Annotated in this window: 54 protein-coding genes and 1 other RNA gene (2 of these 55 cut by a window edge); 4 read left to right on the top strand and 51 right to left on the bottom strand. The window is 50.8% G+C overall.

From position 1 onward, the window contains the following. Positions 1–1,504, bottom strand: partial view of an RNA polymerase recycling motor HelD gene (helD, locus tag PJDR2_RS11485; protein WP_015843855.1) — the 5' portion only. Its footprint begins 815 nt before the window's first position; 1,504 of the gene's 2,319 nt are visible here — the first part of the coding sequence; the start codon lies at positions 1,502–1,504; its stop codon lies beyond the left edge, outside the window. A gap of 260 nt (positions 1,505–1,764) precedes the next feature. Here helD and PJDR2_RS11480 point away from each other — a divergent pair, with 260 nt between their 5' ends. After that, positions 1,765–2,457, top strand: a complete 693-nt coding sequence (locus PJDR2_RS11480; RefSeq protein ID WP_015843854.1) for a queuosine precursor transporter — start codon at positions 1,765–1,767, stop codon at positions 2,455–2,457. 54 nt (positions 2,458–2,511) lie between these two features. On the opposite strand, the gene PJDR2_RS11475 is transcribed toward PJDR2_RS11480, so the two are convergent. From PJDR2_RS11475 to PJDR2_RS11455, 5 genes are all read right to left on the bottom strand, one after another. After that, the gene (locus PJDR2_RS11475; RefSeq protein ID WP_015843853.1) at positions 2,512–4,779 is read right to left on the bottom strand and encodes an alpha/beta hydrolase family protein; all 2,268 of its coding nucleotides are present in this window, start codon (positions 4,777–4,779) and stop codon (positions 2,512–2,514) included. Next, positions 4,764–5,558: an ABC transporter ATP-binding protein gene (locus PJDR2_RS11470; RefSeq protein ID WP_015843852.1), complete on the bottom strand. Its 795-nt coding sequence runs from the start codon at positions 5,556–5,558 to the stop codon at positions 4,764–4,766. Before PJDR2_RS11470 ends, PJDR2_RS11475 begins: the two co-directional genes overlap by 16 nt. A gap of 150 nt (positions 5,559–5,708) precedes the next feature. After that, on the bottom strand, positions 5,709–6,155 hold the full coding sequence (locus PJDR2_RS11465; protein ID WP_015843851.1) for a hypothetical protein: 447 nt from the start codon (positions 6,153–6,155) through the stop codon (positions 5,709–5,711). Between the two features lie 6 nt (positions 6,156–6,161). Beyond that, positions 6,162–6,368 (bottom strand): DUF1540 domain-containing protein, encoded by a 207-nt coding sequence (locus PJDR2_RS11460; protein ID WP_015843850.1) that lies wholly within the window; start codon positions 6,366–6,368, stop codon positions 6,162–6,164. Positions 6,369–6,422: 54 nt separating this feature from the next. After that, positions 6,423–6,923, bottom strand: coding sequence for a YpuI family protein (locus tag PJDR2_RS11455; RefSeq protein ID WP_015843849.1), 501 nt, complete (start codon positions 6,921–6,923; stop codon positions 6,423–6,425). A gap of 185 nt (positions 6,924–7,108) precedes the next feature. Between PJDR2_RS11455 and PJDR2_RS11450 the strand changes: the two genes are divergently transcribed. Next, a complete protein-coding gene (locus PJDR2_RS11450; RefSeq protein WP_015843848.1) occupies positions 7,109–8,974 on the top strand; it encodes a S8 family peptidase in 1,866 nt (621 codons plus the stop codon). Between the two features lie 620 nt (positions 8,975–9,594). Here PJDR2_RS11450 and rnpB read toward each other — a convergent pair. The 30 genes from rnpB to addB all read right to left on the bottom strand — a co-directional run bounded on the left by rnpB (position 9,595) and on the right by addB (position 41,700). Continuing rightward, positions 9,595–9,999: RNase P RNA component class A (rnpB, locus tag PJDR2_RS32270), an RNA gene on the bottom strand. A gap of 64 nt (positions 10,000–10,063) precedes the next feature. Then, positions 10,064–11,185, bottom strand: coding sequence for a Nif3-like dinuclear metal center hexameric protein (locus tag PJDR2_RS11445; RefSeq protein WP_015843847.1), 1,122 nt, complete (start codon positions 11,183–11,185; stop codon positions 10,064–10,066). Then, complete coding sequence (locus PJDR2_RS11440; protein ID WP_015843846.1) at positions 11,152–11,940, bottom strand: tRNA (adenine(22)-N(1))-methyltransferase; 789 nt, start codon at positions 11,938–11,940, stop codon at positions 11,152–11,154. Before PJDR2_RS11440 ends, PJDR2_RS11445 begins: the two co-directional genes overlap by 34 nt. Further along, positions 11,940–12,779 (bottom strand): hypothetical protein, encoded by an 840-nt coding sequence (locus PJDR2_RS11435; RefSeq protein WP_015843845.1) that lies wholly within the window; start codon positions 12,777–12,779, stop codon positions 11,940–11,942. The genes PJDR2_RS11440 and PJDR2_RS11435 overlap by 1 nt, the downstream gene beginning before the upstream one ends. Positions 12,780–12,878: 99 nt before the next feature. Next, positions 12,879–14,009 (bottom strand): RNA polymerase sigma factor RpoD, encoded by a 1,131-nt coding sequence (gene rpoD / locus PJDR2_RS11430; RefSeq protein WP_015843844.1) that lies wholly within the window; start codon positions 14,007–14,009, stop codon positions 12,879–12,881. A gap of 31 nt (positions 14,010–14,040) precedes the next feature. After that, positions 14,041–15,879, bottom strand: coding sequence for a DNA primase (gene dnaG, locus PJDR2_RS11425; RefSeq protein WP_015843843.1), 1,839 nt, complete (start codon positions 15,877–15,879; stop codon positions 14,041–14,043). Between the two features lie 41 nt (positions 15,880–15,920). Continuing rightward, positions 15,921–16,391 (bottom strand): YaiI/YqxD family protein, encoded by a 471-nt coding sequence (locus tag PJDR2_RS11420; protein ID WP_015843842.1) that lies wholly within the window; start codon positions 16,389–16,391, stop codon positions 15,921–15,923. 83 nt (positions 16,392–16,474) lie between these two features. Continuing rightward, positions 16,475–17,287 carry a pyruvate, water dikinase regulatory protein gene (locus PJDR2_RS11415; protein ID WP_015843841.1) on the bottom strand — a complete coding sequence of 271 codons (813 nt, stop codon included), beginning with the start codon at positions 17,285–17,287 and terminating at the stop codon, positions 16,475–16,477. 59 nt (positions 17,288–17,346) lie between these two features. After that, complete coding sequence (gene glyS / locus PJDR2_RS11410; RefSeq protein ID WP_015843840.1) at positions 17,347–19,428, bottom strand: glycine--tRNA ligase subunit beta; 2,082 nt, start codon at positions 19,426–19,428, stop codon at positions 17,347–17,349. Then, positions 19,421–20,308 (bottom strand): glycine--tRNA ligase subunit alpha, encoded by an 888-nt coding sequence (gene glyQ, locus PJDR2_RS11405; protein ID WP_015843839.1) that lies wholly within the window; start codon positions 20,306–20,308, stop codon positions 19,421–19,423. Before glyQ ends, glyS begins: the two co-directional genes overlap by 8 nt. 458 nt (positions 20,309–20,766) lie before the next feature. Beyond that, positions 20,767–21,516: a DNA repair protein RecO gene (recO, locus tag PJDR2_RS11400; RefSeq protein WP_015843838.1), complete on the bottom strand. Its 750-nt coding sequence runs from the start codon at positions 21,514–21,516 to the stop codon at positions 20,767–20,769. Positions 21,517–21,565: 49 nt separating this feature from the next. Then, the gene (locus tag PJDR2_RS32445) at positions 21,566–21,727 is read right to left on the bottom strand and encodes a YqzL family protein (protein ID WP_015843837.1); all 162 of its coding nucleotides are present in this window, start codon (positions 21,725–21,727) and stop codon (positions 21,566–21,568) included. 101 nt (positions 21,728–21,828) lie between these two features. Beyond that, complete coding sequence (gene era / locus PJDR2_RS11395; protein ID WP_015843836.1) at positions 21,829–22,728, bottom strand: GTPase Era; 900 nt, start codon at positions 22,726–22,728, stop codon at positions 21,829–21,831. Positions 22,729–22,736: 8 nt separating this feature from the next. Next, the gene (cdd, locus tag PJDR2_RS11390; RefSeq protein ID WP_015843835.1) at positions 22,737–23,168 is read right to left on the bottom strand and encodes a cytidine deaminase; all 432 of its coding nucleotides are present in this window, start codon (positions 23,166–23,168) and stop codon (positions 22,737–22,739) included. A gap of 24 nt (positions 23,169–23,192) precedes the next feature. Then, positions 23,193–23,555 carry a diacylglycerol kinase family protein gene (locus PJDR2_RS11385; RefSeq protein WP_015843834.1) on the bottom strand — a complete coding sequence of 121 codons (363 nt, stop codon included), beginning with the start codon at positions 23,553–23,555 and terminating at the stop codon, positions 23,193–23,195. Then, a complete protein-coding gene (ybeY, locus tag PJDR2_RS11380; RefSeq protein WP_015843833.1) occupies positions 23,555–24,052 on the bottom strand; it encodes an rRNA maturation RNase YbeY in 498 nt (165 codons plus the stop codon). The genes PJDR2_RS11385 and ybeY overlap by 1 nt, the downstream gene beginning before the upstream one ends. Before the next feature lie 6 nt (positions 24,053–24,058). Next, a complete protein-coding gene (locus PJDR2_RS11375; RefSeq protein ID WP_015843832.1) occupies positions 24,059–26,299 on the bottom strand; it encodes an HD family phosphohydrolase in 2,241 nt (746 codons plus the stop codon). A gap of 17 nt (positions 26,300–26,316) precedes the next feature. After that, the gene (locus PJDR2_RS11370; protein ID WP_041613415.1) at positions 26,317–27,297 is read right to left on the bottom strand and encodes a PhoH family protein; all 981 of its coding nucleotides are present in this window, start codon (positions 27,295–27,297) and stop codon (positions 26,317–26,319) included. Beyond that, positions 27,294–28,487, bottom strand: coding sequence for a sporulation protein YqfD (gene yqfD, locus PJDR2_RS11365; RefSeq protein ID WP_015843830.1), 1,194 nt, complete (start codon positions 28,485–28,487; stop codon positions 27,294–27,296). The genes PJDR2_RS11370 and yqfD overlap by 4 nt, the downstream gene beginning before the upstream one ends. 2 nt (positions 28,488–28,489) lie before the next feature. Next, the gene (gene yqfC / locus PJDR2_RS11360) at positions 28,490–28,777 is read right to left on the bottom strand and encodes a sporulation protein YqfC (protein WP_015843829.1); all 288 of its coding nucleotides are present in this window, start codon (positions 28,775–28,777) and stop codon (positions 28,490–28,492) included. 168 nt (positions 28,778–28,945) lie between these two features. Further along, the gene (locus PJDR2_RS11355; RefSeq protein ID WP_015843828.1) at positions 28,946–29,437 is read right to left on the bottom strand and encodes a hypothetical protein; all 492 of its coding nucleotides are present in this window, start codon (positions 29,435–29,437) and stop codon (positions 28,946–28,948) included. 35 nt (positions 29,438–29,472) lie between these two features. After that, positions 29,473–30,456, bottom strand: a complete 984-nt coding sequence (floA, locus tag PJDR2_RS11350; protein ID WP_015843827.1) for a flotillin-like protein FloA — start codon at positions 30,454–30,456, stop codon at positions 29,473–29,475. Positions 30,457–30,493: 37 nt separating this feature from the next. Next, positions 30,494–31,870, bottom strand: coding sequence for an NfeD family protein (locus PJDR2_RS11345; RefSeq protein ID WP_015843826.1), 1,377 nt, complete (start codon positions 31,868–31,870; stop codon positions 30,494–30,496). A gap of 122 nt (positions 31,871–31,992) precedes the next feature. Then, positions 31,993–32,436, bottom strand: coding sequence for a GatB/YqeY domain-containing protein (locus tag PJDR2_RS11340; protein ID WP_015843825.1), 444 nt, complete (start codon positions 32,434–32,436; stop codon positions 31,993–31,995). 15 nt (positions 32,437–32,451) lie between these two features. Then, positions 32,452–32,625, bottom strand: coding sequence for a 30S ribosomal protein S21 (gene rpsU, locus PJDR2_RS11335; RefSeq protein ID WP_005547957.1), 174 nt, complete (start codon positions 32,623–32,625; stop codon positions 32,452–32,454). Positions 32,626–32,717: 92 nt separating this feature from the next. Continuing rightward, positions 32,718–33,071, bottom strand: coding sequence for a histidine triad nucleotide-binding protein (locus PJDR2_RS11330; RefSeq protein WP_015843824.1), 354 nt, complete (start codon positions 33,069–33,071; stop codon positions 32,718–32,720). A 123-nt stretch (positions 33,072–33,194) separates the two neighbouring features. Continuing rightward, positions 33,195–33,602, bottom strand: a complete 408-nt coding sequence (locus PJDR2_RS11325; protein ID WP_015843823.1) for a hypothetical protein — start codon at positions 33,600–33,602, stop codon at positions 33,195–33,197. Between the two features lie 50 nt (positions 33,603–33,652). Further along, a complete protein-coding gene (locus PJDR2_RS11320) occupies positions 33,653–34,252 on the bottom strand; it encodes a hypothetical protein (protein WP_015843822.1) in 600 nt (199 codons plus the stop codon). A 100-nt stretch (positions 34,253–34,352) separates the two neighbouring features. Next, complete coding sequence (gene addA / locus PJDR2_RS11315) at positions 34,353–38,186, bottom strand: helicase-exonuclease AddAB subunit AddA (protein ID WP_015843821.1); 3,834 nt, start codon at positions 38,184–38,186, stop codon at positions 34,353–34,355. Further along, positions 38,173–41,700 (bottom strand): helicase-exonuclease AddAB subunit AddB, encoded by a 3,528-nt coding sequence (gene addB / locus PJDR2_RS11310; protein ID WP_015843820.1) that lies wholly within the window; start codon positions 41,698–41,700, stop codon positions 38,173–38,175. The genes addA and addB overlap by 14 nt, the downstream gene beginning before the upstream one ends. A 186-nt stretch (positions 41,701–41,886) precedes the next feature. On the opposite strand from addB, the gene PJDR2_RS11305 reads away from it, so the two are divergent. Continuing rightward, positions 41,887–42,207, top strand: coding sequence for a hypothetical protein (locus PJDR2_RS11305; RefSeq protein WP_015843819.1), 321 nt, complete (start codon positions 41,887–41,889; stop codon positions 42,205–42,207). Positions 42,208–42,466: 259 nt separating this feature from the next. Here the strand turns inward: PJDR2_RS11305 and PJDR2_RS11300 are convergent, their stop codons facing one another. After that, positions 42,467–43,834: a class I SAM-dependent rRNA methyltransferase gene (locus PJDR2_RS11300; protein ID WP_015843818.1), complete on the bottom strand. Its 1,368-nt coding sequence runs from the start codon at positions 43,832–43,834 to the stop codon at positions 42,467–42,469. Between the two features lie 96 nt (positions 43,835–43,930). Here PJDR2_RS11300 and PJDR2_RS11295 point away from each other — a divergent pair, with 96 nt between their 5' ends. After that, positions 43,931–44,899 (top strand): Na/Pi cotransporter family protein, encoded by a 969-nt coding sequence (locus PJDR2_RS11295; protein WP_015843817.1) that lies wholly within the window; start codon positions 43,931–43,933, stop codon positions 44,897–44,899. Here the strand turns inward: PJDR2_RS11295 and PJDR2_RS11290 are convergent. The 14 genes from PJDR2_RS11290 to lepA form a co-directional block, all read right to left on the bottom strand. Beyond that, entirely contained in the window at positions 44,896–45,327 is a 432-nt protein-coding gene (locus PJDR2_RS11290) for an NUDIX hydrolase (RefSeq protein WP_015843816.1), read from the bottom strand. The two genes, PJDR2_RS11295 and PJDR2_RS11290, sit on opposite strands and share 4 nt — an antisense overlap. Before the next feature lie 108 nt (positions 45,328–45,435). After that, entirely contained in the window at positions 45,436–46,782 is a 1,347-nt protein-coding gene (gene mtaB, locus PJDR2_RS11285; RefSeq protein WP_015843815.1) for a tRNA (N(6)-L-threonylcarbamoyladenosine(37)-C(2))-methylthiotransferase MtaB, read from the bottom strand. A gap of 7 nt (positions 46,783–46,789) precedes the next feature. Continuing rightward, the gene (locus tag PJDR2_RS11280; RefSeq protein ID WP_015843814.1) at positions 46,790–47,566 is read right to left on the bottom strand and encodes an RsmE family RNA methyltransferase; all 777 of its coding nucleotides are present in this window, start codon (positions 47,564–47,566) and stop codon (positions 46,790–46,792) included. Positions 47,567–47,629: 63 nt separating this feature from the next. Continuing rightward, entirely contained in the window at positions 47,630–48,301 is a 672-nt protein-coding gene (locus tag PJDR2_RS11275) for a site-2 protease family protein (RefSeq protein WP_015843813.1), read from the bottom strand. After that, entirely contained in the window at positions 48,298–49,299 is a 1,002-nt protein-coding gene (gene prmA, locus PJDR2_RS11270) for a 50S ribosomal protein L11 methyltransferase (protein WP_015843812.1), read from the bottom strand. Before prmA ends, PJDR2_RS11275 begins: the two co-directional genes overlap by 4 nt. 99 nt (positions 49,300–49,398) lie before the next feature. After that, positions 49,399–49,611: a hypothetical protein gene (locus PJDR2_RS11265; RefSeq protein WP_015843811.1), complete on the bottom strand. Its 213-nt coding sequence runs from the start codon at positions 49,609–49,611 to the stop codon at positions 49,399–49,401. Beyond that, positions 49,611–49,781 carry a YfhD family protein gene (locus PJDR2_RS32440; RefSeq protein ID WP_015843810.1) on the bottom strand — a complete coding sequence of 57 codons (171 nt, stop codon included), beginning with the start codon at positions 49,779–49,781 and terminating at the stop codon, positions 49,611–49,613. The genes PJDR2_RS11265 and PJDR2_RS32440 overlap by 1 nt, the downstream gene beginning before the upstream one ends. Before the next feature lie 101 nt (positions 49,782–49,882). Then, positions 49,883–51,022, bottom strand: a complete 1,140-nt coding sequence (dnaJ, locus tag PJDR2_RS11260) for a molecular chaperone DnaJ (RefSeq protein ID WP_015843809.1) — start codon at positions 51,020–51,022, stop codon at positions 49,883–49,885. 104 nt (positions 51,023–51,126) lie between these two features. Then, positions 51,127–52,971, bottom strand: coding sequence for a molecular chaperone DnaK (gene dnaK / locus PJDR2_RS11255; RefSeq protein WP_015843808.1), 1,845 nt, complete (start codon positions 52,969–52,971; stop codon positions 51,127–51,129). A gap of 62 nt (positions 52,972–53,033) precedes the next feature. Then, positions 53,034–53,573 (bottom strand): nucleotide exchange factor GrpE, encoded by a 540-nt coding sequence (gene grpE, locus PJDR2_RS11250; protein WP_015843807.1) that lies wholly within the window; start codon positions 53,571–53,573, stop codon positions 53,034–53,036. 342 nt (positions 53,574–53,915) lie between these two features. Then, complete coding sequence (hrcA, locus tag PJDR2_RS11245) at positions 53,916–54,941, bottom strand: heat-inducible transcriptional repressor HrcA (protein ID WP_015843806.1); 1,026 nt, start codon at positions 54,939–54,941, stop codon at positions 53,916–53,918. A 180-nt stretch (positions 54,942–55,121) separates the two neighbouring features. Beyond that, the gene (locus tag PJDR2_RS11240) at positions 55,122–55,601 is read right to left on the bottom strand and encodes an N-acetyltransferase (RefSeq protein WP_015843805.1); all 480 of its coding nucleotides are present in this window, start codon (positions 55,599–55,601) and stop codon (positions 55,122–55,124) included. An 89-nt stretch (positions 55,602–55,690) separates the two neighbouring features. Continuing rightward, complete coding sequence (gene hemW, locus PJDR2_RS11235) at positions 55,691–56,869, bottom strand: radical SAM family heme chaperone HemW (protein ID WP_015843804.1); 1,179 nt, start codon at positions 56,867–56,869, stop codon at positions 55,691–55,693. Between the two features lie 311 nt (positions 56,870–57,180). Further along, positions 57,181–57,671 carry the 3' end of a translation elongation factor 4 gene (lepA, locus tag PJDR2_RS11230; protein WP_015843803.1) on the bottom strand. The gene runs 1,327 nt beyond the window's last position, so 491 of the gene's 1,818 nt are visible here — the last part of the coding sequence; its start codon lies off the right edge, out of view — the gene reads right to left on this strand; its stop codon occupies positions 57,181–57,183.

Here is a 57,671-nt window from a genome sequence, read left to right as displayed (position 1 = left end):
CCTCCCATTCAGGCCGACTTTCTAGCCATGGAGCCTGCCCGCTTTCATATAATCGAAGGTATAAGGTCTGCGTGTCGACAAATCTTAGTTTCTTCACACGGCTCCGCAAACGTTTGAATCTTTCCTGAACGATCATTGTAGCCAGCACGTCTTTTTCGCGGTCAAAATCATCAAAGGAGTCCGAGGTATAGCGTTCTTTGCGGTTTAACTCATTAAACGCGTGGATATAGGCTTCTTTATCCAGCAGTTCCATCTCGTCTTCTACCCATTGTTTCTTCCGTTCTTCCTTGCTTAACCGGGTCAGCTCCTTCAGCAGCCAATCGGCTGTCATCTTGAACCGGTTCGGAATCGTAAAGCTTTTGTCCAAGCTGTAAAAATGCTGTTCAATGGCTTCCGCGGTAATCAACTTACGCCCCCGGAACTTGATTGCTTTAAACAATAAACCCGAATCACCAAGCGTATCTACATAACGCTCAATCACTTTCATGAAGGATGCGCCCGATTTATGTCGAATGGAGGCGATACGCGTCTCATAATCCGGATCATCCATGCTTCCAAGCGTATATTCCATCTGAGCAAACGGGTCCTCCAGCGCAAACGATTGCCCAATGCGATGCTCGAGGTATTGCTGGTAAGTTGTTTGCTGCATATTCTGTTCGCCAAGTTCCGGAAGAACCGTCGCGACATAACTGTTAAACATCGGGTTCGGCGAGAACAAGACGATTTGATCGGCTTGAAGCGATCCCCTGTAACGGTAAAGCAGGTAGGCTACACGCTGCAGCGCCGCTGAGGTTTTACCGCTTCCGGCTGCTCCTTGAACGATCAATAGTCTTGCCCGCTCATTGCGGATGATCTGGTTTTGTTCCCGTTGAATCGTAGCTACAATGCTCTTCATCTGGGCATCCGAATGCTTGCCAAGCACCTCTTGCAGCAGCTCGTCGCCAATAGTGACGCCCGTATCGAACATACCGGCAATTTGACCTCGGCGAATGACATATTGGCGCTTCAGCGTCATCTGGCCTTCTATCGATCCGGTAGGAGTATCATATTGGGCAGTACCCGGCGAATAATCGTAATAGAGACTCGAGACCGGCGCACGCCAGTCGTAAATCAAATAGTCCGACCCGCTCTCATCCAGCATGGAGCCAACTCCAAGATAGATCTTCTCTTCCTCGGAGCTTCCATTTTCTATAAAATCAACACGCCCGAAGTATGGGGTCTGCTCAAGTTTTCGCAGCAGCTTAACTTGCTGCGATGCATGCCTGTGGCTGTGCTCCCGCTCCGCAAGAACCTCAGCCTGCTGCTTCAAGCTTGCAGCGGATTCCGCCGCTTCAGCCGCATCCTCGAAATTCAGCGTAACGTCGTCCCAGAAATTTTTCCGGATATCCACGATATCTTCCCGCATACCGCTCGAGCTTTGCAGCAGCTTGCCTAGCTGCTCGCGAATCAGCCGCATTACGCGGTCTACTCGCTTCTGCTCCTCCATTCGCTGCTCGTCCTGCATGATTAATCCTCTCCTTCAAGCGTATTTACGCGAATAACCATAAAAAGTTCGTTACCATTGTAACAAAATCTGCCTGTCAAGGTGAAACGGCTGCGCCGTCCTTAGGCGGGAGCGCGCGTTTCAATCCGGAGAATTGTATTGATCCCCTGATAACAAGCGATTATAATGTCAAAGGCAGAAAATCTATCATACACCTTGTGATGCCCTGCTGCAAGTTCAATGCATCACATCCTTCATATCGAGACCTACAGGGAGGCAATATGTTTAATTTGTGGTTTGGCGCGCTATTTATGCTCGTCCATTTTGCTTTATTTCTGATCTCTTACCGGTTATTTGGCCGCGTGGGTATTTATGCCTGGATCGGCATGGCAACCGTACTGGCGAATGTACAAGTTGTCAAAACCGTCGAAATGCCCTTTGATATCGTAATTACGCTTGGCAATACGATGTATGGCACCATCTATCTGGCATCCGATCTGCTCAACGAGAAGTATGGGGAGCGCGCGGCCAAAAAAGCGGTATGGTTCGGCTTCTTTACGTTGATTGCCTCAACGATCATTATGCAGATGGCGCTTGTCTTCAATCCGGACAGCTCCGAGCTTGCCCATGACACCAATGATGCCCTGCACATGATATTTGGGCTAATGCCGCAAATCGCGCTCGGAAGCTTATGCGCGTATTTCGTCAGCCAGTTTCTCGACGTGAGGATCTATTCCATTCTTAAGAAGGTGTTTCCTGCCCCGGGACAGCTATGGATCCGTAATAACGGCAGTACGGTTATCAGCCAATTTGTAGATACCCTTATCTTCTGCACCATAGCATTTGCCGGTACACTGGAAGGCAGCGTATGGGTTTCGGTCTTCCTCTCGACCTACGTCATTAAATTTATCGTATCCCTTTTTTCTACTCCGTTCTTGTATGCAGCAAGACGATTTACGTTTAAGGAAGAATAACTTAATTTAATGCGCCAAAAAGAGCTCCTGGTCAAGGAGCTCTTTTTGGTAAACTTAATTGGATAATCCAATATCATCAAGCATGATTTTGCCCGGACCGCCAATAAAGCGGAATGTAATCTCGCTGATGGATAAGTCTTTGTTGTCCACCGCGTCGGCAAAGTCATTGAGCGGTACCCGGAACGTCTGGAATACCGACTCCGTGTCATGCTTATACTTACCGCTCTTAATAGTCTTCTCAAGCCAAGGAATAATGGTGTACGTTGTAACGAAAGGCTGCTGAACCGGCATATACGCATTCAGCGGAAGAATAATGGTATCTCCTTCCGTTGACAACAGCTCGATCTGAATCTGCGGAACGGAATCCTGATGGTCAGGATCAAGCTGCGACGCCAGATTGGCAAGAGAGAAAGTGAACATCCGATTCGCTTCGGCTGCGCTTGCAAGCGAGAATGGCTCGGCTAATGATAATGTATAAGAGCTGTCCTCAAGCCACTCGACCTGCGCACCAACTGTTCCTTTATTATTGTGATCCCGATCCTTCACGTCCAGCTCATCCCAGGATTTCAGGTTATCCTCTTCAAGCTTCCCGCCCTCCGGCAGCGTTGTCTTGTTACGGTCTTCGTCGTACCTTGCAATCGCATCAAAGCTCGAGTCTTCATATCTGGACACATAAGCCGTGGAATCGGGCAGCCAGTCAAGGCCAGTACGGTAATCCTGCAGCAGCGGGATATACTCCTCCTGTTGGTGCAGCGTTGTTTCCAGGAATGCCGATACATAGACTTGCGCAGCTTCCTGCTGCTCTGAGGGCTCCATCATTCCTCGCTGGCTTAGGAACAGACCGCCTGGCGGACGTTCGTCCATCGTACCCCACTCGGTATTAAACCGGCTGTGATTCGCCTCAGACAAATAAACGGAAGCTTTCATGTAACCGGAACCCGGAGAAAAGCTTGTCCGAATATATTGCCGGTCTCCGTAAAAGTCGTTCACATCTCCGTCTCTGGCTCCTTGCAGGACCAGATAGTTCACATCGGATAAGTTAGCTGACTTGTTATCAATTGCTTTATCCGTGGGAGCAAGAGCGATTACCGTTTGAATACGAACCTGCTCTTTATTCAGACTGTCCAGCGTCCGGTCGCCGGCAAACCAGGTATCCGGGTCGGCCGCCATTGCTACAGCCTGACCGCCGCGGGAATGTCCGATGAGCGCAATATTGGAGAAATCCACCTTATTATAAAACGCACTATCCGGCTTTTCGCTAAACGTTTGAATCTGTTGAATATGTTTGAGCAGCATCCAGGCTCTGACTTTAAAATCATTATCGGGGATACCCGACCAAGTCGAATAATTCAAGAAATTCTCGTCTACCGAGATAGCGATATATCCGCGGCTAGCAAGCAGCTTGCCCAAATAGTCGTAACCGGCATCCGAAAAATCTTCCATCAGATGATTGCCATGAACCATCAGGACGAGAGGAAACGGGCCATCCCCGTCGGGCATCCATACCCGGCCGTTCAGCGGCAGCTTCTCTTCATCAAAGCCCCAAAACCTTTCCTTCATCCAATACCAGTTTTTAATGTAATCGGAAGCATCCACTGATGCGGAGATCAGCTCAGCGCCTTTTCCAAACTCCTTGCGCTGCTTGTCTGTTCCGCTGCCATAAGTGAAGAACCGATAGCTATAGCTGCCAGGCTCGCCAGGGTTATCCGCGTCGATTGCGGCAACTTCGGAAGCTCCCGTCTCCTCCGCACCAGCGAATACTGCCGCCGCATGCCCGCCGCCATAAGGCTCTTTCAGCCATATAAAAACACCGGACACCATCAAGGCGGCAAGTATTATGCCGGACATCAAACGTAATCGGCTTCTGCTGAACCAGCCGATCAGTATTCCAACTACAGCGCCAATTATCGTATAGAAAACGGCGCATAGAATCGAATTTAAAATTTCAAAATCCGAGTAATACAAAATATAATAGCATTCAAAGCCGACATAGATCAGGAAGCCGGCAAATAACCGCGGTACCGGCACATACATCAGCGACAGGATAATAGCAATAAGCTGTGAAGCGATCAATAAGGCCACTGCATTCGCAAGCACAAATGCCCCTACGTCGATAAACGTCCCAAAACCGGTCGGCATGCCTAATGCGATGGTTATTATTGCTGCGGAGCCGAACAGCAGGAGCCCCGCTGCCCCTGAACGCCAGAGCGGACCATCGTATTCGAGCCGGTTGCCTATTCTGGCACGAAGCCAATCAAGAAGTCTCTTTCCTCGCGGTTCCGGCTCGGGCTGCAAATGCGATTGAACTAATTCGAGTTCCATAGCGACTCCGATTGCTTGACGAACAGCCAATTCCGGCCATCACGGCGTTCAATCTCTACCGGAACATCAAAGAAACGGCTCATTCTCTCAGAGGTTAATACATCGTTGGTAGCTCCTGCAGCAAAAACTTCGCCTTGCTTAATCAATAGCGTATGACTGAAACAAGGCAATATTTCTTCCACATGATGCGTGACATATATAATGGTAGGGCCGTCTTTTGCCACCTTATGAATCATAGTTAACAACTGCTCTCGCGCGAAAACGTCAAGCCCTGTACATGGCTCGTCCAGTATTAGCAACTTAGGCTTTGCCATTAATGCTCTTGCAATCAGGACGCGCTGGCGCTCGCCTTGCGACATCGTATCATAGGTGCGTTCGGCCAAATAAGCACAGCCCAGACTCGTCAGCAAGGTAAGCGCCTGGTCTCGATCCTCTTCATTTGTATGATCGTAAAGTCCAATCGTAGCGAACTTACCGCTTAATACAATGTTGATGGCATTCTCGCTGCCATAGAGCTTTTGCTGAAGTGAGGTACTTACCCAGCCGATGCTTTTGCGCAGCTCACGTAAATCGTATTCTCCAAATTTTTTGCCAAGCACCGAAAGTTGACCGCTGGTTGGCCAAATATAGCCGTTAATCATATTGAGAAGTGTTGTTTTTCCGGAACCGTTCAAGCCCAGTAAGCACCAGTGCTCGTTTGGCTGAACCTTCCAATTAATATTATGAAGGACCTGCTTGTCCCCACGTTCCCAACTAGCCTGCTGAATATCAATAATCATCGGTTGTTCCCTCCCATACATCTATAAATTATAGGTAAAATCGGGCAGAGCGGCAATCCAAAGTTATTGACAGTCCATTAATTCTTTTCCGTATGTAATATCGGAAAACATAAAAAAGCCTTGGCAGCAGTTGCTGCCAAGGCTAATTCTTCAGGTGACCGCGTAATAAAATGGAACAATAACTAATGAAAGCAGTACAGCGATAAGACCAACCGCCATCGCCCAGCCGCCAAGCGCCCTTGCTCCCTGACGGAAAGCAATAAAGCCCAATACAGCTGAAGTGATGCCCAACACCACCGGCCACAGGAACCAGGATGCTGCCGCGAATACAAGCGCTACCCATCCAAGGGCTGTTCCCCCGGACTCCACCGCATCTGCCGCTTCTTCGATTTTCTGTTCTCTCGGTACATAGGAGACTGGGCTGCCTACAGCGAAATCCGCTGCCATTTCTTCGTGGACGTTGCCCACGTTATTTTCGTTAGCCCATTCTTCCACTTTACCGCCGTTCAAATCCGGCATCGCATTGGGTGCAGCCACTTCGTATTGCGGATAATCGTTCTTGTGACGATCCGTGATTTTTACCCCTCGTTGATCCATTCCCCGTCACTCCTTCGGTTTAAAAGTGTGGCAGCAGGTAGCGGATGATTCCGCAGCTTGATCCTGATGATAAAGCCCAAGATCGTCAGCTGCGAATTCTTCGTTGAAGTCAGCATGCTGATCAATGTCGATGGAAATGGCATCAGCATTGCAATTGTTGCCCTCTTTCCAGAAGCCGCAATTGGACACGCTGCAGGTTACACCTTTCGGCATAAAAAAATCACCTCCGATATCAAGTTTCCCTGATCGAAAGTGATTCATTCCGTCCTATTTTTGCCCCTGCATACGGCGCTGGGTCATGTAATCATTCTCATAATACGCCAGCTCGTCGCGGAGCTCTTCGTAAATTTTGGAAACGCTGAGGACGATGTCACGCGCGTGGCGGACAGGCTTGAAGCGGAAACGGATGGCGTCTTGTCCGGTGTAAGCATAACGGCCGTCTTCCGAATAACATTCATTCTTCGGATAGAAGAAGGCATTCACGCACTGATGGTAAACATCGTACAAGGCGCGTTCAGCAAAATCGTTATCGAAATTTGGCCGTCTGAGCAGTACTCCAAGTTTCTCAACCGAGACTTCAGAGAAGACCAACAGATGTCTCAAATCAGACAAGAGGCCTTTGTAAAACGTTTGTGCTTCATCTCCAGTTTCTTCGCCGACTAATTGGTTTAGCGAATACTGGTTAAGAAACGATTCCAATTGATTGATTGCATCTTTTAACTTTGTACGCGATGTTTCACTAAGCGATTTCGCATTGGTCGATGGCATAGGTAGTTCCCCTTTCTTCTACTACGACAAAAAAACTAAGGCATCAACAACATGATACCACAAATTACATTGGTTTGGTACTGGCGGTTCAGACATTGTTCGGCGCATATTTTCGGCCATACGATGCGCAACCTATCCATTAGTGTTGCAACTAAGCTGGCATAGCGATGAAAGGACGAGAAACAATGAATGCGAGAAAATGGGTTGGTATTTGTGCCGTTATTGCACTGGTAGCCATTGTCGTACCCGGTACACGATATATTTTTAATGACCGGAAAGCTCCTGAATCCGAAGTAAGAAATTTCTCGGCACATCAGGAAAAAACTCTAAAAGTAAAAACCTTAAACAAAGATATGGACGCAACCGCTCTGCTCTGTACAACGGAATGCAGCAAGGAATTCCGCAAGCTGATGAACAACGAAACCAAAGAGGGCACGATGAAGGCCCAGACCGATAAGGTCGCCCATTTGATGAACATGCATAAACACATGGTCTACATCAGCTGGATCAATGGCAAGCGAAGCGTGGACCGCGGCGCGCTCCCGGACAAAACAGCTGCACAATATGTTGAAGAGGCAAAAGCTAAAATAAAAGCCAGCCAGCCTTATCACTCAAAGCCGTTCATGAGCGAAACCGGCAGCCGGTACATGGTGCTTGGAGTACCTAGCGGCAAAAATAACGGTATTGGTGTCGTAGGTGTCATCAACCAGGATATCGTTATGCAGGTCGAACGCCATCAAAAACGGAATTTGCGGCTTGTACCTTATCCAGCAGAAGGCAACTACCGGATTGAATCGGTTGAACCTAACACCAACCGCGAAACGACAGTACGGGATGGCGAAGACAATGGCAATGCCAGCCATTATCACGTCAAGGATGTGGTTGTACATTTTCAGGATAAGCTGACAACCCAGCAATTAGAACAAATCAAACAAAAAATCAATGCCGATAAAATTCAGCGCATTGGCGATACCTACGTATTCCGTTCCAAGAACATGGATGCCGACAAAATGGTGCATTACTTCCAAAAATCCTGGAAAACCGAATACGTCGAGCCACATTATCTGTACCTGACGAACGAAACGGCGGATAACACTGCCGACATCATTACTCCTAACGACGCTCTGTATTCCCAATACCAGTGGAATCTGCCTTCCATCGAAACCGAAAAAGGCTGGGGCTTATCCAAAGGGAATGACAAGGTTATTGTTGCCATTCTGGACACCGGCGTCCAAGCCGATCATCCGGATTTGAAGGGCAAACTGCTCAATGGCACAAACATCGTGGATACGAATGCCGCTCCGAATGACGATGTTGGTCACGGTACCCATGTAGCAGGTATTATTGGCGCTACCGTCAACAATGGCGAAGGTGTTGCGGGTATCTCCTGGTATAACAAAATTATGCCGGTTAAAGTGCTCGACAGCAGCGGCGCAGGATCTACCTATTCGGTCGCGCAAGGGATTATCTGGGCTACCGACCATGGCGCCAAAGTTATTAATATGAGTCTTGGCAACTATGCGCAGGCTGAGTTCCTGCACGATGCAATTAAGTATGCTTACGATCATGACGTCGTGATGGTTGCAGCCAGCGGCAATGACAATACGGACCGGCCAGGTTACCCGGCTGCATATCCGGAAGTGTTTGCAGTCGCGGCAACGGATGCGGCGAAAAACAAAGCTTCATTCTCGAACTATGGCGATTACATTGACGTTGCGGCACCTGGCGACAGCATCGCCAGCACTTATCCGGGTAGCCAATATGCGGCCTTATCGGGCACCTCAATGGCCAGCCCGCATGTCGCAGCATTAGCCGGCTTGATTCGCTCGATAAACCCCGACCTCAATAATGAAGAGGTTATGGACATTATGCGCAAATCCGCCATTGACCTTGGCAACAAAGGCAAAGACAACTATTACGGCTACGGCTTGATCGACGTAGACAAGGCACTGAAGTCTGCTTCGAACTACACCACTGCCCTGCAGAACTTCCCAAGCCAAACCGAACGTCGCCTGGAGGCGATTAGCCGGCGGTATAACACGGGGAGCTAAGAACGGCAGATCGCTCGGGACGGGACGTAAACTCTAAACTCTTCCAGAACAAACTTGCCTTTACCCTCAACTCCCGCCGTTCATTTTTATAGAAATGGAAAGCATCCTCTGGCATTTCGCCGAGGATGCTTTTCTTTTGAAGCGATTTTGAAGTGACTTTAAACTGCTCACCTTGCACGAAATGCAGTATATTAAGCTCTTTTTTACCTGTAATCGGTCTTATATTGCATGAAATGCAGTATATTTCTCCAAATATGCGGTTTATAAGCCTTTACAGTGGAATATCCTGCAGTTAATGCAATGTATCTCCCCTCCCTCGCAGCTACATGGAATTATCCTGCATTTCGTGCAACCTAGCCGAGCCCGCCAAGGCTAAGGTGCACCTTAGCCTTGGCTGTAGCAAGCACGGGCTTTGCGAGGCGACCATCGGTTTGAGGTAAACAAATAAGCTCGTTTGCATAAGCCAAGGGAGCTTATTTGTTGTCGTGCAGGAAGAGGGTTGGCGACTAAGGAGAGATACTCCGGCCCCGACGACCCAGCAGCCAACCACCGAAACTTTCCGCAACAAGCAACAAAAAAGCCTCCCGGCGAATGCCAGGAGGCGTAATTTGTTGTCCGTTGCGGAAAGTTTGCCGTAAGCCGGGTTCTGTACTTCAAGTGGTATTAACGGGAACGACCCTCCCACGAAGAAGCGACAATCATCTATCTAGGCTGTTCATTGCTAAACAGCTCAAGCAACCAACCCGAACGAGCCTCGGGCTAAGGCTGCAGCTCTAGGCTGCTACGTTCTCTCGGTCTTGCTCCAAGTGGGGTTTACCAGGAATATAGTCACCCATACTCCTCGTGGTCTCTTACACCACGGTTCCACCCTTGCCTGTGCTGGTGTAAACCAGCCATCGGCGGTCCATTTCTGTGGCACTATCCTTCAGCTCGCGCTGACTGGACGTTATCCAGCACCCTGCCCTGTGGAGCCCGGACTTTCCTCTCGCGGCAACGAGGCCGCCAGCGATTGTCTGTCAAACTTTCCGATGCACGAATAAGTATACAAGGTATTTTACAAAACCTCAACCTGTTTTATCGTCCCAAATGCTACATGAACCGGAAAGGCTCCGTATTAATGGTGGAATAAACAGCTTTTGTCTCATATTTCCGTTCTGCAAGCTGTTGATTCAGCCAGTCGGCTACACGCTGCTTCATAATTTTCTCGACGTTATGACCCGGGTCAATAATCGAAAGACCGTCTGCAAGCGCGTCATGAGCCGTATGGTAATCGACGTCTCCCGTGATGAGCACATCCGCACCGGCAAATTGCGCATGACGGGTGTAACGCCCGCCAGAGCCGCCTAATACGGCAGCCTTCTTAATGACTCGGTTCGGGTCTCCAACCAGACGAACATAAGGTACCTCGAATACTTCCTTTACCTTCTCGACCAATTCGCCAAGGGTGACAGGCTGCTCCAGCTTTCCGCTTCGGCCAAGGCCAAAGGATCTGCCCTTCAGATCAACAGAATACAGGTCATAAGCGACCTCTTCATATGGATGAGCTTTCAGCATAGCCTGAACAACCTTGCGATGAACGCTATGCGGAACAATCGTTTCAATGCGGATTTCCTTTGCTTTTTCCAATTGTCCCTGCTTGCCGATAAATGGATTCGTGCCTTCGCCAGGAAGGAACGTTCCGGTTCCTTCGATATTAAAGCTGCAATGGCTGTAGTCTCCGATATGGCCCGCTCCCGCCTGGAACATCGCTTGAAGCACCTTTTCATGCTGCTCCTCCGGGACAAAAACAACCAGCTTATACAACTTATCCGTATGCACTTCTTCGAGACTTTGGCGGCCTTCAGCCTTAATGCCTACCAGATCGGCCATCCAGTCGTTAATGCCACCGTCAGCCACATCCAGATTGGTATGCGAAATATAGACCGCGATATCATTTTTAATCAGCTTCTCATACAGCCTGCCTGCGGGAGTTGAAGTATCCAGTTTCGCCAAAGGACGGTAAATGATGGCATGATGCGCGATAATAAGCCCTGCTCCTGCGGCAATGGCTTCATCGACAACTTCATCCGTCACATCCAATGCTACAACGATATTCCGGATCTCCTTATTCAACGTCCCAAGCTGCAGCCCGATTTTGTCATTCTCAACCGCGTAATGCTTTGGCGCAAGCTGCTCCATTATTTGGATGACGGTCTGCCCGTTTGCAAACATTGAAGCACCTCCTCGATTACATTCATTTCTTCACGGAATTGCTGCTTCTTCTGTTCCGCTTGCTCAAGATCGGATTGGGACATCTGGGCTATAATCTTGCCAAGCTTATCAAGCTCCAGACGCCACTTTTTGAAAAATACTTCCTGCGGTGCACGAAGCAGATGCGGCCCCATCTTCTCCAGAATCACAGCCCCCTTCTCCTTATAAGTGGGGAGTGTAAGGAAAGAAGGATCATACACTTCCGTATTCCGTTTCTTCCATTCAGCCTCATCAAATTTAAAGGCATGCAGCACTTCGTAAATTTTATCGTCTTCCTCCAGAATGGACTCTTCCGCAAGGAACCAACCGCGCTTCAATAGCCAGCTTCGCACAAACTCTTCGCCGACATTAGGCTGCAGAACAAGCTCCTTTACCCCTTCCAGCTTACCGGCTGAATAACCTTCTTCAAGAATGCTGCTCATTAAGCTGCCGCCCATTCCCGCAATGGTTACCGTATCGGCCTCGCCTGGCTGCAGAACGGATAAACCGTCCCCTCTGCGGACCTGCAGCTTGCCGGTAAGGCCCGCATCCGCGGCTTGCTTACGTGCAGCTTCGAAAGGACCGGGATTCAGCTCGCCTGCAATAGCAGACGGCACTTTGCCCGATTGAATCAAAAATACCGGAAGCAGCGCATGGTCGGAACCGATATCCGCTACACGCGAGCCCGGTGTTACAAAGTCTGCAATCCTTTGCAGACGTCTCGATAGTTTCAACATTAAGCAACCCACACCATCCATTGTTTTCGCATAAAGAACAACAGTCCGCCGCCTGCAGCAATCTTTAAGAGCAACTGAAGCTGCAGTTGCAGCATAACCGGTTCTTTCCATACAATCATTTCGTATAACTCCGGCATAAACCACAAAATCGCGCATGCCGCGAATAAAACCACGGCCGCCTGCTTGGACCAACGATGGACAAACCAGCTCCCCCACCCAAACAGGACCGAAAGAGGCATCCAATACAGTTGTGATTCATACCACTCCGGCGCTTTCGTAAACTTGGCGAGCAGCCATGCATATACCATTATTCCCGCAAGCCAGCCGCAAAGATGCAGCAGCTGGATTCTTGCCGCAATTCCGTATACTACCCAGAACAGCGCGCAAAAACCAAGCATTCCCGCCTGCCAACCCCATTCCGTCATCTCATGCTGATCTAATATGTATAGGCCTGCACCAAGCATCAACAACATGCCTGCACCGGTTACAGCAAGCCCCGCTGACTCGTGGCGCCGCCTCAAACGGGCGCCAAACCATAGCAATCCAATGACGCCAACGGCCGAAACCCCAATTTGCAATAGAGGGTGAAAAACGTTAAAATAAAGCACAACAAAGGAAATAAAGGTAAAAAAACCAAATGTAAGGAGCCAATGTTTGCCGGAAGCCTGTTGAACGGCCATTACCGCTTTGGCAATCGAATGATTGGATTCACGTTTGGCTTCTTGATCATGATCCATATACAAGTTAAGCAGAAAATCACAATATTGGTCCGGCAGCAATTTGCTCCTGCTCCAGTGCTCAATTTCTCTGACGATAATCTGGCGTCGCTCTTCATTCATATGCCTTATGTTGTCCTCTCAGGTAGAATGACGATAGGGTCAATTGGAAAAAAAGACCTTGCTGCAAGAGCAGAAAGGTCCTTATCGGTTAAAGCTATCTTATTCTAGGAAATCTTTAAGCCGTTTGCTGCGGCTTGGGTGACGGAGCTTCCGGAGTGCTTTCGCTTCGATCTGACGAATCCGTTCACGGGTTACGCCGAATACTTTGCCAACCTCTTCGAGGGTGCGAGTACGGCCATCGTCAAGGCCAAAACGCAGACGGAGTACATTTTCCTCACGCTCTGTCAATGTATCAAGAACATCTTCCAACTGCTCCTTGAGCAGCTCATAAGCCGCTGCGTCAGCAGGTGCAAGTGCTTCCTGATCCTCAATGAAGTCGCCAAGATGCGAATCGTCTTCTTCACCGATCGGTGTTTCGAGCGATACCGGCTCTTGAGCAATCTTCATAATTTCCCTTACTTTATCGGTGCTAAGTTCCATCTCTGCAGCGATTTCTTCCGGGGTCGGTTCGCGCCCGAGCTCTTGAAGGAGCTGTCTCGAGACCCGGATCAACTTGTTGATCGTTTCGACCATGTGAACCGGAATCCGAATGGTACGCGCTTGGTCCGCAATGGCGCGCGTAATTGCCTGGCGAATCCACCATGTTGCGTACGTACTGAACTTAAAGCCTTTTTGATGGTCAAACTTCTCTACCGCTTTAATCAGACCCATGTTGCCTTCCTGAATCAAATCAAGGAACAACATTCCCCGGCCTACATAGCGTTTCGCGATACTGACAACGAGACGAAGGTTTGCTTCCGCAAGTCTGCGCTTCGCTTCCTCATCCCCGTTCTCAATCCGTCTTGCCAATTCGATTTCATCATCCGCCGACAAGAGCGGAACACGGCCGATTTCCTTCAAATACATGCGTACAGGGTCATTAATTTTAATCCCTGGAGGAAGAGCCAGGTCATCGTCGAAGTTGAAGTCATCACTTTCGCGTTCCGAATCTTCTCCGCGGTTAAGCGGGTCACGATCCTCGTCCCTCTCGTTCAATACCTCAATTCCCAAATCGTCAAGCTGTTCGAAAAACTCATCGATTTGCTCCGGATCCTGATCAAACGGCGATAATTTCTCCATAATCTCTTTATAAGTTAAGGAGGCTCTTTTCTTCCCCTGTTCAATCAATTGTTCCTTCACTAAATCCAATTTTTGTTCGGCATCTAGTTCAGTATGCTGATCATTCGCCATATTCCGACTCCCTCCTCCCTAGAACCGATCGTCAAGTCGTTCCTTTTAGCTGTCTCTCTAGGGTTATAATCTCACTTAACATTTGCGCGGCGAGCAGATGATCTCCGGCGCGTTCCGCCTGCATCATTTCCTCTTTTTTTCGGTCGATCTCCCGGAACCTAGGTACTTTGATAATGTCCTGAATATCGGCTTCCAAAATTGCATCGTCAAAAGGAAAATCTCCGTCCATCATCAGAATGGCTGCAGCCGTTCTCTCCAGACGTTCGTCTTGGAGCGAGGCAATAAACCTCCCGGCATCCGGATCATAGCCCTGCGCATAAAATGCGTATAAATAAGCAGCAAGCGCTGCGTGATCCTCAATATTGAACGCGTCTCCCAGCTTTTCATGGACCGTTTGCGCCACATCCCTGTCTCGCATCATCACATGAAGCAGCCTCCGCTCAACATACGTATAAGCAGGCATTAGCACAGGAGGCCCCGATCTTCGGCGATTTTCATTCCTACCATTATTCCACGAATTGTCGTTATTATCCCTTCCGGGTTTCTTTTTTTGCAATTCTTGATGCTTAATATGACAATCCTGCTTTAATACCTCTAATGGGAAATTAAATTCGCGTGAAAGCTCCTGCAGGTAAACCTCGCGTTCAATAGCCGAATCAAGCTCTGCCACAATTCCGGCGGCTTCAAGCAAGTAATTTTTCCGACCTTCTTCTTTTAGCAGTATATGGTTTTTTCTTGAATATATAAGCTTAAATTTTGTAGTTGTGACAGGCTGATCAATGACTTCTCGAAGATAATCATCCGGACCGTATTCGGTAATATATTCATCCGGATCCTTTCCTTTTGGAAGCATGGCCACCATCACTCTAAGCCCTGCTCCTTCGAGCATCGGAATAGACTTCATAGCGGCAGCTTGTCCGGCGTCATCACCGTCATAACAGATCACAATTTCTTCAGCCTGCCTAGCAAGGATGCTGCAATGTTCTTCCGTCAAGGCCGTTCCCATTGTGGCAATCCCGTTCTTTACGCCAGCACTCCAAGATTTAATAACATCCATATACCCTTCGAATAAAACAACTTGCTTGCTCTTGCGGATGGCAGGTCGCGCATGATGCAGATTGTAAATCGTGCGGCTTTTCGTAAACAGCATCGTTTCCGGTGAGTTCAAATATTTCGGCTGGCCTTCACCGATTATTCGTCCCGCAAACGCCGTTACTTTGCCGTCCCGATCCCAAATCGGAAACATAATTCGTCCCCGAAAACGGTCCACATATCCGCTTCCGTCTGATTTCGCGGATAGCAGCCCCCCTTTTTCCATTAAGGAGGAATCGAAATTTCTGGCTGTTAAGAACCGGCTTAGCGTATCCCACTGTTCCGGCGCATAACCGATCATAAAATGATTGATCAGTTTGTCGCCAAGCCCGCGATCGCGCAAATAGTCTTTAGCGGCACGGCCATGCTGCGTATTGTTCAACAAATAGTTGTACAGCTTTGCAGTCAGCTCATGCGCTTCAAGAACAGCGCTGCGTTCCGTATCGGCTGCCGTTGGCTTCGAGCCGTCCGGATTAGCCCATGTAACAGGTATGCCTGCCTCTTCGGCAAGCACTCGGACCGCTTCTGGAAAGGTATAGCTTTCGATCTCTTCCACGAACCGGATAACGTTGCCTGTCTTGCCGCAGCCGTAGCAGTGAAAAATCTGCAGCTCCGGCGTCACGGTGAAGGAAGGCGTCTTCTCCGAGTGGAAGGGACAAAGCCCTTTCATATACTTGCCGTTCTTAGAGAGATGAACGTATTTGCTCACCGTATCTACGATGTCATGATGACGGCGTACCGCCTCAATAACGTCATCCGGTATTTTACCGTAGGTCATTATCCATCACCTTCATCCTAATGACACGTAAATAATATTCGCTAAATGTCATGTTTCTCCTGCAAGTTTGATAAAACTTTTGTCAACTTTTGTTGAAAACGCTCCCGATCCTCATGATTCATTGCTTTTGGGCCTTTCGTTTTACCTCCGGCACGCCTTTTTTTTGCAGATTCATGACGCCGCTCCATCAAATAATCGATGTTCTCGTCCGAATACTGCTCGCCGCGCGGAGACAAGACGACCGCCCCTTTTCCAATTGCAATACATGCCAGACCAAAATCCTGAGTAATCACGATATCGCCTTTGGCTATATGATTGACGATATACAAGTCGACCGATTGGCTGCTCCGGTCGACCTGCACAACCGAAACACCTTCCTGCGGCTCAAGCCGATGGTCATAGGAGGATACCATGACAACCGGGACACCAAAGCTGCGTGCGGTCCGAGCAATTTCGGTCTTAACGGGACAAGCGTCGCCGTCAACGACGACTGTCGGTTGATTCAGCTCCATCACGCATCACCGCTTATTGTTGTATATTTCAATTACCGTACTATTATATACGGCAATACTTCAAAAAAATCCTGCATTTTGGCTTAAACGCCGCGAAAATGCTCCATAATCAGACTCGCCGTTTCTTCTACCGCGCGATGCGATACATCGATCACGACGCAGCCGATTTGTTTCATAATCGCTTCCGCGTATTCAAGCTCCTTCAAGATCCGGTCCTCCGCGGCATACGAAGCGCTATCCGGTAATCCAAGCGCCTTAAGCCTTTCCTTCCGAATGGTGTTCAAATACGGAACTCCAATCGTAAGGCCGATAATCCGTTCCACCGGGACGTTGAAAAGTTCCTTAGGCGGCTTAATTTCCGGGACGAGCGGAATATTGGCTACTTTGAATTTTTGATGCGCCAGATACATGGACAACGGTGTCTTCGACGTCCGCGATACGCCGATCAGTACGATATCCGCTTTCAGTACTCCGGAAGGGTCCTTGGCATCATCGTAACGAACTGCAAATTCGACGGCATCCACTTTGCGGAAATAATCCGCGTCAAGAACATGGTTAAGACCAGGTTCCTGACGCGAATGGCGGCCGGTCTGCCGTTCTAGGCTTTCGATCAGCGACCCAAGCAGATCAATGGCTTCCACTTGATGCTCCCTGGCCAGGTTCTTCATCGCTTCCCGCAAATGCGGGATAACGAGCGTATAGAGAACGATTGCGCCGGACAGCTTGGCTTGCAGAACGAACCGCTCCAGAGTGGGCACATCCATGACAAACGGTGCGCGGCGAATGTCTGTCTGAACCGGATGGAACTGTGCTACCGCTGCCCTTACGACGAGCTCTCCGGTATCGCCCGCAGCGTCGGATACAACGTAAATAATCACTTCAGCTGAACCTGCCATAATCATCATCCCTTCTCTATGGATTGACGACAATGATACATTGACGAGTGCAACCTGTATTACCAGACCAGCTTAGAGAAGTCGGCAATAGCAGTAATGTCGTCCGCGATAAGCGAAAGAGTTGCCAGACGGTTGCTGCGCACAGCGTCATCCTTGGCCATAACCATAACCGAATCGAAATATGCGTTAATCGCTTGCTTAAGCGAAGACAGGTTAGCAAGCGCAGAAGCAATATCTCCCTCGGCGATAGCTGCTGCAACCGCTGGATGGGCTTTTTGCCATTGCTCGTAAAGAGCACCTTCTGCCGCTTCTTCGAACAGTGCCGAATCCACTGTACGCGACTCCGCTTTGGAGGCCAGGTTGCATACCCGGTTAAAGGCATCAATCGTCAGCTTGAACTCGCTGCGTTCGCTGCCGGAAGACAGATCGTTAATCAGCGCGGCGCGCTCAACGGTAATGCGCAAATCATTAAAGCCGGTTGCCATAACCGCATCAACGACGTCATAACGGTTAGCTTGCTCCGACAGAACATTCTTCACGCGAAGAGCAAAGAAGTCGTTCAAATCTTTACGGATCTCGTCCGCGCCGCGTTTCATTCCGCGCGCTTCATGGACTTCGAGAGCTGCTTCAAACAGATCGGTGAGCTTCAGGTCAAGGCCTTGAGCCAGTATGATCTGAACGATACCCGATGCCTGACGGCGCAGAGCATAGGGATCCTGCGAACCTGTCGGAATGATGCCGATCGAGAAACAACCCGCGATGGTGTCCATTTTGTCGGCAAGGCTCACAATTGCGCCTTCTAGGGATGCCGGTGCACGGTCGCCTGCAAAGCGAGGCTGATAATGTTCATTGATCGCTTTCGCTACCGCTTCGCTTTCTCCTGCTTTGCGGGCATAATCTTCGCCCATAATGCCTTGCAGTTCAGGGAATTCGTATACCATTTGAGTAACCAGGTCGAATTTGCAAATATCAGCCGCGCGGCTTGCTGCCGCAGCAGTGTCTGTATCGGCACCCAGCCTTGAAGCAATCAGATCGGTTGTTGCGCGGATTCTTCTAACCTTGTCCGCTACCGTTCCCAGCTCTTCGTGGTAAACGATATTTTCAAGTTTCGCAAGCGCATCGTTAATCGCAAGCTTCTGATCTTCCTCGTAGAAGAATTTCGCGTCGGAAAGACGGGCGCGAAGAACCTTTTCGTTACCTTTCGCAACATTCTCGATCGAAGTCCGGTCGCCGTTACGCACCGTTACGAAGAACGGCTGCAGCTGACCTTCCGCGTTTAATACCGGGAAGTAGCGCTGATGCTCGCGCATCGACGTAATAAGAACCTCTTGCGGGATATTGAGGAATGCAGGATCAAATGTTCCATATAATACGTTCGGATACTCGACCAGGAATAAGACCTCTTCGAGCAAATCTTCTTTAATCGCAATTTCCCAGTTCTTCTCTTTGGCAAGCTCCTGGATTTGAGCCACGATCAGCTGCTCTCGTTCTTCAACGTCAACAATGACATGCTGCTGGCGAAGACGCTCTTTATAATCCGCAGGAGATGCCACAACCGTCTCTTCGCCAAGGAAGCGATGGCCGCGGGATACATTGCCGCTCTTCACGTTCGTTATTTCAATAGGAATAATCTCTTGGCCAAACAAAGCGATAATCCATTTGATAGGACGCACGAACTTCAGTTCATAACTGCCCCAGCGCATGTTTTTCGGGAAGGACATCGATGTGATCAGGTTTGTCAGCCCTTCCGGCAATACGGACGCTGTTTCCGTGCCTACGCTGCTTTTGTTCGCATACACGTATTCAACGCCGGCAAGCTCCTGGAAAAAGAACTGCTCCGGATCAACGCCTTGGCTGCGCGCGAAACCAAGCGCCGCTTTGCTCCAGTTGCCCTGATCATCAAGGGCGATTTTACGCGAAGGACCTTTAACCTGTTCGCTTACGTCTTCCTGTTTCTCGGCTACGCCTTTTACATACAGGGCCAGACGCCGTGGCGTCGCAAACACTTCTACCGAATCATAAGGAATACGCGAATCGTCGAACCATTTGACCGCCTTCTCCTTCAATTGGTTCATAGCGCCGCGCACAAAACGCGCCGGTACTTCCTCAAGTCCAATCTCCAGCAATAAATCCTTAGCCATTGTTCTCCACTCCTTTCTTCAGCAGAGGGAAGCCGAGACGTTCCCGCTCCTCCAGATAAGTCGCTGCGCAAGCCCGCGCCAGATTACGGACACGCATAATGTAGCCCGTACGTTCCGTTACGCTGATCGCGCCGCGTGCGTCCAGCAGGTTAAACGTATGGGAGCATTTCAGCACGTAATCGTAAGCCGGGAATACGAGGTTATGCTCCATCGTTTTTTTCGCTTCTTCCTCATACATGTTGAACAGCTGGAACAACATCGCGGAATCGGAAGTTTCAAACGTATATTTCGAATGCTCGAATTCCGGCTGCAGGAAGACGTCACCGTAAGTTACTCCGTCCACCCATTCAAGATCAAACACATTCTCTTTTTCCTGAATGTACGAAGCCAGACGCTCCATGCCGTACGTAATTTCGACCGCAACCGGGTTGGCATCGATGCCGCCGACTTGCTGGAAATACGTAAATTGGGTAATTTCCATGCCGTTCAGCCATACTTCCCAGCCAAGGCCCCATGCGCCAAGGGTTGGGGACTCCCAGTTGTCTTCAACAAAGCGGATATCGTGATGCCTTGGATCGATTCCAAGACGTTTCAAGCTTTCCAGATACAGCTCCTGGATGTTGTCCGGAGACGGCTTCAGGATAACCTGGAATTGATGATGCTGGTACAACCGGTTCGGGTTCTCGCCGTAACGGCCGTCGGCAGGACGGCGGGAAGGCTCAACGTAAGCTACGTTCCATGGCTCTGGGCCAATCGTGCGGAGGAAGGTCATCGGGTTCATCGTTCCCGCACCCTTCTCGGTATCGTACGGCTGTACGAGAATACAGTTTTGCTCTGCCCAGAACTGCTGCAGAGTTAATATCATGTTTTGAAAATTCATGACCTTTTTCCGCTCCTTTATCAATTAGTATGGCGGAGGCGGGGACACAAAAAGCTCCCGTCTCTACGCCTGCTGCCAGACGTAGGGACGAGAGCTGACTCCCGCGGTTCCACCCTACTTGACTTCCGCTTGTCGCTGCTCATTCCAGCAGCGTGCGAAAATCCTCTTTTCGTTAACTGACTCCGGAGTGCCTTTTCGCATGTTTAGCCTGCCCGGGCTTCCACTGTCCCCGGATCGCTTGCTCAAGGCATCAACTGCTACTTTCTCCATCACTGTCCATATTCATATTCAAATATATTAAACATTTTTAATGCGGTTGTCAAACCAGTTATTAGGTACTAATGCCCAGGCACTTCTTTTACATTCGAATCCGCCTTTAGGGGATGACCCGTCAGATCCTTCATGGAGGCAAATCGAGCTAGCATTGGCGTGCCTAGTCTGTGGACCGATCACGCGATTTATTCGAAGGAATATTTGTCCATTTGATCAAGAAAAGTTCTGGATTTCAGCGGAATGCCGATATGGGCATCCATCAGCTCCCTCATCAGCTTCTTGAGCTCCTTCTTGGTCTCCGGCTTCACTTGGATAGCTCCAAGTCGCCTCAAGTCCATACGGCTGAACAGCCGCAGAAGCTTATAAGCCCCTTCCCCCATCGGGATCGCCTGCGCATCGTTTCGTGCGCATCTCGTACACAATACGCCGCCAGCGTGCGGATTTAACCTGAACGGTCCCTGCTCACTGCTGCAATTGACGCAGATCTCCAGCTCCGGAGCATAACCCGCAGCCTCTAATATACGCATCTCGAACAAATGCGAGACGATTTGCGGATCTTTTCCTTCCTCCATTGCAGCAAGCCCTGCCTTAAGCTGCTCAAACAACATGGCACCGGATTCGTCTTCCTGGAGCATCTTGTCCGTTAGCTCTGCTAAATAAGAGGCGTATGCCGCCAAATCGAGCTGTTCACGTAAAAGATGGTGAGATTCGAGAATCTCACCAGCATTAAGCGTGCCTAAACCTTTATTCCGAAAAAATACGAACTCACCGTATGTAAATGGCTGCGCGAGAGAAGCATGTCTGCTCTTCACCTTCTTCGCGCCGCGCACCATTACGCCAAGCTTTCCGTTTGTTTTCGTCAGCAGCGTAATTATTTTATTGCCTTCCCCATAGTCCATGCTGCGGATGACAATGCCCTCCACACGATATAGCATACTACCTTCTCCCCCATGCTTAATTCAAGGCAGCCTGCAGGGTAACCAATTAAAGGGCAGACAAATCCTCGAACTCAGCAGCAAGCTCCTCATTGTCTCCCGGCAAATGTTGAGGATGATTCTCTGGACCAAGTTGATCCATTTCCTTGTAGAGCATGTATGACTCCACATCACCGGTCAATGTAAAATACTTCCACGAAAAATTTCGCATTCGTATTCATCCCTTTCCGCCATGGAAATGAAGCCCCAGACGGTAATTAGGATACGGTATTTTGCCGAATGCTATCCTTAACAAAATTCGTCAAATGCGGCTTAATCATGCCGGAAGCCGAAGTCCTTCAATACTCGCTCCTGATTGCGCCAATCCTTCTTCACTTTGACCCAAAGCTCCAGGAAAGTGCGCGATCCAAGCAGCGCTTCAATATCGCGACGGGCCTGCTTGCCTACTTCCTTCAGCAAAGCCCCCTTCTTGCCGATAATAATACCCTTTTGCGAATCCCGCTCCACGAAAATAACCGCACCGATGTATACTACGCCATTCTCCTGCACCTTCATATCTTCAATGCCGACAGCAATCGAATGCGGAATCTCTTCTCGGGTCATATGCAGAATCTTCTCGCGGATAAGCTCTGAAACGACAAATTGCTCGGGATGATCCGTAACCTGGTCGGCCGGGTAATATTGCGGTCCTTCCGGCAAATATTTCTGGAGCTGCGCAAGCAGCGTTTCGACGTTGTTGCCTTGAAGCGCCGAAATCGGCACAATCTCAGCAAACGGATACAGATCTTTGTATTGCGTAATTGTCGACAGAAGCTGCTCAGGCTGAACCTTGTCGATCTTGTTCATGACGAGAAACACAGGAGTGTCCACTTTTTTCAGCTGTTCGATAATAAAGCGGTCGCCGCCGCCTAATCCATCAGCAACGTCAATCAGGAAGAGTACGGCTTCAACCTCTTTTAGAGCGCCTTCAGCCGTTTTCATCATATAGTCGCCAAGCTTAGACTGCGGTTTATGAATACCGGGCGTATCGAGGAATACGATCTGCGATGTATCCGTCGTGTATACGCCATGGATTTTATTCCGGGTCGTCTGAGGCTTATCCGACATAATGGCAATTTTTTGCCCGATTAAATGATTCATAAGTGTAGATTTGCCGACATTCGGACGACCGATAATCGCCACGAATCCGGAACGGAATTTCGTTTGAGTCATGTTAATTGTTAACTTCCTTTCTCTAATGAAGCCGGTGTAAATGCACCCGGCAGCAGCTCACTAACCGTCATAATGTTCCAATCGCCGCGAAGATTGCCCATAACAACCGGCATATCCGGCTCGCACAGCTCCACCAGTACCTGGCGGCATACTCCGCATGGGGTGATTGGTCCGTCTGTATCCCCCATTACGGCAATTGCCTGAAATTCTCCCGGCCGCTTGCCATCGGCGATTGCGCGGAACAACGCCGTTCTCTCGGCGCAATTGCAAGGGCTGTATGCGGCATTCTCCACGTTGCAGCCGGAGTGGACATGGCCGCTTTCATCCAGCAGCGCGGCGCCTACACGAAAATTGGAGTAAGGCACGTATGCCCGCGACATGGCCTCCTTCGCTGCTTCAAGCAGGTTCGAATATTGCTCCGATAATCCTTCGAATGCCATGAGCCTCAACTCCTATTCTTCGTATTAATCCATTATAAAATGCCATAAGGGCGGCCCAAGAATGAGCAGCCCAATAATAATCGCGCAACATGCCGCGATCAGCACAGCACCGGCAGCAATATCCTTTGCCGCTTTCGCAAGCGGGTGAATGCCGGGACTAGCCAGATCTACGGTTTTTTCGATCGCCGTGTTAACCATCTCCAGCGTAAACACAAACGACATGGTTAACAGCAGTACCGCCCATTCCAGTCGAGTCAGGGACAGGAACGCCCCTAACAGACACACGATAACGACTGCCGCTGCATGAATCTTCATATGACGCTGAGACCGGACAGCCAAGATAATTCCTGAACAAGCAAATGACAGGCTGCGGATGAACTTCAGCATTAACGCGACAGACCCGCCTTCTGCAGAACGGCTTCCTGTTTAGCCGTCATTTCGGCTTCGCCCGCGTCGTCCATATGGTCATAACCGAGCAAATGAAGGAAGCCGTGTACGAACAAGAAGCCAATCTCACGCTCCAGGGAATGACCGTAATCCTCGCTTTGCTCCTGCGCTTTCTCAACCGAGATCACGATATCGCCAAGCATGCCGGAGATCGGATCAATCTCATCCTCACTCTCCACCTCGAAAATAATATCGAGCTCTTCCGTCCCTTCATCCTGCATGGCGAACGACAAGACATCCGTAGGGCGGTCGATATTACGGTATTCGCGGTTAAGCTGGTGAATCTGCTCATTGTCGGTAAAGGTCAAAGTCACTTCGCCGTCCGTGAGTCCTTCCATCTCTCCGGCAATCTGCAGAAGCTGCTCCAGCCTCTCGACCCATTGATCGGGAATCTCCATTTTTTCTTGTTCATTGCTCCAGTCTAATTGCAAGCTCATGCTAAGTTAACGCTCCTTTGGTTTTACATCTTCCGGGTATTCAATCCGCGAGTGGAATATGCCAATTACGCTCTCTTTCAAAGAATGAGCAATCTTGTCGAGCTCTTTCATGGTCAGATCGCACTCATTATATTGATTGTCATCTACGCGGCTTTTAATAATCTTCTGAATCATCGCTTCTACCTGTTCAACCGTAGGGCTGCGCAGGCTGCGGACGGCCGCCTCCACGCAATCGGCCAGACCAACGATCGCCGCTTCCTTCGATTGCGCTTTTGGACCCGGATAACGGTAGTCATCCTCCGTGAAATTTACGGTTAGTCCCTGCTCCTCCGATTGTTTCAGCGCTTTGAAGTAGAAGAACTTCAAGGAGGTTGTGCCATGATGCTGCTCCGCGATATCCCGGATTGGCTTCGGAATGTTCTGCGCCTTCAGCATATCGACGCCGTCGCGGGCGTGGGCAACGATGATCGACTTGCTTAGCTTAGGCTCGATGGTATCATGCGGGTTTTCCATATTCGTCTGATTCTCGATAAAATAGCTTGGCCGTTTCGTCTTGCCGATATCGTGATAATAAGAACCTACGCGGCAAAGAAGTCCGTCTGCTCCGATAGCTTCGGCAGCCGCTTCGGCAAGATTGCCTACCATTACGCTGTGATGGTAAGTGCCCGGCGTCTCCGTAAGCAGCTTGCGCAGCAGCGGATGATTCGGATTCGACAGCTCTACGAGCTTCAGCGCGGACAATATGCCAAACGTAATTTCAAAGAATGGCATAAGCCCGATAACAAGAATCGCCGTTAATAGTCCGCTTGCAAAGGCAAAAGCGAGAGAATACACGAGTGGCCCCTGCTCCAGCTGCTCCTTCAGGAACATGAGCGACAATACAGCCAGCGAACCAAACAAGCTGACCATAATACCCGCCTTCAGGATGGTAGACCGTTGGCTTGCCCGGTGAATCGAGAATATTGCCGCCAGGGAAACGACGATAATAACAAACCCGTATTGATAGTCGAAAATTTGACCGGTTTGCGTATTAAGTATAATACTTCCGCATAGCGCAAACAAAACAGAGCTGATCAACGCCAGATGCACATCCAGCAGCAGCGTAATCAGCATTGTGCCTAACGCAGCCGGGGCCAAATAACCGGCATAAGGGGCGGAGTCGGTCTGCGTAAGGGAGATAACCTGCATCGTAATAATATTAATCAGATAAATGAGCCAGAGCATCAGCAGATGAGTATTGCTGTAGCTTGGCTTGGTCGTGTCGCTGCTTCCGTATTGGTGTATATATGTATACAGGCCAACTACGATCAGGACGGACATAAGCAGCAGTCCAAGCTGTGGCCAATAATTGCGCTTGTCCTGCAGAAGCTCGGATTCCTTCAGCAGTTCATACATCTCGGACGTGATGATCTCGCCTTTTTTTACGATGAGATCGCCTTCTTTGATGACGACTTGCGGCGTATTCTGCTTCGCGAGAATTTTGGCTTCATCGGTCGCCTGTTGATCGAGGAACCGGTTCGGCATAATCGTAAATCGTGCCAGCTCCTGCACAATTTCGCGGCTGGAGCGGTTGGTCAGCGAGCTTGCGTTCACCAGCTCCGCAACCTTCGTGCGCGCCGTTTCCGCATCTCGGAGCTGCTCGCTCATCAGCTTGCGCACAACATCCTGCCCGACAGAGCGCATCTCTTCCAGCTGGTCCAGCGTCAGATTCGGAAGCTTATAGAACGTCTCTTCCGGAATCGTATACACCTGCTCCTTAATGACCTTCGACATCTCTTCGAGCAGCGAATCATTGTACTTGCCAGTGCCCATATTCATTTTGACGAAATTATCGACAAATGCATCATATTTGCCGGGAATCTCATTCCGGTAAATTTCAACCTTGTTCTGTACCGTCACCTGATCATCCAGATTCAGCTGCTCAATCCGGACAAAAATTTGATCGATCAGCTGTTCGTTGCGCAGAGCAACATTGGAATAGATGGAATCAATCTTGTTCGCTGCCTGTTCCTGCGCTTCCAGCGTAGCCTTGCTGTCGAATATTTGATGCGGGGCTGCTATATCCTTGTCGCTTGGGGCATCCACCTGGATATCGTAAGTTTCCGGTACCAAATGGGGAGCCAAACTGAAATAAAACAGCAGCACAAACAAAAATAAGAGCAGGACACGCACAGCTGCGCTCTGCTTCCAGCCAGCCGATTTTGTCTGTTGAAGGTTAATTTGTTTTCCGGCCTGAGTCTGATTCATCGAGCGGACATTCCTCTCTATGCTTTGTTTTCAGCGTCCCAGTTGTATGCCACGATTATTTTCTGAACCAAGGAATGGCGAACGACGTCCTGCTCGGTAAAATGAATAAAACCAATTTCCTCAATATCTCTTAAAATGCGCTGCGCTTCGATAAGCCCGGAGTTTTTGCCCCGCGGCAAATCAATCTGAGTCACGTCGCCTGTAATAACCATTTTCGAGCCAAAGCCTAACCTTGTCAGGAACATTTTCATTTGCTCCGGGGTCGTGTTTTGCGCTTCGTCCAAAATAATAAACGAATCATCGAGCGTGCGTCCGCGCATATAAGCTAGCGGTGCGATCTCGATGGTTCCGCGCTCAAACGCCTTTGTCGTCTGATCAGGTCCCAATACGTCATGCAGCGCGTCATAGAGCGGGCGCAGGTACGGATCTACCTTTTCTTGCAGGTCGCCAGGCAGGAAGCCCAGATTTTCGCCGGCTTCAACCGCAGGACGGGTCAACATTATTTTTTTAACAGAGCCTTCTTTAAGCGCCGCTACGGCCAGAACAACCGCAAGATAGGTTTTGCCGGTACCGGCTGGGCCAATCCCGAACACGATATCCTGCTTCTTGATTGTCTTCACGTAATGTCGCTGACCGATCGTCTTCACGCGAATCGGTTTGCCTCTGTAAGTCGTCGTAATTTCAGCTTTAAGCAAATCGAGCAGTTCTTCCGCTTGCATGCTGCGCGCAAGATCAAGCGCATAAGTAATATCTCTCTCGGACGGGGTATAACCGCCGCGGACAAGCTGAAGCAGCACGTTATACAACTGCTCTAGCGATTCCACCTCTTGTGCCGGACCGGAAATAACAATTTCCGCATCTCGGGATGACAGGGTTGCCTCCATCTGCTGCTGCACAAGCTTTAGATACTTATCTTGGGGACCAAATACGGCTAAGCCCTCTACTGCATTTTGGAGCGGAATTTTGACTACTTTTGCTTCACTCTGCAACAACCTCATTCTCCTTGCATCTGGACTAGTGGCATCTCTTCTACGATTGATTGCTCCACTTCAAAAAGAACTTTCATATAAACTTTACCATTGTCCGTCTTTTCATGCAAAACAATTTCCTTTAATATAACCGCGTCATTGCCTGCTTTCAGCATGACATCGGCCTTCGCCTGGAGCATTCCGTTGTTTTTCGCTTCCTCTTCGGTAAGCTCCCGCTCATCGGATCGGACTTCCATAATCGTTTTCTTAAGCCGTCCGAAAGGCAGCTTCAAGCCGCGCCATGTCGCCTGTTCCTCCACAACAACGTTTTCGGACGTATCAAACGGATTTTTGCCATAACCGCTTACTTGCAGCGCACGGCTTCCTATTACCGCGTACCACTTTGTTTTCTTCTCTCCCGTGTATACTTTAACCTCCTGCGTCAGAGGAGAAGCGACATTAAATTCATACCACACGAGGCCGCGCACCTTCCCTTTCGCCACGACCGACTGCGTATACGCACCGCCTCCGATCGTTCCCGAGATCAAGGTCTGGCCTTTTTTGACTTTCATATTTTTCTTGACGACAGGGCGGCCCTTCTCGGTATAGATTTCCGTTATGACAGCGTCGTTCGAAGCAACCAAATGCCGCGGACTTTGAAGCTCCGCCTTTTCCGCTTCCGTCGATTCAACGACCTGAATAACGATCCTTGTCCCTTTTTTCTCTACGCCAACCCATGTCGTTCCCGGAAGATCGGTTACCAACTCCTTGGATAACAGATCTTTATCCTTAAGCTTGAACGACCATTGCATCGGAAAGATTCCTTCCTTCTTGGCGGCGGTCAGTATCTGTTCCTCGGTCAGCTTGACATTCCCCTTCACTTCAATGGACCAGACAAGGGAGGACAGCAAGTAGATGCCTACAAAAAACAGACCGATCCCGATCGCGAAAAACTTTCTTTTCTCAACGCGGACCAGCCAGAAGGGCATCCCTTCCCGCTTGACGACATGCGCCCTACAGCCTGTCTCTTTCAGAAACGGACGAAGACGAAAAAAATCGCCTAACGACAGTTCGAATTCCAGCTTCCCACCGCTTGTCCATCGAATAGAAGACAGCTCGAGCCCCCCTTCGAGAGCCCTGTTCACCAGCCGTTCAGGTTGTCCGCCCCTGATATGCACCGTAACAACACCGCGTACCCACTGCAGCCATTGACCCGCCATGCTTATCCCTCCTGATCCCTTACTTCGATACTTTTAATTTGACCCTCTATGAATACCTCTTCCGTCCATATCGTACGTATGACAAGCGAGGTTCCCGTTACTTCCAGCTCGCCTTTGCTTAAGGCAAGTCTCAGCTTATCGCTGGAGAAATGAAGCACGCCGCGGTGATTCTCGATATAGAGCTGTCGGTCGCCGATCATCGTCATGCGGGGCAGATCATAGACCACATCCTGCGGCAAATCCAATATATCGGCAGTCCATTTTCGAAATTTACGGTTTATACGGCCCATAGCTGATCCATTATCCCCCTCCGCCGCTCGAGTGCACATTATTGTACTGTACCAAAATATGCGACGTTGGAACGATTTATGAGATATATGGAGAAGCGTTCCGATAAAAATAACAGCCGGGTAACGATGCATAATCGCATCATTACCCGGCTGTTATGGTTTAAAGGTCTATTTGCCGAATGGGCGCTTAGAACGAGGAGGAGCTAATATTTCGGCCCATACGACCGCTTTGCGCAGCTCATCGGCTTTAGGATTCGTCATTTCGGTTTGGCTAGCTGCTGCAGGAGCCGCTGCCGTCTGAGGCTTGTTCGCTGCTGCCAGCCGCGCGCGAGGCGGTTCCGCCGGCCGGCTTGGTACCGCTTGAAGCGCCCGCTCCTGCGTTTGCGACCTGCTGCCTTCCCCGGTACCTCCCCTTTCTCCTTGAAGAGGAGAGCCAGCCAATATGGGCTTCTGAGGCTGATATTCCTCTTCATCATCTTCATCCCATACAGGATCTTGACGGTGTTCCGGTCTATGCGGCTCGCGTTCGCTGCTTCCTCCAAAGCTCGGCATCCGGTTCGTACGCTTCTTGGCGCCCGAACGTCCGAACATCGAGAAGAGCACCCCGCCCACCACGATCACCCAATATATATTTTCGAGAAGAAAACTTATAAGTTTCACGCCAGCACCTCCTTGCTTGACACGGCTTAAGCGCCTTAGTTGTCTTTATCGTTAGGAGTGTCCGGCTTGCCAATCGTATTTCTCATTTGGGTATCGGCTTCGATATTCTTAAGGTTCATATAGTCCATAACGCCGATTTTACCGGATTTCAGTGCATCCGCCATCGCGAGCGGTACTTGGGATTCGGATTCTACGACCTTCGCGCGCATCTCCACGACGCGGGCCTTCATCTCTTGCTCCTGCGCTACCGCCATCGCGCGGCGCTCTTCGGCTTTCGCCTGCGCGATCCGCTTATCGGCTTCCGCCTGCTCGGTTTGCAGGTGTGCGCCGATGTTTTTGCCTACGTCTACGTCAGCAATATCGATGGACAGGATTTCAAAGGCCGTGCCTGCATCAAGACCTTTACCTAGGACGGTACGGGAGATCATATCCGGATTTTCCAGAACGTCTTTATGCGAGTTGGAGGAACCTACCGTTGTAACGATACCTTCGCCTACGCGGGCGATAATCGTCTCTTCGCCGGCACCGCCGACGAGGCGTTCGATATTTGCGCGTACCGTAACGCGGGCTTTAACCTTCACTTCAATGCCGTCCTTAGCAACCGCAGCTACAGTAGGCGTCTCGATAACACGCGGGTTAACGCTCATTTGCACGGCTTGCAGTACATCGCGGCCCGCAAGGTCGATGGCTGCCGCGCGCTCGAAGACAAGCGGAATGTTCGCGCGTTGCGCTGCAATCAAGGCGTTTACGACACGGTCTACATTACCGCCGGCGAGGAAGTGACTCTCCAGCTGATTAATCGTAAGCCCTAGTCCAGCCTTTGTTGCTTTAATCAACGGATTAACGATTCGGCTAGGCGTTACGCGACGCAGGCGCATCGCTACCAGCGTAATAATGCCGATCCGCACGCCCGATGCCAGAGCGGAAATCCACAGCATAATCGGGAAGAAGCTGAGAAATACAGATAGGACAATAATCGCTACTACAACAATAATTAATACGGATACAGTCGGATCCATTTGGTATAACCCTCCATGTCATTTTTTTCTTATTATCCTACAGGACCTCTCTTACGACAACCCAAGTCCCTTCCGTTTTTATTACTTTTACCGTCTTGCCCGAAGCGATGAATTCGCCTGAAGTCACAACGTCAATCCGGTTATCCCGAATTTGAATCGTGCCTGCCGGGCGAAGCGGCGTGATCGCAATCCCCTCCTGGCCAAGAAGATCCTCCTTGGTTTCCGCGGACAAATACCCTTGTTCGGTTGTCAGCTTCTCCCGCAAAATAAATTTATTCCAGATCCCTCTGTCCTTGTATTTCCGAACGACAAAGTATAGAATTACGGCCGCTGCCACCAAAGCGATAACAAGCGAAACAAATGCCGTCATCGGATTTGAAGCCGCTGTCAACACGCCGGCGATAAGCGAGGCACTGCCGAGTATGCCAAGAATCCCCCAGCTAGGCACAAACACCTCTACCAACAACAGCGCTACGCCGACAATGAAGAGCACAACAGACTCCATCCCCGCAAAGCCCGCGATGTAATGGCCGAAGAAATACAGGCCAAACGACAGGATACCTACAATGCCCGGAACTCCAAAGCCCGGTACAAACAGCTCAATCGCAATACCCGCAATGCCAAGGATGAACAGCACGGTCATGACGACCGGATTAACCAGCCAGGAAGCAATCTTCTCCGCGATCGATGGATTAAGGTCGATCTGCTCCCGGTTTTCAAGTCCCAGCCATTTAATTGCGTCTTCCACGGACTCCGCTTTGTATTCGGCATATCCAACTTTAAGCGCTTCATCAGCTGTTAAAGTCAGAATCTGGCCGGACTGCTTCACCTGCTTGAGGTCCGGAAGCGGTAATGTCGCTCCGGTATCCACCATCGCGGCGGCAATATCCGGGTTACGACCGTTTAGCTCCGCGGCCTCCCTCATTGTCTTTACCCAGAAGGAAACAACCTTCGGGTTGTCGATCAGATCGCCGGAGCCGTTAACGACTGCGGCTGCGCCAATCGTGCTCCCAGGCTCCATGACAATGTTTTGCGCATTAAGCGCAATATAAGTCCCTGCCGATACCGCTTTGCCTTCTACATAAGCAGTTGTTGGAACACTGCTTTTGCGGATCAGTTCGCCAATCTCCTCGGCGCTGGTTACTTCTCCGCCAAACGTATTGATCACCAGAATGACTCTTTCCGCTTTTGCTTCGGCTGCTTCTTTGTATGCCCGCTCCAAAAACGATTTAAGTCCGGACTCCACCGTTTGCTTGACCGGCACAACGTACACCGCGGGACCTAGTCCTGACCCTTCCGCTCCTTGCGCGGCTTTACCGCCGGTCACCAATCCTCCCGCCGTAACCAGCAGCATGGATATAAGCATCAGAAGAGGCCAAATGACAGCTGCAATGCGCCATCGTTTCGTTTGCAAAGTGTCGCTCCTCCTTTTCAATCAGTATCCGTTAATACGCATATATGAACATTATGTTTCAAAATTGTCATAAATAAAGCAAAAACACCCCTCGAAAGGGGTGTTTTCGTCCGAACATATAGTTATTGCAGAAATTGTTGTACATATTGATTTACTAGTTTACCATCAGCGCGCCCTTTTGTTTTTGGCAAAAGCGCACCCATGACTTTTCCCATCTCGGCTTTGGAAGAAGCACCGAGTTCCTGGATGGTCTGCGTTACAATCGCTTTTATCTCTTCTTCGGTCAGCTGAACGGGAAGGTATTGACTAATAATTTCAATTTCTGCTGAAAGATCTGTAACCAGATCATCTCGGCCGGCTTTGCTAAATTCTTGGAGGGAATCTTTACGTTGTTTGATTTCACGACTAAGTATATCTACCACTTCTGCATCCTCGAGAGGACGCTTCAAATCAATTTCCAAATTTTTTGCTGCTGCACGAATCATGCGAATCGTTGTCAGCTTGAACTTGTCCTGATTCTTCATGGCTTGCTTCATATCGTCGTTCAATCTATCGCTCAGGTTCATTATGGAAGGATCCTCCTAAAACTTTCTCTTACGCGCAGCCTCGGACTTCTTCTTGCGCTTTACACTTGGCTTTTCATAATGCTTGCGTTTTTTCACCTCTGCCAAAACACCATCTTTAGCGATGGAACGTTTAAAGCGGCGAAGCGCAGCATCAATAGTTTCGTTTTTGCGAACTTTAGTTTCAGACACCAGTTTTCCCTCCCTCCGAAACAGACCGTCCAGAGCATTAAACATAAACACGGTTTATCACACTTCATTATAAGACAAAACAAATTGAAGTGTCAACTTACACTATTTCCTACTAGTGCTCCTAGCTTCTCCCCACCCAATAAATGGATGTGGAGATGATAAACAACCTGCCCTCCGTCGCTGTTCACATTATTAATCAGCCGGTAACCGGAATCGGCAATTCCTTGCTGCTTCGCGATTTCCCGAGCAGTTGCAAACAATTCCGCGATGACCGGTCCATCCTCTTCGGTAACATCGTTCATCGTAGGAATATGTTTTTTGGGAATAATCAATATATGTACGGGAGCCGCGGGCTGAATATCTTTAAACGCAATGACGTTCTCGGATTCGTACACTTTCGTCGAAGGAATGGAGCCTTCGATAATTTTGCAAAAAATACAGTCCAAATATGCCCCTCCCTTCATTCCATACTATGCCAATAATTATAACAAACAAATGGTATCCTCGTCCAATCGGAGATGCGGGCCGGAACGCAAACGCGTTCCTGAACCGGAAATAACCTTTTGCTCTTAATAAAATGGCAGCAGCGACAACGCGAGGAGCCCGGCAAGCGGCAACACCTGGCGGTTGAAGCGTCCTCTTGGGTAGTAAGGATACGGATAAAGTCCAGGGTAAGGTAAAAAAGCTCTGCCGTCCCAGCCCATGGATCCGCTGGAGGGGACAGCCAGACATAAATATTGATCGTCCACGTATTCAACGATGCCGTCGATGCACCATCCGTCATGCGTTTGTGCGAGCACATATCGGTGAATATGCGCGGAACAGTGATCCTTCAGCGACTGGGTCTGCGGCGCAGTTAATGCTGCCTGCACAGCCGGTGCTTGGTTCTCTGCCTTTGCAGGAGCAATCGTTGCCGGCTTGGACGCGGCCGGCTTCACCTCTGTCAATTTCCCTTTTTCTTTCTTGCTTTTCTCCATCCTTGTCAGCCTCCCGTCTGCTACTATCGTATGCAGAACTGGGCTTTTGGCTACTGGGCGGACAATTTCATGCTAGATTGCTCTTCGATAGATTGCTCCAGCTGCTTGGCAATATCAAGCCATCCGATTCCTGCTCCGATCTGAATCGCTCCGCTGCGCGTTTTGTCCGCGTCAAAGTTAAACTGCTTCACGATTGCCAGCTGCTTCGAATAGACCTCCTGCAGAGCTTTCAAAAATGCCGATTCCTGCTCTGTAAGTGATCCGTCCTGCTCTTTTATGTACGAGAGAGAATTATCAACGTCAATCATATTGGCATAGATTTTGCCGGAATCAAATGAGTTATCCGTATCAAAACTGCCAGCTTGCTGCAAAAAATCATTGACACCGGCTGCATCGCGAATAACGGTGCCTGCCTCAGACGTTTTCCCTTCCAGAATAGCAGCTGTATCATCAAGCACGGCCTGATAGTAAGAGGTTGCTTTCTTGGCTGCTCCGATAACTTCCAAACCTTTATTGTACTTATCATCCTGGCCGCCCTGCAGCGATTGCGAGTATAGAAACACATTGCCCGTAAGGCTGAATACAAGCAGCAATAAAGTAATCGGCAGTGCGTAGGACCGTTTCTTTGATTGTTCCTTATCCTGTTCCATCTCTTGCCCATCCTTCCAAGTCGATAAAAGAAGTCATTTTTTCTGCGGAAAGACATGAATAATGCCCTCCCGCAGAAATGAATGCAATAGCCTTGCGTCCTTATAACTTTACTGCCCGTCCTCCGTCAAAGAAGAACACGTGGCTTTCCGCAATCGGCTGACCGATAACCGATTCGATCGCCTCCGCGTACAGCTCCAATTGGAATCTGTGGCGCTCTGCAGCCTGCTCCCACTGCTTCATATAAATCCGGTCGGTCTTATAATCAAGCAGGACAATGCCGTTCTCGTCTTCGAAGAGACAGTCAATGACACCCTGAATCAGAACAGGTTCGCCAGCCATGTCGGCTGCCAGTCCCGGATATACACGCTGCGCCGGGAACATGCAGCTGAACGGAACCTCTCTCCTTACCCACTTGGCATGAACAAGCCGCTTGCCGATCTCCGTGTCGAAGAAGGCTGCGACAGCCGGAAGATCAATCGAATCCGCCTGTCTTGCCGTCAATAGCTTGCGCGATACCATATCGCTCAGAATAGACCCCAGCCGATCCACGTCTACGTCGCCGGCAAGCGGTAAATGCTGCATCAGAAGATGGCTTACCGTTCCCTTCTCGGCAGCCGTAAGCGCGGCTTCCTCCATGAACCGGGGCCGTCTTAACCGGAAGGTATAACTGCCTCCGCCGCTGCTCTTCTTGCCGTCTTCTTGTTGCCTGTCGGAGAAGGTATCAGCCGGATATAAAGCTGCGCTGTCCTCCGGCATTTCCACCGCTTCCGAATGCAGCCGCTTCATCTCCGTAACCGAGGTTTTGGCCGCCACGAGGGTAGAGGCCCGATATCCGTAACGCCACTCCAGCCGGTTGCGAAGCTCTTCATCCTGCTCCACCTGATCAAGCTGGGCTAAAGATAATACACCCTGCATGCGGTCTTCTCTCGCTTGATCCTCTTCCGTCCGTTCCTCAACGCCAATCGCGGCCTCAAGCCCCAGCATAGCAGCATCCACAACGCCTGCGCGCCATTGCAGCAGTCTTGAATCCTCGTGTCCCGGCACCGTTTCATCCGGCAGCTGATTAAACGCTGCGGCTGCGAGCGGACCCAGCCAGTCCAGAAAAGTAGACGCCGAGCTTAACCGAAAATCCGAAATATATCCCTTTGCATCCGAGGCTGACTGCCAGCGGCGCTGTTTGGCAGCGGCATCGGATACCGTGCCAACCAGGAACATTTTCTCCTTCGGGCGAGTTAAAGCTACGTAGAGAATACGCATTTCCTCGGCAAGCATTTCCATCCGCATTCGACGCCTGATCGAGAGGAACGGCAGGGTAGGATAACTGACGCGTTTCTCCGGGTCGATATATTTGGGACCAAAGCCAAGCTGCTTATGCTTCAGAAATGCGCTTCGCAAATCCTGCTGATTGAAGTTCTTGCCTAAGCCTGCCACAAATACGACGGGAAATTCAAGTCCTTTACTCTTATGAATGGACATAATTCGCACGACGTTTTCCTGTTCGCCAAGCGCCCTGGCGGTACCGAGGTCACCGCCGCTGTCCCGCATCCGCTCAACGAAGCGCAGGAAACGGAATAAGCCCCGGAAGGAGGTCGCCTCATATTGGCGGGCACGGTCATGAAGCGCTCTAAGATTCGCTTGGCGCTGCACGCCGCCGGGAAGACCTCCGGCAAAATCATAATAGCCGGTCTCACGGTATATGCTCCAGATCAAATCGGCAAGCGAACCTTGTCTTGCATCATTCCGCCATCTGTCCAGCCTCTCAAGAAACAGCGACAGCTTGCGCCTCAGCTCATCCGGCAAAAGGAGATCGCCTGCCGCCTGCAGCACCGCGTCATAGTAGGTATCCTGCATCGCTCCAATCCGGATAAGAGCCAGTTCTTCGGCATTCAAACCAAAAATCGGCGAACGAAGAGTACCCGCAAGCGGGATATCCTGATACGGATTATCAATCACCCGCAGCAAAGAAAGGATCGTCTCTACCTCTGTCGCGTCGAAATACCCGCTGCTTAGCTCCGCGTAGGCAGGAATGCCCGCACCCTGAAGCTCCTCGATAATGACGGGAGCCCAAGCCTGCGTGGCCCGCAGCAAAATAACGATGTCCCGCCATTCCATCGGGCGGCTCTCCCGCTTCTTGCCGTCGTAGACCCGAAAGCCTTCGTCAAGCAGCGAACGGATCTGACGGGCAATAAGCCTTGCCTCCAGCTGCGCCGTCTGCAGCTCCTCCGCCGATTCGGCAGCCGGGCCGGCACCTTGTTCCGATTCATCATCGGAATCCGCAGGCGATACCGCCCCATCCTCCTCGTTCGAAGAGCCTGCTTTATCGATAACCGCAAGCTCGACGGCAAATCGCCCAGGCAAATCAGGCTCGGGATAGGAAGCCCCGCATACCAGTTCGGCGCGCTTGTCGTAATCCATCTCCGCGACCGTTTCACGCATAATTGCGCGGAACACGTCATTTACGCCGTCTACCACCTCAAGCCGGCTCCGGAAATTGCGGGCCAGATCGATTCGAAGACCGTCACCGCCGGGCGCGCCGTAATTTTTGTATTTGCTCATGAACAAATTCGGCTCAGCCAAACGGAACCGGTAAATACTCTGTTTCACATCGCCGACCATAAACCGGTTGCCGGCATGCGGATTGGCAATCAGCGATACGATAGCTTCCTGCACCATGTTGGTATCCTGATATTCGTCAAGCAGAATTTCATCGAACTGGCGCTGATACTCCGTAGCCGCAGGCGACGGAGTCGTAAGCTCAGGCGTTGACTCCGGCGCTCTCAATATCCTTAAGCAATAATGCTCCAAGTCGCCAAAATCGAGCAAACCCTTTGACCGCTTCGCGGCTTCGTACCGCTGTCCGAATTCAATGACAAGCTCAGACAGGGCAGCCATTAGCGGTGCAAGCTCCTGCAGCTCCCATGCGAATTCCTCTGCCGAACGTCCAAACAATTCGTCCGCAAGCGAGCTGATCAGCTTTTTGGCCTGATCGCGAAGCTCCTTGGCCTGCTCCTGCATGGTTTTATCGTAATCATCGCCGCGCATAGCCTTCAGCTTGCCGAATTGCACGGCCTGGAACGATTCAAACCACATCTCCCAAGGATGCATGCGAACGGTTTCGGCGAGACCTCCCACAATCGCGAGATCCTCTTCAAAGGTTGCCGCATAAGGGGCCGGACCCGCCGGCTCCCGCGTTAACTGCATCGCCTGGTTAAGCAGGGACGCCGCACCGGACAGCGCCAGCTCCACGTCAGCCCTCAGGCTTGCCACCCAAGGACTGCTCCTGAGCCCTTCAACGTTATCAACCATAAAGCTTGCCGCGGTCTGGCGGAGCCAATGCTCCGGCCAAGGATGGCTTTGCGCAAAGTCGTAAAGCTGTTGAACCAGCTTGTACAACGGCTCGTCTCCGCGCTCGCCGCCGTAGCGGTCGGCCAGACGCAGGAATGCCCCGCTGTCACCGGATGATCCTTCATATTTCTCTTCAAACAGCTGATCCAGCACGTCAATGCGCATCAGTTCGCTTTCCGTTTCATTCGCAATCCGGAAGCCCGGGTCCAGTCCGATTAACGGATAATACCTGCGAATAACGTCGAGACAGAAAGAGTGGAGCGTCGTAATCGAAGCCCGGTTCATTAGCGCCAGCTGTCTGCGCAGATGCTCGGATTCCGGCTGCCGCTCGAGTTCTTTCTCCAGCGCAATCCGGATCCGGTCTTTCATCTCTGCAGCTGCCGCTTTCGTAAAGGTTGCGACCAGCAGCCGGTCGACGTCGGAGAACGAGGAGATTTTCCGAATAATCCGTTCAACCAAAACCGCTGTTTTCCCCGAGCCTGCTGCCGCGGCAACGAGAACATCCGAGCCTTCCGTCACAATCGCGCGCCATTGGTCATCCGTCCAGGTGCTGTTCTCCGGCTTAGCCGGCATATTATTCGTTTCCATCCGCTGTCTCCTCCTCCCCATGCAGCTGTTGCCAAATTTCTTCTTCCGAAAGCTTGTTCAGCTTCGTGTATTCATTGCCTTCAAATAACGGGTCAAATTGGCATACCGGCTTGTAATCGCAGTATTGGCACGGCGACTTCGTTCCTAGGCGGTATGGCTCGATCGATACTTTCCCGCATCCTATTTCCGTGCCTATTTTTCCGATAGTCCGTCTGACAGAGCTGCGCAGCACATCCCACTGATCCTCCGTCACAACGGAAGAACTGCTGTAAAAGCTTCCGTCGCGCTTCAACGCAACAGGAAGAATCTCCGAATAACCGGATTCCAGGTCGCCGTCCATTAGCTTGGCCGTCTCCGCTTCAGCCGTAATAAGTCCACGGGTTTTGAACTTCTTCAGCATTCTCGCATTTACTTCGGCCCCGGATAACCCGTTAGATACCGCAAGCATCGGATTATGAACATGGAAATAAAGCACGCCCGCGGGCGATGCCGGCTTTCCAAGCCATTCGGAAGCGTGCGTAACAAGAACGTCGAGGTACGTGAGCATCTGCAGAGATAATCCAAACGCCACTTCTTCCAGCTTGAGCTGCGTTGCGCTGGATTTGTAATCCAAGACCCGCAGCAATAAGCCCTCTTCGGTCTCAGCCGCGTCTACTCGGTCAATCCGTCCGATAATCTCCATCGTGCCCCCGTTATCTAACGGAATGACAAGGGAAGGCAGCGTACCGTCCGGGCCAAAATCAACTTCAAGCCCTACCGGCTGGAACTGAGCCCTGCGGGAATGCTCGCTTAAAATAACCGCCGCTTGAGCAACGATTTCCTTCAGCTTGCGGGCAATGTATTGGAACCTGCCGCTGCTGAGCAAAATCTGCGATTGCAGCCTAGGAGCAAGCTCGTCAACGGCCTTCGCCGCCGCTTCGCGGATTTGCGCTTCCGGCATAGATCCCCAGCGCTGTCCGACGCCTCCAGCAAGACGGCTGAGCGCCGCGTGGAACAGCTGACCGACATCCGGCGCTTCAAGCCGGTACATCTGGCGTTCGCGCAGCCTTAAGCCATGAATGGCAAAATGCTGGAACGGACAGGATACGAATCTCTCCATCCGCGACACGCTTGCCTTCAGCTTCGTCCCATACAGCTGTTCTGCCGTTGTTGTCGTCAGCACCGTCTCCTGATTGGAGAAGCTTAACGACGCGTTCATAAGCTGCAGCTTGTCCTGCCATTCCGGCCGGATCGCGAACCAGTTATAGACATCCCACCAGAATGGCGCAATCTCGGACCCTTGCCGCCAGGCACGAAGCTCCGTGATCAAATAAGCAAGCGTACGCTGAGGATGCTCGATATAAGATCGCTGATCGCCCGTCTCCATTCCCGGAGTCGGCTCTCCCGCTTTCTGATAGACCGGTATGCCGGGAAAGAGCTGTCTCACCTGCCGGATCACTTCCGAAGGCAGCAGCGTTTTCCCTTCCTCATCCGCCTGCGCCCAACTGATCCACAAATGCTGGCTGGCCGTTGTCAGTGCGTTATAGATCAGGAAACGCTCGTCGAGCAGTCGGCGTCTTACGCCCGGCGCCATAACAAGCCCTTCTTCGGCTAGGCGTTCCCGCTCCTGCTCGGTCAGCACGCCATCCTCTTGAATGCGCATCGGCATCACGCCGTCGTTGGCACCAAGCACATAACAGATCTTTACATCCCCGGAACGCGTCCGGTCCATGCTGCCGATCAGTGCCTGATCAAGCGCGGGCGGTACCGCCGCAAGCTTCAGGTTTTCGAGCCCCGTCTCCACCATGCCGGCGAACAGCTCCGGAGGCATATCCTCGTCTCCGACCATTTCCACCAGCTGATCCAGCAATTGCATGACGCCATCCCATAGCTGGCGGTGCGATCTGGCACGCTGCGTACGTCCGGACGCACTGTCCTCGCGGCTCCAGCGTTCAAGACGGTCAGCCGCGTCCGCATGATCCAGCAGCTTGTACAACGCTTCGCACATGTCTTTGACGTTGGATGCTTTCTTCAAGGACTGCTCGAACCGGCGAAGCGGCGGTACGATCGCCTCTCTCGCCGCCATAATGGCCTGAAATTCCCGTTTAGCTTTTGCAGACGGCTCGGATACGGTATCCGGCTCATCCTCAAGGGACTGCTGCATAAACGGCTTCCATCTGGAACGGTCAAGCCACTTCCAGCCGTCGACCCCGGCTGCCAGCACATAGTTTTCCAAGCGGTCGAACAGCTCGCGGGACATGCTGCCGTCAATCGGGAATAGCAGCTCCGTCTTGATGCAGCGGAATACCGCTTCATAATGCCAGCCGTGGAGTACGGTCTCCAGCGCGGAACGGATAAATTCAACCAGCGGGTGATGGACCGTGTTATTCTTTTGGTCAAGGAAATAAGGAATCTCGTAATCGTCAAATATCGTTTGAATATAGTCGGTATATTCAGCCGCGTTACGCACCATAACCGCCATGTCGCGCCAGCGCAGACCCTCTTCGCGTGCCCGGCGAACCATATCCCTGGCGGCCGCTTCCACCTCGGCTCTTCTGTTCGCGGAGGCATGAAGGGATAAGCCGCAGGCCGGGCTGTCTACAGCCAGCATCTTTTTATCCGGAATAAGCATAGGAGTCCTTCCGCCATAATGCTTTTCCAAATGGGCCAGCATCGTGCTTCCCAAGAAGCGTGTCGGAGCTCCTTCACCCAAAACAACGGTGTCATACACAGATACGCCGGCTTGGGCGGCCAAAGCGGACAGCTTACCGTAAGTCTCGGCCGTAGGATGGAAAAGCTCAAGCTCATGCGGCATTTCGCCGTTATCGTAAGGACGGTCAAGCGTAAGCGCAACCGTCACCTCGGCGGAAGAAGCGATTAGCGTGCCAAGCGCATCGTATTCTTTTGGCGTAAACCCATGGAAGCCGTCAATCCATAGATGGGCTCCCTGCATCGCCGGCGCGTAGGCATAGCCTGCGATCAGCTGCGTCAAATAATCTTCCGAATCGATATAAAGACCAAGCAATTCCTGCTCAAGCTTGTCATAAACAAGCCGTAGATCATGCAGCTTCCGGTCCAGAAGCGTTGAGTCTTCTACAGATGCCGTTTTTTCCTTCAACAGATTGGCATCAATCCCGTAGCGCTTCCACTCGGTCAGCAATTCTCCAAGCCGCTCAATAAAACCCGGCTGCTCTGCCCCGCTCTGGAAAAGCTCAAGCTGCTTGCCAAGCCGGTGTATAATCTTGAACAGCATCATATGCTTGCCGTTATCGCTGATTGGAATTAAGGCGGTGCCGCCCGTCTCCTGCATGACGCGAAAAGCCAGACGGCGGAAGCTAAGCGCCTGGGCGCGAATCGTCCCGCTTAGCGACGTATCTTTCAAAAGCGCGTACTCCGTCTGGAAAGTAGCCTGTTCCGGGACCAGCATAATTAGCGGCGCTCCATCCGGTTCACCTTGCAGCTTGGCGCGGATTGCATCCAAACAATACGTTGTTTTTCCCGTTCCCGAGCGGCCAAGCACAAATCGAAGCCCCATCCTAACTCTTCCCTTCCGAATCTATCTCATAATCTATCATTCTACCATATCGCGGGTCCTTTTTCACCCGGACGACAAACGTATGTTCTGGAAAAAGCGCTATCTTTTTGACAAGAAAATATTGCAATACCTTAAATACCGAGTATAATACTAGGTAATATAAAAATCCGGATCGGAGGAACGGCAATGACCTCGGAAGAAACGCAATGGATTAACGATTATCTGGATTTATACAACTATGCCAAGCAAATCGGCGATCAGGAGTGGCAGCGGGACATTTCCCGTTCACTCGCCGGGTGGAAGGAACAAGCAAGCCAACAGGCTTTGTCAATGAAAGCCGCTGAGCTATGGAGAAAGTTTGACGTTATCAACCGGAAGATGCTTGATCTTTATCGGCAATTGAGAAATTCCGATGATTCTTCCGATCTGAAAACGTTACGGGAAGAGGTCTGGCTGCTGAAGCTTCAGCGTGTCGAACTGAGCCGTCAATTCAAAGAATCCTTCTAGCAAGGTGCAACGGCTCTCGCCTCTTATAAATTCTTAGTATAAAAAATAAAAAATCCCGCATGCGGATTTCCGCTCTGCCGGATTATGGGTTAGCAGACATGCAGTGAACTGCTCTGTCCATTATGGGAACCGCTGGGTACAGTCGTCTGTCTCTCAGCGTTACTTTTCTATTATACACTTCTATTAATCGATTGAGTATATCTATTTTTCGAACAAGCAGCCGTATGGATCCCTATCAGATCCATACGGCTATTTTTTATCATTTACTCCGCACTTCGAACACGGCAAATTTCAGGTAGTGTCCTTCCGATACGCCAAGCAGCTGAGGATGATCCTTGCCTGCAGCCCGCCACTCCACGAGACGCAGCAATTTGCCGGCATCGGATGCCGCTTCCTGAATGGTCTCGAGGAACAGATCCGGCCGCATATGATACGAGCAGCTGGCCGTAACGAGATAGCCGCCTTCGTTAACCAGCTTGAGGCCATGCAGGTTGATGTCCTTATACCCGCGGCATGCTCCTGCAACTGCGCTTTTGGTCTTTGCAAAAGCAGGAGGATCAAGGATAACAACATCCCAGGTACGACCGCCGCCGCTTAGCGGCTTGGAAGTATCCGCACCGGCACGGCTGCGCTCCGCACGCTCCTCAACGCCTTTTACCTGCGTGCGCAAATAATCAAAGGCATCCGCCACGACAAATTCTACGCGGTCCGCGAAGCCGTTACGCTCCACGTTACGGCGCGCTGTGTCGATAGCATGCTCGGATACGTCAAGGCAGGTTACTTTTTTCGCGCCGTATTTGCAGGCATGGAGAGTGAAGCTGCCGGTGTGGGCAAAGCACTCCAGCACGGTCGCACCGTCCCAATAAGGGAAGGTTACTTCTTTGCCGTTCGGATTCACCGGTACAAGCCTAGTGACTTCTGTATCCGTATCAGCAGGTCGGTTCTCAAGGCGAATGCCGCTGCGCGCACCCCAGCCCTTCATCAGAGGCTCGATAGAAGCGCGATTCTCGCGTTGATCGTAGAAATAGCCGGTCTTTTGGCCTTCCACGATATCGACTTCCAGCTTAAGACCATTCTCTTCAATCTCGAGAATCCTCGGACACTCCCCATACAGTACTCCGGTGCGAAGCTCTAGCCCCTCCAGCTGCCTAACTCCGACATCGCTCCGCTCGTAAATCCCTTTCGGCTGGAATACGTCAACAAGAGCTGCTACAAGCGCTTCCCGGCGAATATCCATTCCAAGCGTCAAAATCTGAACAACCAGCACGTCGGCGAAACGGTCTACCACTAGGCCGGGAAGAAAATCGGCCTCTCCGTAGACGAGCCGGCAATCGCGGTCCTGCACGAACCGGCTGCGATGCGCTTCGCATAGACGAAACTTCTCGCGGAAGAAGTCGGCGTCCATCTCTTCGAGCGGCTGATAGGAGACGACACGGACCGTAATCTGGGATTCAGAATTATAATAACCCGTCGCCAAATATTTGCCGTTAGAACCAACGATATCCACCAGCGCACCTGGCTCCGCTTCCCCTTCCAGCTTTTCAATTTCATTTGCATAAATCCATGGGTGGCCCGCTTCAAGACGTTTTCTGCGGCCCTTCTGCAGCCAAACTTTCGCTTTGCTCACTTCGTTAATCTCCCTCTCTGTTCCTGGCTTGTCATGCTTGTCTGAGCATATGCATATGTATCAACGATAACTTTTCATAAAAAGGAGAACCCTGCTATGCTCCATTCTATCCTTCTGCCAATGGCGATCGGCTTCACCATCTTTATAAGCGGGATGAAGCTGATGGAGCTGGCGCTGCATCGGTTAGCCGGCCCGTATTTGCAGCGTATTTTGCATCGCTCAACGGCGACCCCGATCCATGGCCTTGCAGTCGGCACGGCAACTACCGCCTTTTTGCAAAGCAGCACAGCCGTTACCGTTATAGCGATAGGGCTGGTTAATTCTGGCCTGCTTACCTTTCCCCGGACACTTGGCATTATCCTCGGAAGCAACATCGGTACCTGCCTGACGACCGAGCTTATCGGCCTGAGCTTAAATAAACTGTCCGTTCCTTTGCTTCTGCTGTCGCTGGCCGGCTGGCTGGCTACCGTACTGCTGAACGAACTTGGAATCTGGCCCAAGGCCCGGTCGTTCCGGCTGCTTGAGACCGTTCGCTCCTCAGCCGTCGCCTTAGGCGGTTTCAGCCTGCTGCTTGCCGGGATGGCTTTCATGCAGGCAATTGGTCCCGCCGTGCAGGAAAGCTCCCTATTTGGCTGGTTCCTTGAAAAATCAACAAGCAGCCTCTGGTGGGGATTAGCCGCCGGCGCGGTGCTGACAGCAATCGTCCACAGCAGTGCTGCTGTAATTGGTATTATTATGGGCTTTGCAGCCATCGGAGCAATGCCTCTCGAGCTTGGCGTTGCCATTGTGCTAGGCGCGAATATCGGCACTTGCGCCACCGCGCTGCTCGCATCCTTCAGCGGTTCAAAATCCGGCCAATATGTAGCATGGTCACATACCATCCTAAATGCTGGCGGCGCTTTGCTCTTCATGCCGTTCCTAGGCGAGCTGTCGGCTGCTTCAGGATGGTTCGCCCATTCCCCGGCCAGCCAAATCGCTCACGCCCAAACGATCTTTAATATTCTAAGCTCGCTGATTGCCTTGCCATTCTGCTATTTACCGACTTTCCGCAAGCTTCCGGTCTAATCAAACTTTACGCCAAGCAAGCTGAGGGCTCCCGCTACAATCCGGTTATTATTCTCATAGCCCGACTGCTTCTGGCGTCTCCAGGCTTCAAGCGGTTCAAACCATTCAACACCGCGGATTTCTTCCACCTGTGCCTGAAGGGATCCGCCAACCGCCTCAACCAAATAATAATGAACCTCTTTGTTAATGGTTCCCTTATTCGCATCATGATACTGATACTTGATTTGGTCAATCGGTTTAACGATAGCCCCGATCATGCCCGTTTCCTCGGCAATTTCCCTAAGCGCCGTTTGTTCGACCGTCTCCCCGGGCTCCATCTTGCCTTTAGGGAGAGACACTTTGCCATAACGGTCCTGTATCAGCTGAATTTGCAAAATTCCAGCCTCGTTCCGACGATAGACTACGCCTCCTGCCGAAATTTCAACCATTTCCGCTTCCCCCTTGCCTGCTTGACATTTGCATGCAACAACGAGGATTTCCCACTTATTCCGTTACTACAGAAATGAGCGTGAAATCCTCGTGCTTTATTACTATCTCTAAGCTCTCATCGCTTCTGCCGGTACATCGTCAAGTACGCGGACAAGCTGAGCGCGGCATTCATTGACGCCTGCTTCAGTAATTTTCACGCGGCAAAGCTTGCCGACAAGCGCTTCGGTTCCTTCAAACACAATCTGAATATAGTTATCCGAGTACCCCATGACAAGCCCCGTACCGGGAGCTCCTTTGTAGTCACGCTCCGGAATAACATCCAGTACGGCACCTACATGCTGCTCAGCATAGGCAAGCTGCATTTTCTCGGACAGGTCGATCAGTTTATGAACGCGTTCGTTTTTCACTTCGTCGTCCACTTGATCGTCCATGCGGGCAGCTGGCGTGCCTGTACGCTTCGAATACGGGAAGACGTGCATTTCCGAGAAACCTACCTCTTCCATAAACTTGTAGCCGTTCTCGAACATTTCTTCCGTCTCGCCAGGGAAACCAACGATAACGTCTGTCGTAATCGCTACGCCAGGCATTGCTTCGCGGATCCGTTTGAGCTTGGCAGCAAACTCGTCCGTTGTATATTTACGGCGCATCCGCTTGAGCACGGAGGTATCGCCGGCTTGAAGCGGAATGTGCAGATGACGGCACATTTTGGTCGAACGGTTAAGCACGTCGATCATCGCATCGTCAATCTGGCTGGCTTCGATAGAGCTGATCCGGATCCGCTCCAGTCCTTCGATCTTGTCCAGATCCCACAGCAGGTCAACGAGACGGTAATTCTCCATATCGTCGCCATAACCGCCCGTATGAATACCGGTAAGGACGACTTCCTTATAACCGGAAGCTACAAGCTGCTTCGCTTGCTCGAGTACGCTCTTCGGATCGCGGCTGCGCGAAAGACCACGCGACCACGGAATAATGCAGAAGGTGCAGAAGTTATTGCAGCCTTCCTGGATCTTCAGAAAAGCGCGCGTACGCTCGTTGAAATCCGGGACGTCCAGTTCCTCGAATTCACGGGTCTTCATAATGTTGCGAACCGCGTTAACCGGCTGGCGGTCATCGTGAATCTGGTTCACAAACGTCATGATTTTCTCGCGGTCCTGCGTACCAATAACCAGGTCTACCCCCGGAATGGCCATAATTTCTGCAGGAGACGTTTGGGCATAGCAGCCCGTAACCGCAATAACCGCATCCGGATTACGGCGCACCGCGCGGCGAATAATCTGGCGGCTCTTCTTGTCGCCGGTATTGGTAACCGTACATGTATTGATCAGGTATACGTCAGCCGTCGATTCGAAATCAACCTGCTCGTATCCTTCGTTTTTGAACAGCTGCCAAATCGCTTCTGTGTCGTAAAAGTTAACTTTGCATCCCAAGGTGTAAAATGCAACCGATGGCATAAATTCCTTACGCTCCTCCCATTTCTCCGGCTTCGTACAGCAAACAGGTCAGCCCGACGATACCCGCGGTTTCCGTCCGCAGGATCCGCCGGCCAAGGCCTACGATAACGGCACCAGCCGCTTCAGCCTCATCTGCTTCCCGTTCTGTAAAGCCGCCCTCGGGACCAACGATGAGCAGCACCTTCGGCTCGGCTGCCATATGGCCAGCCTGCTTCCAGTTCAGCACGGCATCCCGGATGCCCGTACCCGCTGCTGCATCGCCTTCCCGTTCATAACAAAATAATGCTAAATCAAACGTTGGAATAACTTCCTTCAGCTCACGCCAGCTGCGCACAGGCTCGATAGCAGGAACACGGCAGCGGTGCGACTGCTCCGCTGCTTCCTTGGCAATCTTGCTCCAGCGCTCCAAACGCTTCGCTTCCTTCTTGCCGTCGTATTGAACGATCATCCGCTCCGACTGAAACGGCGCAAAAGCATATGCGCCAATCTCGGTCCCTTTTTGGATAACCAGCTCCATCTTATCGCCCTTAGGCAGGCTTTGCGCGATGGTCACCGACCAGCTGGACTCGCTGTCCATGGGCAGCTCCTCCACAATATCCGCCACTACCTCCGAAGAAGCAGCCTCCCGTACCGAAGCAAGCACTACGCGGGAAATGCCGTCGCTTGCGATAAACTTCTCTTCCGGCTTCATCCGCATTACGCGGACGGCATGGAAGGCATCTTCTCCTATTAAACGCACGCTAGAGCCGTCAAACTGCTCCGCTGCCACAAAATATCGCTGCATTGCGTCAGTCTAACCATCCTTCATCATAGCATGTTTCCGCCTTAAAAATCTATGAAATGCGGCTTAAAACAGCGGTTGGAATAAATTGAAAAAGAAATTGTAAATCGGTTCCCACCAGCCGAGAATCGGATCAAGCGTCACCCGGCGAAGCGGCGGAAGAAACACGAGCAGGAGGAAGATGTACATGCCCCACTGCACGTTTTGATCCATCTTAATCCGTACCTTCAGCGGTACCAAATCCTGAATAATCCGATAACCGTCAAGTGGCGGCAGCGGGATCAGGTTAAAGATAAACAAAAGGAAGTTCAGATACATGAAATAAAAGAAAAAATGCTGAAGCGCCAAGTTAACGCCGTTTGAGCCTGCGTACATCAGACCGGTCTTATCCAGTATTAACACAAGAAGAACGCCTAAGACGCCAAGCAGCAAATTACTGATAGGACCAAGGGCCGATACGATAACCCCCATGACACGCGGATTTTTGAACCGGCTTGGGTTGATCTGAACAGGCCTCGCCCAACCGAAGCCTGCGATCAGAATAAGAATAGCGCCAAGCAGATCGATATGCACGCGCGGGTTGAGGGTTACTCTCCCCATCTCTTTAGGCGTGTTATCGCCAAATTTATAAGCGCTATAGGCATGCGCGAACTCATGCACCGTAAACGAGATGATCAGGACCAGCGCAATAAACGGCAGGTCCTCGATCGGATACGCTAAGAAATCATCCCAGCTCATTCATTCACCTGCGGCTTTCTCGCCACGAACGCTATCCAGTCCTGGTCGCGGCGCTTATCTACGATTTCAAAGCCCGAGCGGATCAGCCCTTCCTCCACGTCGGTTTCTTTGTTCATGTAAATACCCGAAGCAATATAAATGCCGTTAGGCTTAAGCGCTGAGAACACATCATCAATAAAGAGTAAAATAATCTCCGCCAAAATGTTCGCTACAACCAGATCTACCGGAAGCGTTACCGATGTTGCGAGCGCATCCCGCTCATTGACCGCATGGACGACTTTGCCGCCCAGAACGCCCAGCAAGTCGCTTTCCAGCACTTCGACATCGTCCTGCAGACCGTTCAGTCTTATGTTCTCCGTCGCGCTGGATACAGCTACCGGATCAAGATCAAGCGCCAATACGCGGCGTGCGCCCAGCTTCATTGCCCCAATTGCCAGAATACCGGAACCCGTACCCACGTCAATCACTTCTTCGTCGCCTTTAATAACAGATTCAAGCGTTTGAAGGCAAAGCGAGGTTGTTGGATGCGTGCCCGTACCAAAGGCCATGCCCGGATCAAGTTCAATGATATTCTCTCCGGCAGCCGGCTCGTATTCTTCCCATGTCGGCTTGATCGTCAGCCTCTCCGATACTTTAATAGGCTTGAAGTACTGCTTCCAGGCAGTTGCCCAATCTTCTTCGTCGACAAGCTTAAACGAGATTTCGTAGGTGCCGGGGTCAATTCCGAATTCTTTCAGTTGCTCAATCCGCGGCACAATCTGCAGCTTGAGCCCATTCATGTCCACGCTTTCCGTAAAGTAGCCTTTGATGATCGCTTGACCTTCCGGAATATCGTTCAGCGGCTTCTCGTACCATTGTCCCAGAGAAGTGTCCCGCTCCTTGTTCAAAGTACCCGATTCTTCAATGGATACGCCGCCCGCGTCCATTTCATGCAAAAAGTTAGAGATCATCTCGATTGCCTGTTCTGTTGTCGAGATCGTAATTTCATGCCATTTCATATGTACTATAACCCTCCATTGAGAAAACTACCATCTATTGTACACTATTCATCATTTATGCACAAAAAAGCGGCAAACACAAGTTTGCCGCTTTCCAAATCAGCCTATAGTTCCGGTCTCCGGGCTGCCGCCGATCTGTTCAATCATATGAATGGCCCTTTCAACAATCTCTTCATCCACCGTGGCGGTAAGCAGACCGCTCTCGAACAAACCGTTCACTTCAAAGGCTCTGAGTGCCTGCAGCTTGCGGAGCGCCTCCTGGGCTGCGGCCGGTTCGCCAAAGTTTGCCCGGATCTCAACCTGCTGAGACATTACTCGCCCTGCTCGTTCTGAGCCCGCGCATCCGCTGCAGCGGCGCGTTGTGCCGCTTGCTTGTCCGCTTCATCGGCAAGCTCTTGCGAGAATTCGACATCCTCGTTTTTGCCAACCGGCAAATCCCCGAAATTCACTTTTTCCATATAGTCCTTGTTCTCGTTAGTCATGGTTTATCCAGCTCCTTTAATGAAGTAGGCAGGTCAATTACTTAAGTAGCTTGTTGCAAGGAAAGCCGAACTATTCGTAACCTCAAAAAAAACGTTCCGGGCTACTCGCCGCGGAACGCTTTCTTCATTTTATCGAAAATCGATTCGTGATGCTCTTGGGTCTCTGCCGGAGACTCGCCGCCGATTCCGCCAAATTGACGGAGCAGGTCCTTTTGCTCATCCGACAGCTTCGTTGGGGTTACAATCGTCACTTTGACATGCTGATCGCCTTGGCCGTAGCCGCGAAGCTTCGGCACCCCTTTGCCTTTAAGCCGGAAATAAGTACCCGTCTGCGTACCTGCAGGGATTTTCAGCTTTACCTTCTCGGTCAGTGTCGGGATCTCGATCTCATCCCCCAGCGCTGCCTGCACGAAGGTTAATGGCACTTCGCAGTAGATATCGTCATTCTCGCGCTCGAAGAATTCATGCGCCTTCACGCGGATCACGATATACAGATCGCCTGCCGGGCCTCCGCGGAGTCCGCCTTCGCCTTCGCCGGAGAGACGAATTTGAGCGCCATCATCCACGCCTGCAGGGATGCGGACATTAATTTTACGCTGTTTTTTCACTCTGCCTGCGCCATGACAAGTTCCGCATTTCTCTTTGATGACTTTGCCCGAGCCGCCGCAATGCGAACATGCCCGGCGATTGACCATACGGCCAAACGGCGTATTCTGAACAACCTCTTGCTGACCGGAGCCATGACACACCGAACAGGTTTCCGGTTTGGTTCCCGGCTTCGCGCCGGAGCCGGCGCAAGTATCGCAAGATTCCGTGCGAGGAATCGTAATTTCCGTCTCTTTGCCAAACACGGCTTCCTTAAATTCGATCGTCATCGAATATTGCAGGTCATTGCCGCGTTGCGGCGCATTTGGGTCACGGCGTCCGCCGCCACCGCCAAAGAACATATCAAAGATATCGCCAAAACCGCCAAAATCACCATTTCCGGAGAATCCGCCAGCTCCGCCCATGCCTTGATTCGGATCGACGTGACCATACTGGTCGTATCTTGCGCGTTGTCCGTCATCGCTCAGGACATCATAAGCTTCCTTCACTTCTTTGAACTTTGTTTCTGCGTCTGCTTCTTTATTGACGTCAGGATGGTACTTTCTCGCCAGCTGCCGGTACGCCTTCTTGATCTCGTCTCCGGAAGCGCTCTTGCCTAAGCCAAGCACCTCATAATAATCGCGTTTATCTGCCAACTCATCTCACCTCCACCCATGTTTGCTGCAATACAGCCTATTCACACAAGGAGGCCAAAGACAGGAAGACCCCGTCTTTGACCTCTCCCATTACAAGTTAAGTCTTATTTCTTGTTTTCGTCAACTACTTCGTAGTCAGCGTCAACAACATTGTCTTTGCCGCGAGCGCCTGCATCGTCTGCTTCAGCGCCTGCTTCCGGGCCGCCTTGAGCAGCTTGAGCTTGCTCATACAGCTTCACGGACAGTTGTTGTACGATTTCAGTCAGCTCTTCCGTAGCTTTCGTAATTTGCTCCAGATCGTCTGTTGCTACCGCGCTTGTTACTTTCTCTTTCGCCGCGTTAGCTTTCTCGATCTCGGAAGCATCTACTTTATCGCCCAGATCCTTCAAAGTTTTGTCAACCGAGTAAACGAGTTGGTCTGCGCTGTTCTTCGCTTCAACAAGCTCGCGGCGTTTGCGATCTTCTTCCGCGTTCAGTTCAGCATCCTTCATCATTTGCTCGATTTCAGCCTCGCTCAGACCGCCCGAGGAAGTGATCGTAATTTTTTGGCTCTTGCCTGTGCCTTTATCAAGCGCGGATACGTTAACGATACCGTTCGCATCAATATCGAAAGTAACTTCGATTTGCGGCACGCCGCGCGGTGCAAGAGGAATATCGTTCAGCGTGAAGCGGCCTAGCGTTTTGTTGCCGGCAGCCATTTGACGCTCACCTTGCAAAACGTGAATTTCAACGCCCGGTTGGTTATCCGCATAAGTGGAGAACACTTGGGATTTGCTTGTCGGAATCGTTGTATTGCGGTCAATCATCTTCGTGAAGACGCCGCCTGCAGTCTCGATACCGAGGGACAGAGGAGTTACGTCAAGCAACACCACGTCTTTTACGTCGCCAGTCAATACGCCGGCTTGAACAGCTGCGCCGAGGGCAACGACTTCATCCGGGTTAACGCCTTTGTGCGGCTCTTTGCCGATCAGCTTCTTAACCGCTTCTTGTACTGCAGGGATACGAGTCGAACCGCCTACAAGAACAACTTTATCGATTTGGCTTACGGAAAGACCGGAATCACTCAGAGCTTGACGCGTAGGAGCAAGGGAACGTTCAACCAAATGCGCGGACAATTCTTCGAATTTCGCGCGAGTCAGATTAAGCTCCAAGTGCTGTGGAACGCCATCTGCCATCGTGATAAACGGCAGCGAAATCGTCGTCGACATTACGCCGGACAGATCTTTTTTCGCTTTTTCGGCAGCGTCTTTCAAACGTTGAACAGCCGCTTTGTCCTTGGACAAGTCAACGCCTTGCTCTTTTTTGAATTCAGCTACGAGGTAGTCGATGATCACTTGGTCAAAGTCATCGCCGCCCAGCTTGTTGTCGCCGCTAGTTGCTTTAACCTCGAAGAAGCCGTCGCCCAGTTCAAGAATCGAGACGTCGAATGTACCGCCGCCAAGGTCATATACGAGGATCGTTTGGTCTTCTGTTTTCTCAAGACCGTAAGCCAGCGCTGCCGCTGTTGGCTCGTTCACGATACGAAGAACTTCAAGTCCTGCGATTTTGCCCGCGTCTTTTGTTGCTTGGCGCTGGCTGTCGTTGAAATAAGCCGGAACGGTAATAACCGCTTGCGTTACGGATTGGCCCAGATACGCTTCCGCGTCGGATTTCAATTTCTGCAAAATAATAGCCGAAATTTCTTGAGCTGTATATTCTTTGCCGTCGATCACTTCTTTATGGTTTGTACCCATATGACGCTTGATCGACATTACTGTACGGTCAGGATTCGTGATGGCTTGGCGTTTCGCTGTCTCGCCAACGATACGCTCCCCGTCTTTTTTGAAGCCTACAACGGATGGTGTTGTACGGTTGCCTTCCGGATTCGGGATAACGACGGCTTCGCCGCCTTCCATTACAGCAACACAAGAGTTTGTAGTACCAAGGTCAATACCGATAACTTTACTCATCGTAAGTTCCTCCTAAATATCATTTTCACTTCGTATTTAAATTCCAGTAATCGGAATAATGATTAGCCGCTAACTTTAACCATAGCAGGGCGCAGAACGCGCTCTTTCAGGATATAGCCCTTCTGAACTTCCTCTACGATGATGCCTTCTTCATGCTCATCCGATTCCACTGTCATAATCGCTTGGTGGAATTCAGGGTTGAACGGCTCGCCAACAGCATCCATTGCTTTCAGGCCTTCTTGCTGCAACGTTTGTTCCAGCTGACGGAAGATCATGTCCACGCCTTTGGCAAGAGCTTCAAAATCCTGATTCGCGGAAGCCGCGGCAACAGCGCGCTCGAAGTTATCGACAACCGGAAGCAGCTGCCCGATCAGCTTCATCGAAGCGTATTGCGCAAGATCTTCCTTTTCCTTTTGCGTACGACGGCGGAAGTTATCGAAATCCGCTTGTGCGCGTAAGTATCGTTGTTGATTCTCTTCAGCCAGCTTAGTCAGTTCTTCGATGCGCGGATCTTCTTGCGCTCCGCTCTCTTCCTGCTGCTCTGTTTGCTGTTCTTCTATAACTTCATCAATTGTTTCGTTATGTTGGTCGTTACTCACCATATTCACCTCCTTAAAAGAATTGCTATGCTTTTGGGCAATTCTTACTTCATAAGCATAAGCTTAAAGATTTGCGGAGCAATTCCAACTGGCGGTTTCAGTGCCAGTTGAAAACGCGCCCCAAGCGCGTAAAATGTGCTGCCTTTGCTCTTTCGCTGCGGTGCTGCGCGCCGGGCGCGGGAGAGCGGGGTATTGCCTGAAGAGCGCTAGCGCTCGCCTTTGAAAACGGGAATATTCCGCAGGAAACCTAATCCACATTCCCGTTTTCAACAGCGACGGAAGGCAATACCCCGCTCGTACGCGCACAAGCCCACAGCACCCCCCCGCCCAAAGAGAAACAGCAGCCTATTTATAGAAGCGGCCCAATATATGGGCCATATCCTTCGAAATCACGTCAAGAAGCGAAATGACTTTCCCGTATTCCATCCGTGTCGGTCCAAGAATGCCGATTGTGCCAAGCGACTGGCCGTCTATCTGATACGTAGCCGTAATCAAGCTGCAATTCGCGATTGCCTCATGGTCATTTTCTGTTCCAATCCGTACTTGTATACCCGACGGCGCGGCGGAAATCATTTTCATCACGGTTGGCGTTTCATCCAGCAGATCCAGAATCGTTTTCACCTTATCGACGTCTTTGAACTCCGGCTGCGTAAGCATATTTGTTGTTCCGCTCAGGAACACACGCTGCTCCGAATCGTTAGACAACGCGCTGTCCAGGATGCCAAGCACTTCCTCGCAATGGTCAACGTAACGCTCAAGCTCCTGGCCAACCTCGGCGTAAAGCTTCGACTTCAGCCGTACGAGCGGAATGCCAACCAGCTTAGCGTTCAGGATGTTGACGATCTTCTCCATCTCATCCATGCGGATGCCCGGAGGAACCGTAATGGTCCGGTTTTCCACATGGCCGGTATTGGTAACAATAATCGCAACGGCCGTCGATTCGTCCAGAGGCACCAGGTTAAAATGCTTCAGCGAGTTGCTGAACATCTCCGGCCCAAGCAGTATCGATGTGTAATTCGTCAGATTCGACAAAATCATCGCAGCTTGTTGGATAACCTGCTCCATCTGAATCATCTTCTCCGAGAAGAAGGAATGAGCCTGCTTCAAATCTTTTTCATTCATTTCATTCAGCTTCACGAGATGATCGACATAATAACGATAACCTTTGGTAGATGGAATACGTCCCGCTGAAGTATGGGGCTGTTCCAGGAAACCAAGCTCCTCCAGATCGGCCATTTCATTGCGGATCGTTGCAGGACTAAAGGCGACATCGCCGCGCTTCGATATGCTCCTGGAACCAACGGGCTCAGCCGAACGGATATAGTCGTCAATAATTGCATTCAATATCATTCGCTGCCGTTCAGTCAACATTCGCATCCCTCCAAAAAGTTTATCGGATCTTCTCGTTAGCACTCATTAGGCCCGAGTGCTAATCATTAATACAAAAATACCAAACCACCTTAAGCATTGTCAAGTCGGTTCCCTTTTTTCAGGCCTATGTCCGTCGATAAAAAAATAAAAGGCCAGGCATTAAGCCTGACCTTCTGAATATTAGTTTAACATTTTGAGTACGGCGATTTCATCGCATGCATGCTGCTTCGGACAGTTTACGCAGTCTTTCCAAACCTTCTCAGGGAAAATTTCTTTCTCCACAACGGTAAATCCGTTACGCAAAAAGAAATTAACGGCGTACGTCAGCGCCATAATTTTGGGAATCTGCTGTTCTCTGGCTTGCTCGACCAGAAAATCGACAAGCTTGTTGCCGATCTTGAGGCCTCTATATTCCTGGGACATGCCGAGGGAACGAATCTCTACAAGATCCTGGCCAAGCCGCAGCAAGGAGCCGCAGCCGACAACCTTATCCCCGATCTCCGCAACGACAAACGTATCAATCTGACGCAATAACGTTTCCCGGGTGCGGGGCAGCATGATTCCCTGTTCCGCATAGCCTTTAATGAGTTCATGCAAAGTTTCCACATCTTCCGGTGCTGCTTTTCTGCAAACTACCGTTACCTGTTCCGTTGCCTCCATGCTGCTTCGCCTCCACCCGGTGCATATAAATTCTATTGAATAAATATACAGCATGTCGCATGTTTTCTCAAGAACTATTTTTCCGAATTTTAGCCAGCGGCTTCTTCCTCTAAACCGATAAACGAACCAAATACATCGTTGCCAAAAAGAACGCCTTTATCGGTTAATTTGTATATGGTATCGCCTTCCTCCAGGACCTTCTCAAGCAATCCGTCTTTAAGGAGCTTCTCAATAATTGGGCCGAATTTATCCTCCAGCTTCTGTCCCTCGAATTGAGCGGCATAATCGGAAGTTCGCACGCCCTTGAGCAGTCGCAGCCCCACCATCATGAAGTCTTCCATCGCCTCGTACTCCGGAACAACGTTTTCTTCAAGACGCGGCAGCTTTGTTTTTGTATAGTCGATAAAAGGCTGTACGCCTTTCACGTTCACATGGCGGAGCCCGCGGGCATAGCCATGCGCGCCGGCTCCAAGCCCGTAATAAGGCTCGTTGCGCCAATACGTGGAGTTATGTCTGCTTTCATATCCCGGCTTAGCAAAGTTGCTGATCTCGTAATGAACATATCCCGCCTGCTTCAGCCGGTCCATAAGCAAGGTATACATATTAAACTCTTCGTCTTCCGGAGGAAGAGGCAGCTCATCGCGCTGATACAGCTTGTGGAACAGCGTATTTTCCTCCACCTTCAGGCTGTACAGCGAGTAATGCGGCAGATCAAGCGCCAATGCCTTATTAACGCTGTCCTCCAGCATCTCAACCGTTTGCTTCGGCAGTCCGAACATCAAGTCAATCGACAGATTCGTAAAGCCTGCAGCACGGGCGTTTTCCAGACTGCGGTACACATCGTCTACATTGTGAATGCGTCCAATGCGTTCCAGCAGCCCGTTATCAAACGATTGTACGCCAAAACTGATCCGGTTCACTCCGCCTGCAAACATCGCAGCAAGCTTCTCCGGGTCAGTCGTGCCGGGATTGGCCTCCATCGTAAATTCCACATCGTCAGCAAGCGGAAAATACTTTTTCACCGAAGTGAGAAAACGCTCCATCTGAGGCGGCGTCAGTACCGTAGGCGTACCTCCTCCTACAAAAACCGTATCGATTCTCTCCGGCGGCATTTGAGCAACCGTGAGCGCCATCTCTCTCTCCAAAGCGTCGAGATATTCGTCGACAGGCTGTCCCTTTAAAACATACGAAGTAAAATCGCAATAATGACACTTGTTCGTGCAAAACGGGATATGAATATAAAGCGCCTTCGGCGCGTAATTAATCATTTCAGTTTCCTCCTAAAAAGAATAGCGAAACAATGCTTACATCGTAAGCGATCACTACTCTCCCCTAATAAAAAATCGACAGGACCAAGGAGAGCAAGCTCCTTAGTCCTGTCTTTCGTTGACCGTGAGTTACGGCGGCAGGGTAAAGGGTATCTCCTGGAGGAGCGTAGCGCCCGCCTTTGCCGCATTTTTTTCAACCGAATCAAATTGTTCAAAGAAACAACATCGGCAACCGCGGCTGCAAGGAGATAACCTGTCCCCTTCCGCCCTACTCACGACTACGCGGGCAGCGACTAAGGAGCAGCCCGCTCTTAGTCCTCGTCGATTTTCAGCACCGCCATGAAGGCCTCTTGAGGCACCTCTACGCTGCCGACCTGCTTCATCCGCTTCTTGCCTTCCTTCTGCTTGTCGAGAAGCTTCCGTTTACGGCTGATGTCACCGCCGTAACACTTGGCAAGAACGTTTTTGCGCATTGCTTTTACGGTCTCGCGCGCAATAACCTTAGTCCCGATCGAAGCCTGTACCGGCACCTCGAACATTTGACGCGGGATCAGTTCTTTCATCTTCTGGCATATTACGCGTCCGCGCTGGTAAGCACGATCGCGGTGAACGATAACGGACAAAGCGTCGACCTGCTCGTTGTTCAGCATAATATCCATCTTCACCAGATTCGATCTGCGGTAGCCCGACAGCTCGTAATCAAACGATGCGTATCCTTTGGTGCTCGATTTCAGCTGGTCGAAGAAGTCGTATACAATCTCCGAAAGCGGAATTTCGTACGTAAGAGTAACACGGTTTGTAT

This window comes from Paenibacillus sp. JDR-2 (assembly GCF_000023585.1).
In the GTDB taxonomy this organism is placed as follows: Bacteria; Bacillota; Bacilli; order Paenibacillales; family Paenibacillaceae; genus Pristimantibacillus.
Note: the sequence above shows the minus strand (reverse complement) of the source record. Positions and strands in the feature narration are given on the sequence as shown.

What these genes read in the sequence shown, in the direction of transcription:
- PJDR2_RS11470 (WP_015843852.1), bottom strand. Translation starts at nt 5,558, where the DNA reads ATGATTATTGATATTCAGCAGGCTAGTTGGGAACGTGGGGACAAGCAG.
- PJDR2_RS11460 (WP_015843850.1), bottom strand. Translation starts at nt 6,368, where the DNA reads ATGCCGAAAGGTGTAACCTGCAGCGTGTCCAATTGCGGCTTCTGGAAA.
- rpoD (WP_015843844.1), bottom strand. Translation starts at nt 14,009, where the DNA reads ATGGCGAATGATCAGCATACTGAACTAGATGCCGAACAAAAATTGGAT.
- PJDR2_RS11240 (WP_015843805.1), bottom strand. Translation starts at nt 55,601, where the DNA reads ATGGAGGCAACGGAACAGGTAACGGTAGTTTGCAGAAAAGCAGCACCG.
- addB (WP_015843820.1), bottom strand. Translation starts at nt 41,700, where the DNA reads ATGGGGCTTCGATTTGTGCTTGGCCGCTCGGGAACGGGAAAAACAACG.
- yqfD (WP_015843830.1), bottom strand. Translation starts at nt 28,487, where the DNA reads ATGGCGGGTCAATGGCTGCAGTGGGTACGCGGTGTTGTTACGGTGCAT.
- PJDR2_RS11375 (WP_015843832.1), bottom strand. Translation starts at nt 26,299, where the DNA reads ATGAATCAGACTCAGGCCGGAAAACAAATTAACCTTCAACAGACAAAA.
- dnaG (WP_015843843.1), bottom strand. Translation starts at nt 15,879, where the DNA reads ATGACCTACGGTAAAATACCGGATGACGTTATTGAGGCGGTACGCCGT.
- PJDR2_RS11415 (WP_015843841.1), bottom strand. Translation starts at nt 17,287, where the DNA reads ATGGCAGGTTCAGCTGAAGTGATTATTTACGTTGTATCCGACGCTGCG.
- PJDR2_RS32445 (WP_015843837.1), bottom strand. Translation starts at nt 21,727, where the DNA reads ATGCGAAATTTTTCGTGGAAGTATTTTACATTGACCGGTGATGTGGAG.
- PJDR2_RS11465 (WP_015843851.1), bottom strand. Translation starts at nt 6,155, where the DNA reads ATGGATCAACGAGGGGTAAAAATCACGGATCGTCACAAGAACGATTAT.
- PJDR2_RS11435 (WP_015843845.1), bottom strand. Translation starts at nt 12,779, where the DNA reads ATGAATGAAGAGCGACGCCAGATTATCGTCAGAGAAATTGAGCACTGG.
- PJDR2_RS11420 (WP_015843842.1), bottom strand. Translation starts at nt 16,391, where the DNA reads ATGGAGCTGAATCAACCGACAGTCGTCGTTGACGGCGACGCTTGTCCC.
- PJDR2_RS11325 (WP_015843823.1), bottom strand. Translation starts at nt 33,602, where the DNA reads ATGGAGAAAAGCAAGAAAGAAAAAGGGAAATTGACAGAGGTGAAGCCG.
- PJDR2_RS11475 (WP_015843853.1), bottom strand. Translation starts at nt 4,779, where the DNA reads ATGGAACTCGAATTAGTTCAATCGCATTTGCAGCCCGAGCCGGAACCG.
- glyQ (WP_015843839.1), bottom strand. Translation starts at nt 20,308, where the DNA reads ATGAATTTTCAAAACATGATATTAACTCTGCAGCAGTTCTGGGCAGAG.
- ybeY (WP_015843833.1), bottom strand. Translation starts at nt 24,052, where the DNA reads ATGAGCTTGCAATTAGACTGGAGCAATGAACAAGAAAAAATGGAGATT.
- PJDR2_RS11385 (WP_015843834.1), bottom strand. Translation starts at nt 23,555, where the DNA reads ATGCTGAAGTTCATCCGCAGCCTGTCATTTGCTTGTTCAGGAATTATC.
- PJDR2_RS32440 (WP_015843810.1), bottom strand. Translation starts at nt 49,781, where the DNA reads ATGACTAACGAGAACAAGGACTATATGGAAAAAGTGAATTTCGGGGAT.
- PJDR2_RS11280 (WP_015843814.1), bottom strand. Translation starts at nt 47,566, where the DNA reads ATGCAGCGATATTTTGTGGCAGCGGAGCAGTTTGACGGCTCTAGCGTG.
- glyS (WP_015843840.1), bottom strand. Translation starts at nt 19,428, where the DNA reads ATGGCTAAGGATTTATTGCTGGAGATTGGACTTGAGGAAGTACCGGCG.
- PJDR2_RS11305 (WP_015843819.1), top strand. Translation starts at nt 41,887, where the DNA reads ATGACCTCGGAAGAAACGCAATGGATTAACGATTATCTGGATTTATAC.
- cdd (WP_015843835.1), bottom strand. Translation starts at nt 23,168, where the DNA reads ATGGCATTCGAAGGATTATCGGAGCAATATTCGAACCTGCTTGAAGCA.
- PJDR2_RS11290 (WP_015843816.1), bottom strand. Translation starts at nt 45,327, where the DNA reads ATGGTTGAAATTTCGGCAGGAGGCGTAGTCTATCGTCGGAACGAGGCT.
- PJDR2_RS11370 (WP_041613415.1), bottom strand. Translation starts at nt 27,297, where the DNA reads ATGAGGTTGTTGCAGAGTGAAGCAAAAGTAGTCAAAATTCCGCTCCAA.
- dnaK (WP_015843808.1), bottom strand. Translation starts at nt 52,971, where the DNA reads ATGAGTAAAGTTATCGGTATTGACCTTGGTACTACAAACTCTTGTGTT.
- PJDR2_RS11455 (WP_015843849.1), bottom strand. Translation starts at nt 6,923, where the DNA reads ATGCCATCGACCAATGCGAAATCGCTTAGTGAAACATCGCGTACAAAG.
- recO (WP_015843838.1), bottom strand. Translation starts at nt 21,516, where the DNA reads ATGCTATATCGTGTGGAGGGCATTGTCATCCGCAGCATGGACTATGGG.
- PJDR2_RS11440 (WP_015843846.1), bottom strand. Translation starts at nt 11,940, where the DNA reads ATGTTGAAACTATCGAGACGTCTGCAAAGGATTGCAGACTTTGTAACA.
- floA (WP_015843827.1), bottom strand. Translation starts at nt 30,456, where the DNA reads ATGGATCCGACTGTATCCGTATTAATTATTGTTGTAGTAGCGATTATT.
- hrcA (WP_015843806.1), bottom strand. Translation starts at nt 54,941, where the DNA reads ATGTTGACTGAACGGCAGCGAATGATATTGAATGCAATTATTGACGAC.
- addA (WP_015843821.1), bottom strand. Translation starts at nt 38,186, where the DNA reads ATGGAAACGAATAATATGCCGGCTAAGCCGGAGAACAGCACCTGGACG.
- mtaB (WP_015843815.1), bottom strand. Translation starts at nt 46,782, where the DNA reads ATGCCATCGGTTGCATTTTACACCTTGGGATGCAAAGTTAACTTTTAC.
- PJDR2_RS11450 (WP_015843848.1), top strand. Translation starts at nt 7,109, where the DNA reads ATGAATGCGAGAAAATGGGTTGGTATTTGTGCCGTTATTGCACTGGTA.
- PJDR2_RS11340 (WP_015843825.1), bottom strand. Translation starts at nt 32,436, where the DNA reads ATGAACCTGAGCGATAGATTGAACGACGATATGAAGCAAGCCATGAAG.
- PJDR2_RS11265 (WP_015843811.1), bottom strand. Translation starts at nt 49,611, where the DNA reads ATGTCTCAGCAGGTTGAGATCCGGGCAAACTTTGGCGAACCGGCCGCA.
- PJDR2_RS11275 (WP_015843813.1), bottom strand. Translation starts at nt 48,301, where the DNA reads ATGAGCTGGGATGATTTCTTAGCGTATCCGATCGAGGACCTGCCGTTT.
- PJDR2_RS11480 (WP_015843854.1), top strand. Translation starts at nt 1,765, where the DNA reads ATGTTTAATTTGTGGTTTGGCGCGCTATTTATGCTCGTCCATTTTGCT.
- hemW (WP_015843804.1), bottom strand. Translation starts at nt 56,869, where the DNA reads ATGATTAATTACGCGCCGAAGGCGCTTTATATTCATATCCCGTTTTGC.
- era (WP_015843836.1), bottom strand. Translation starts at nt 22,728, where the DNA reads ATGACTCAAACGAAATTCCGTTCCGGATTCGTGGCGATTATCGGTCGT.
- grpE (WP_015843807.1), bottom strand. Translation starts at nt 53,573, where the DNA reads ATGGTGAGTAACGACCAACATAACGAAACAATTGATGAAGTTATAGAA.
- PJDR2_RS11445 (WP_015843847.1), bottom strand. Translation starts at nt 11,185, where the DNA reads ATGTTTGCAAACGGGCAGACCGTCATCCAAATAATGGAGCAGCTTGCG.
- PJDR2_RS11320 (WP_015843822.1), bottom strand. Translation starts at nt 34,252, where the DNA reads ATGGAACAGGATAAGGAACAATCAAAGAAACGGTCCTACGCACTGCCG.
- PJDR2_RS11295 (WP_015843817.1), top strand. Translation starts at nt 43,931, where the DNA reads ATGCTCCATTCTATCCTTCTGCCAATGGCGATCGGCTTCACCATCTTT.
- yqfC (WP_015843829.1), bottom strand. Translation starts at nt 28,777, where the DNA reads ATGGGCCGTATAAACCGTAAATTTCGAAAATGGACTGCCGATATATTG.
- prmA (WP_015843812.1), bottom strand. Translation starts at nt 49,299, where the DNA reads ATGAAATGGCATGAAATTACGATCTCGACAACAGAACAGGCAATCGAG.